The sequence below is a fragment of the Streptomyces sp. NPDC101393 genome (assembly GCF_044767385.1).
In the GTDB taxonomy this organism is placed as follows: Bacteria; Actinomycetota; Actinomycetes; order Streptomycetales; family Streptomycetaceae; genus Streptomyces.
In genome coordinates, this window is the sequence record NZ_JBIWNU010000018.1 from 1 (window position 1) to 57,671 (window position 57,671).

Sequence of the window (57,671 nt, forward strand, 5' to 3'; positions counted from 1 at the left end):
CCCCGATCTTCGACCTCGTCGACTACGGCGTCGTCGGCGACCTCTTCGCCGTCGTCCCGGCCCTCACCGACGAGGTCAAGACCCGCAAGGGCTGACCGCACAAGCCCGCAGGAGAGCGCGGTTCCTGAGGCGACTCACGGCAATCACCGTCACGTTGGTGGCGGCAGCTGCGGCTCCAGGCCGGCACCGGCCGCCAGCCGGCGCTCACACCGCCACCGACCGACTGGAGCCGCTGCTGCCTCCCGACGACGGTCGAGCCGTTCCCCAAGGCCGCGTCACGCAGCGACCGCCACGACTACGCCGCCGTGCCCCGAGGACATGGGGCACGGCGGCAGTACGGCGAGCACGCAGAACCGTTCCTGACGTAGCGTCAGCAGAGCACGTCGGGGTGGACACCGTCCGCTTGCCGGCGGCGCTGCGGCCCCGCGCCGGCGGCCCGGCGTCTGAGCCGGGCCGACGGAGGCCCGGCTCAGACGCCGGAGGAGACCTCAACCTTCTCGTTGGACCCCGCGTCCGTCCCCTCGGCCGCCGCCAGCCTGCGGTTGCGCTGGACGGAGGAGATGAAGGACCAGGCGATCAGGACGACGCCGACGAGACCCGTGATGACCTCGTGGATCTCGTACTGGATGGTGATGAGCAGGATCACGGCGAGGGCGCCGATCGCGTAGTGCGCGCCGTGCTCAAGGTAGACGTAGTCGTCCAGGGTGCCCTGGCGGACCAGGTAGACCGTGAGCGAGCGGACGTACATCGCGCCGATGCCGAGGCCGAGCGCCATCAGGACGATGTCGTTGGTGATCGCGAAGGCGCCGATGACGCCGTCGAAGGAGAACGACGCGTCCAGGACCTCCAGGTAGAGGAACATGAAGAAGGCGGCCTTGCCGGCCATCACAACCGCAGGGACCTTCTTGCCGCTCTTCTTGGCCTCTTCCTCGGCCTCGTGCTCGCGCTCCTCCCCCTCCTCGAGCTTGTTCTCGAAGTAGCCGGAGAGGCCACCGACGATCAGGTACGTGATCAGACCGGCAACGCCCGAGATCAACACGGTCTCGGCCTTGTCGACGTGCGCACCGCCGTGCTGGTGGGCGTTGACCGCGAACGTCATCGAGGTGACGAGCAGAACGATCAAGGCGATGCAGACCGACAGCATGTCGACCTTGCCGAGCTTGGCGAGAGGACGCTCAAGCCACCCGAGCCACTTGATGTCACGGTCCTCGAAGATGAAGTCGAGGAAGATCATCAGCAGGAAGATGCCACCGAACGCGGCGATCGACGGGTGAGCGTCGGTCACCAGTTGCTTGTACATGTCCTTGTCGGTCATCGCCAGGTCGACGGCCTCGATCGGGCCGATCTTGGCACTGATGGCCACGATGGCGACGGGGAAGACGAGACGCATGCCGAACACGGCTATCAGGACGCCGAGGGTGAGGAAGATCTTCTGCCAGAAGGCATTCATCTTCTTCAGGATCGCGGCGTTGACCACGGCGTTGTCGAAGGACACCGAGATCTCGAGGACGGACAGGATCGCCACGATCCCGAAGCCGGTCCACCCCCCGTAGAACACCGCCGCGACCAGGCCGAGCACGGTCACCGCGAACGACCAGCCGAACGTTTTCAAAAGCACTGGCTACCCCATCGTTTTGTACGCGGCTCCCCCGCGACGTACCTGACTTTACGAAACATTGACCCGAAGTCTAGAGCGATGCCTCGCAGCCCTGCCGCCGATTCCGGGCCAACGGCACGGAACGTCCACTCACCGCCGTGCCGGTAGACCTCGCCGAAGATCATCGCCGTCTCCGTGGACGCATCTTCGCTGAGGTCATAGCGGGCTCCGATGCGCGGCGATCGGGGCGGCGTCGGTGGGTTCGATCAGGCGGATCCTGGTCCTGCTGGGCATGGGCTGATCCTCGTCGCGGTGCGTCAAATGAGACGGCCAGCCTATGCAAGGGCCCCCGCGCCGCCGCATTCTGCGCCCGCCGGAGGAACGAGCCGATCGCGCAGCTCGTGTGCTCGATACCCGCACGCAGAAGGCGCCTTCCGCCTGGACCGACAGAACCCCTCGACAAGGTTCTTCGCCCCAGCGCAGAAGGGCACCATCTGCTCGTGCCTGCCTCAGGCAGGGCCCTGCGCGTAGAAGGGCTTGCAGCGGCCGCCCACGGTGTCGGTGGCGATCTCCAGCACATTCTTCCCGTCGGCTGTCGGCAGCAGCGCGCTGCTGTAGTTCGCGCAGGAGTCCTCCTTACCGGAGTTCACCGTCACCGGAGCGCGCTTGGACTGCCACGCGCCCTCCCCGCCCTTGCTGTTGGTCCAGAGCGTCCGTTCGCCGCCGAGACTCGGCTTGCCGTCCCGGTCGCGCGTCACCTGCCCGATCAGCATCAGCTTGCCCTGCGGGTTGCCGCTCTCGGGAGCCCACGCCAGCGTCGGCGCGTGGGCGAAGTAGTGGCCGTCGGCGGTCTCCGGACGTGTCCCGAGGTCCGACGGCCTGCCCCACTCCCAGCCGTCCTCGGAGGTACGGGTGTGCACGACGCACGCGTACTTCCCGCCGGGCGTGCAGATCTCGTAGACCATGACGTACGAGCCGTCCGGCATCTTCCGCACGACGGCCATCCCCGGCCGGTCCGGCTCCTGGACGCTCTCGACGGTGGCGTGCCGCCCGTTCCAGTTCCTGCCGTCCGAGGTGCGTACGGCCATCAGCTTCTGACTGTGCTTCGGGTCGGTCTCGTCCGAATAGTGGCACACGAGGTTGCCCTGCGCGTCGATGGAGAACTCCGGCTCCCACAGGCCCCCTTCGTTCCCGGCGGTCGCGGCGATCGACAGGGGCGACCAGGAGCGTCCGTGGTCGGTGCTCTTGAAGACGCGGATCGACATCGTGCGGGGCATCTCGGTCTGGCCCGGCGAATCCGCCCACAGCAGTGTCCCCGCGGGCATGTCACCGATCCGCTGCGGCAGTTCGTACAGCGTGGTGCAGCACAGCCCCTTGCCGCCGGCACCCTCAGGGTCGGTTACCGAACCGACCTCGCGGAACGTCTTCCCGTTGTCAGAGCTCTCGTGGATGACGCCGACCCCGTCCTTGCTCCGGAAGGTGACGTTCGAGGTCAGGATGCGGCCGTTGGCGTCTCCGCTGTGCTGCAACCGGATCGCCCGCGGGTAGAGCCCGGGCTCCTTCTGCAGCGGCCGCCGCGCCGAGACCCCCGCCTTCCCCTCCAGCGGTTCGGCGGCGGTGGGCGCGGAGCCCGCCCTCCCCTTTCCTCCGCCACTTCCGCTTCCCGTGCCGTCGGCGCCTCCCTTGGACTCTCCGCCGACGACAGCTTGCGTGACCACCACCGCCAACAGGATGCACAGGAGAGACGAGCCGAGTATCAAGAGCAGGCTGCGCCGGCCGAAGGGCGCACGTACGAAGGGCATGAACTTCCCAGCAATCGAAGATCGTTGTTGATGCCACGTTGTCACAGGAGGCTGGGCAGCAGCGAAGGGCACCGGCACCGGCACCGGCACCGGCACCCACGCCTTCCTCAGCCGCAGGACAGCAGAACACCTACCCCGCCCTTACTCTTCGGTAGGGAGCGAGGCCGCAAAGGCACTCCACGTTGCTTCCGAAGAGAAAATATCTCCGGCCCTTCACCATTCCTTCGCACTATTTGACGTCTCAAGGGCGGGCCGGATTACGGTGACCGACCCTCTCCCCCACGCTTCAGAGGTACAGCTCCATGCCTGAATTCAACCGCCGCCGCTTCCTCCAGGTAGCGGGCGGCACCGCCGGCGTCGCGGCTCTGTCCGCCAGCATCATGCGCGCCGCCGGCATCCCCGCCTCCGGCCGGTCCGGATCGATCCAGGATGTCGAGCACATCGTGGTGCTCATGCAGGAGAACCGCTCCTTCGACCACTACTTCGGCACCCTCAAGGGCGTCCGGGGATTCGGTGACCCCCGGCCGCTGACGCTGGAGAGCGGAAAATCCGTATGGCATCAGTCCGGTGGTGGCGAGGAAGTCCTCCCGTACCACCCGGACGCCGACGATCTGGGAATGCAATTCATCGCCGGGCTGGACCACGACTGGGAAACCGGTCATCAGGCATGGAACAAGGGCAAGTACGACGACTGGATATCCGCCAAGAGCGCCGGAACGATGGCTCACCTGACCAGGGAAGACATACCGTTCCACTACGCGCTGGCCGACGCCTTCACGGTCTGCGACTCCTACCACTGCTCCTTCATGGGAGCCACCGACCCCAACCGCTACTACCTCTACAGCGGTCACGTCGGAAACGACGGCAAGGGCGGCGGACCGGTACTCGGCAACGAAGAAGCCGGCTACGACTGGACCACCTATCCCGAGCGCCTGGAGAAGGCCGGGGTTTCGTGGAAGGTCTATCAGGACACCGGCGACGGCCTGACCGAGGACGGGCTCTGGGGCGCCCTGGAGGACGCCTACCGCGGAAACTACGCCGACAACTCCTTGATGTTCTTCAACAAGTTCCGCAACGCCAAGCCCGGCGACCCCCTTTACGAGAAGGCGTGCAAGGGAACGAACATCAAGAAGAGCGGCCATCTTCTCGATGACCTCCGGGCAGATGTCAAGGCCGGAACCCTGCCGAAGATTTCCTGGGTCGCCGCCCCGGAAGCGTTCTGCGAGCACCCCAACTGGCCCGCGAATTACGGCGCTTGGTATATCTCCCAGGTCCTGGACGCGCTGACGTCCAACCCCGAGGTCTGGAGCAGGACCGCCCTTTTCATCACCTACGACGAGAACGACGGCTACTTCGACCACGTACCCCCGCCCTACCCGCCGGCCGACTCCTCCTGGGGAGCGTCCACCGTCGACACCGAGCTCGACCTCTTCCCCGGCGACAGCAGCTACAGCGCGGGCCCCTACGGGCTCGGCATGCGGGTCCCCACCCTCGTCGTCTCCCCGTGGTCGACCGGTGGCTACGTCTGCTCCGAGGTCTTCGACCACACCTCCATCATCCAGTTCATGGAACGCCGCTTCGGCGTCCACGAACCGCATATCTCCCCCTGGCGCCGCGCGATCTGCGGTGACCTGACCTCAGCCTTCGACTTCAGCCTCAAACACACCAAGCACGCACCGCTGCCCAGCACCGACGCCTACGAGCCGCCGGACAAGGAGCGGCACAGCAGCTATACCCACTCCCCGCCGGCGGCCCCGGCCCTGCCCAAGCAGGAAAAGGGCACCAGGCCCACCCGGCCCCTTCCCTACACACCCCTCACCACCGCGGCCGTCAAACCGTCCAGCGGCAACATCAAGCTCACCTTCACCCCGGGTGACGAAACCGGAGCCTGTTTCCTCGTCACCTCCGGCAACCGTGACGACGGTCCCTGGACCTACACCGCCGAAGCGGGCAAGAAGATCTCCGACACCTGGAGCACCGGCCCCTCCGACGGCACGTACCACCTGACCGTGCACGGCCCCAACGGCTACCTGCGTACCTACAAGGGCGACGCCGCGACCCCGAGTCCGGAAGTCACCGGCCACCACGACGAACCCACCGGCCGCATCAAACTCAACATCAGCAACCCCGCCAAAACCGCCTGCCACCTCACCATCACCAACGCCTACGGCGGCAAGAGCAACAAGGTCACCATCGAGGCGGGTGCCCGGCAGACCCGATGGGTCGACCTCGGCCACAGCAAGCGCTGGTACGACCTGCGCGTGCACTCCGACAGCGACAACACCTACCTGCGCAGGCTCGCCGGCCACGTCGAGACAGGCCGGCCCGGCACCAGCGACCCCGCGCTCCGCACCGCCTGACCCACCCCCACACCAGCGAGGCGCGCCCGTCCCGCCCGATGTCCGCCCGTCGCTCAGCCTGGCGTTCCTGGCCTGGACGAGCTCATAGTCCTTGGCGGGCCCATGTCCCGGTGCCTGTAACCCTGATGGCCTGGCCATGGGGAACGGGACGAACGGGACGGGACAGGGCCCGCCACCGGCGCAAGACCGAGGGGAGCGGGCTGCGGCCTCCGCGTCCTTGTCCGTGACGACACCTGGGACCACATCGTGAGCGAACGCGTCATTGCGCCCAAGAGCCGGGGCTTCCTGTTCCTCGACTCCCATCCTGGCGGCTGTCGACAGCTGGTGGACGAGATGTGGCAGGCCGTCCCCGCACCGGTCCCCGCCGGGGGGCGAAGGACCGGTGGCTCTGGTCATCGGCTCGTCCGCCGGCTATGGCCTGGCCGCTACGATCGCGGGCCTGGCCCGTGTCGGCATCCGTGGGATCGGCGTGTGCTTCGAGAAGGCGCCCGCGCGGCGCACCGGCACAGCCGGCTGGTATCGCACCGCCGCCACCGCCCGGCTCGCCCAACAGCACGGGCGGGACATGGTCTTCCTCAATGGCGATGCATTCAGCGACACGGTGAAGGAGCAGGTTGCCGACCTGCTCACCGAGCGGTTCGGGGGACAACTCGACTACCTGATCTACTCGGTGGCCGCACCTCGCCGTACCGACCCGGACACCGGCACCGTGTACGCCTCGGCCCTCAAGCCGATCGGCTCGCCGCACACCACCAAGACCCTCGTCTTCGACGAGGACGGTGCCCCGGAGGTGAAGGAGGTCACCACCGCGCCCGCCGAGGACGACGACATCGAGCAGACCGTGGCGGTGATGGGCGGCGCCGACTGGGAACGGTGGATCACCTTCCTGGCCGACCGATCCCTGCTCGCCGAGGGCTTCGCCACTGCCGCCCTGTCCTACATCGGCTCGCCACTCACCGCGGCGATCTACCGGCAGGGCACCATCGGCGCCGCGAAGTCCCATCTGGAAACCACCGCAGGCGCGTTGAACGAGCGCCTCGGTAAGACCGTGGGCGGCCGGGCCGTGACCTCCGTCAACGCCGCTGCCGTCACCCAGTCCTCCACCGCCATCCCCGGCATCGCCCTGTACGTCGGGCTGCTGCGTGGTGTCCTCGGCGACGCGATGGTGGCCCCGATCGGTCAACTGGTGGAGCTGTGGGACCAGCTGACCGGCGTCCGCCCCCTCGACCTCGACGACGAGGGCCGGGTCCGTCTCGATACCTGGGAACTCGACCCCGCCGTGCAGACAGCCATCGCCGAACGCTGGAGCGCCGCCGCGAGCGACACCATCACCGAACTCGCGGACCTCGACTGGTTCAGCAACGAAGTCCGCCGCCTCTACGGCTTCTCCGTCCCCGGCGTCGACTACACCGCCGCCGTCGAAAGCGACGTCCCCTGGCCCACTCCCACCACCTGACCCGCGCCACGAATGTCCCCATCGCGTCGTAACGAGGTCGCGGCGCCAGTCCTGATGACCTCTGAGCCGTTCACGCGTCGGCAGCACGAGGGACCGCAGCGAAGGCGGATCCAGGACGGGCGTCTAGGACTCCTGCAACAAGGGGCGACTACACGCGGGTACGCCGCGACAGACCGGTGCTGGGCAGCATCGGCAGCGCGCCTGCCGGCCAGGCCCAACACGTCACCAACTCATGCCAGGCGAGACCTCGCCCCCGCGGCAGAAACAGGGTCTCGCCCAACAACACGCGCCGCTATGGTGGCCCGATGGCATCGATCAGGCAGGTCCAAGTCACCTTCGACTGCGCAGAACCTGAGCGCGTCGCTCGCTTCTGGTGCGAGGTCTTGGGGTACGTCGTGCCGCCGCCACCGGAGGGGTTTGCCAGTTGGGGCGATTTTGATCGTTCGCTGCCGCCTGAGCGCCAGGGTGCAGGGTTCGTCTGCATGGATCCCGAAGGTGTGGGCCCGCGGCTGTACTTCCAGCGCGTTCCCGAAGGCAAGGTCGTCAAGAATCGGGTGCATCTTGACGTGCGCGTCGGCACCGGGCTCGTGGGTGAAGAGCGCGTAGCCGCACTTGAGGCCGAGTGCGCACGACTGGTCGCGCTCGGCGCGGTACGCGATCGACTACTGCTTGCCGATGAATACGACGAGTCGTGTCTCGGGATGCGGGACATCGAGGGCAACGAGTTCTGTCTCGACTGAGGGGCCGCGAACGTGTCCTCGTCCTCCTCCACGGGGCAGGACGAGGAACTGCCCTCGACCGGGTACCTCGTGAACGCGTCAGCGTGTCCCGAGGCCCATGGCCTCCGGACCATTGCAGAGGCCTTTCCTCCTCACGAACGGAGTCAGTCCGCCATTCCTCGCACGCTAGAGGGTGGGGCCTGACAAGATCAGCCAGGGGCGGCCGGCTGGGTCCCATACCCAGATTTCAGTGACGGACGGCCGCCCTCACCTCCGCCGACGGCGTCGTACGGACAGCCCGCCAGAATCCGCACATACCTCCAACCGCGCCCAGCTCTGACGGTATTCAGAAAACTCACACCCCTCAGGCGCAGACTTGAGGTCACCCGCATGTCCCAGCCGGGCCCATAGCCCTAACTGACATCCAGCAAGGTACTTCCTCGAAATATGTCCGCAGGCCATGGCCATTGCTCAGAGATGGGTACCATCCCCAGCAATCACCGTCAGGCGATAGAGGAGCGGAACCATGTCGGACTCACCATTCGCTGCGCAGGTGGATACTGAGCTGCAGCGCGTAACTGCGAAAATCGAGCAGTTGCAGAGCCTCAAGTCCAAGCTCGAAGACCTCAAGCAGGCCCTCCCTCAGCCGGCCGAGGAAGCACAGACCCCGTCAGTTGAGCAGGCCGATCCCCCTCCTGCGGACACGGAGCACGCCCTGGTGCCTCAGGCGCGACGCGCGAACACCTCGCCGACGAAGGCCAAGTCCACGAAGGCCAGGCCCACCAAAACCGCTCCGGCAAAGAAGGCAAGGAGCTCCAAGAAGGCGGCGAAGGCCCCCCAGGCGCGACGTACGCGCACGGACCGGATCTTCGAACTGCTCGATGAGCAGCCCCGATCCGCGGCAGAGGTAACGAAGCTTCTGGAAGAAAAGCACCCCGACCAGAAGGGGCCGGAGAGCACCGTGCGGACGGCACTGAATTCGCTCGTCGGACAGAACCGCGCATACCTCAGCAGGCAGGGATCAGCTGTGTTCTACTCCAGCACCGCCACCGGTGGCGCCACAGCCGACGCCCCGGCCACAGCTTCAGTGGAAGCCGTGGCCACCGAAGCCTGACCGTCAGCCGCCTGCCGGCATCCGGACGGCCGGCAGGCGAGGCTCCCGGCAACGCAAAGACAGGTGTGTGGCGTCCACTGTCCACAGCAGTGCTCTCGGATACGCGTCGGATATGAGTCGGATACGAGGGAGCGGGCGTCGCGCAGGATCAGTGGAGCGCGGTACGGGGCCCCTTCTGCGGCGGGCGGGGAACACACTGTTGCCGCCTGCCGCATGGGCCGCGTGACGATACTCCCCGCACAGGGGGACGCCCCCGGGGCACTCCTCCCCGGCGCCTCGCGCGCTGCTACACGCGAATGTGGCGATGGTCCTTGGGCAGTCGATACGACCGGTCCAAGTAGCTTGAAGGACCTGCAGGCCCCACCCTCGCCCCGCTCAGCCGACGCGCGAGGAGGCGCGGCCGCCGGGCTCGTCGCCAGGGTGCCTCACGTGCGATCCCTCTCATTCTCATCCGCGAAGGCGATGGCGCTGCCGGCCATCCGGCCTGGCCGGGCGACTTCGACCCCGATCGAGGCGACCGCGTCGGAGAGGTTCACCCAGCGTCGGGCGCGGCGTTGCAGGGTTTTGCCGGGGACGGTGCCGGCGGGACGTACTTCTTCTGCGGCGATGGTGGCGAGGAATGCCCGGTCCTCTACGCGGACTCCGAGGGCGGCGCGGCTCTGGTCGCGATCGGTCTGACGGAGCTCCTGCAGCTCTTGCTGGTCGCGCCCTGGTGGCGTGACTGCCAAGCGTTCACCGCACAGGAGAGCACTGAGCTCGCTGCCGAGTACCTGGAAGACATGCCCGACCTGGCCGCTCAGCGGAACCTTGCGGCCGCTGCTCTCGGCATTGACCTACCCACCGAGGCCGTTGTCCTGGCGCGCCTGCGCGAGGTCGCCACCGGGGCAGGCAAGGACTATGCCCTGATCTTCACGCCCGAGAACTATCCCTACAAGCCGCTCATCACCGCTGGAAGGCCATGACCGACGCCACTGGCGGCGTGCCCGACGGTGTTCGGGCCTGCCGACATGGGAAGGAACTTCTGGTTGGTCCGCGGCTGCATCCGTAGGCCGGGCCGAGGGGATATGCGTCTGGGCCAACGACGCGTATCCGTACGTGGTCGGCCGCCTCCGCCCGCCCCCGCTTCGCGAGAGCTGGCCAGTCCCAGCGGACGGCAAAGAGTAAAGGCAAGGAGAGCACTCTCCTTGCCACTCTTAATTTATAGCGCGTTGGGGGGCTTGCGGCAAGGCCCCGGTCATGGCGCAGAATCATCGGCCGGTGCCACAGCCTGCGGAAACGGGGGGCACGACGTGCGTGTGTTGCCGACATATGGGGGACGCGGTGGCGTCGAATCAGTGGTGGGGCCGGCAGTCCGGTTGCGGGCGCTCGGAGCGGAAGTGCGGGGGTGCGCGCCGCGCGGCTGGGCGGAGCGGCCGGCCGGCCCGCCGGGGGGAAGGGAATCGGGGACAGGGATGAGGACGTGCGCGACAAGAGCTTCGACAGGGTTGGAGGCGCCGATGATGCAATCGGTCGGCGCCGTGGGACAGGACACGACTGCCTCGGAGGTAGCGCGATGATCGAGCAGTACGTGCGGGATCTTGAAGAGGTTGACGGGACGCAGGTCGCGGTCGTTGGCGGCAAGGGCGCGCACCTGGGCGGGCTGTCGCACATCGACGGCATCCGCGTGCCGGGTGGCTTTTGCGTGACGACGGACGCGTTCCGGCGAGTCATGGCGGCGGCGCCGTCGATGGGCGATCTGCTCGATCAGCTGTCGCGATGGGACCCGGACGACCGGGAGGCGATCCGCACGCTCAGCGCGCAGATTCGCCGGACCATCGAAGGGATCGCCCTCCCGGACGATCTCGCGGCGGCGATCACCCGCGCGCTCGCCGGGCTCGGCGAGCAGGCGGCTTACGCCGTCCGATCCAGCGCGACGGCTGAGGACCTGCCGACGGCTTCCTTCGCCGGCCAGCAGGACACGTACCTGAACGTCGTGGGGCCGGCGGCGATCCTCCAGCACGTGAGCCGGTGCTGGGCCTCGCTGTTCACCGAGCGGGCCGTGACCTACCGCCAGCGGAACGGCATCGACCACCGTACGGTCCACATGGCCGTGGTCGTGCAGCAGATGGTCTTCCCGCATGCGGCAGGCATCTTGTTCACGGCCGACCCCGTCACGGGCAACCGGAAGGTCGCCACCGTGGATGCCGGCTTCGGCCTCGGTGAGGCCCTGGTCTCGGGCCTGGTGAACCCGGACGTCTACAAGGTGCGCGACGGCGAAGTCGTCGCCAAGGCGATCGCCGCCAAACAGCGTGCCGTTCAGGCCCTGGCGGCCGGCGGCACGCAGGAAGTGGCGATCGACTCGCAGCGGCAGGAGCAGCCGGCGCTGACGGATGCGCAGGTCCTGCGGCTCGTGCAGCTCGGGCGGCGGATCGAAGCGCACTTCGGCCGCCCGCAGGACATCGAATGGTGCCTGGACGATGATGACTTCCAGATCGTCCAGAGTCGGCCGATCACGACGCTGTTCCCCATCCCCGAGACCGATGACCAGGAGAATCACGTCTACGTCTCCGTGGGTCATCAGCAGATGATGACCGACCCCATGAAGCCCCTGGGGTTCTCCATGTGGCAGCTGACGGCCATGGTGCCGATGCATGAGGCCGGCGGGAGGCTGTTCGTCGACGTCACCCGGCGCCTGGGCTCGCCCACGAGTCGCGCCGGCCTCCTGGACATCATGGGGAGGGGCGATCCGCTGGTCAGGGACGCTCTGGAGACCGTCCTCGACCACGGCGACTTCGTCCCGTCGCTCCCGGACGCGAGTCCCGGCGGGCCGCCGGTCGGCGGCGCGCCCGCCCCGATCGAGACCGATCCGGCGATCGTCACCGGGCTGATCGAGCGCAGCGAGGCGTCGATCGCCGCTCTGCGGCGCGACATCGGGAAGAAGAGCGGACCGGCGCTGTTCGACTTCCTGCTGGAGGCTTTCGAGGAGCACAAACGAGTTCTCAGTGATCCGCTGAACCTTCAGGTGATCATGGCAGGGATGGAGGCCACATGGTGGCTCAACGACAAGCTGCAGGAGTGGCTGGGCGAGAAGAACGCGGCTGACACGCTGACCCTGTCCGCCCCGGACAACATCACGTCGGAGATGGGGCTGGCGCTGCTCGACGTCGCGGACGTGATCCGCCCGCAGTCGGAGGTGGTGGAGTTCCTGCAGGGCGTCGAGGACGTCGAATACGTCGATTCAACAGACTTCCTGGACGAGCTGCCGAAGCTCGCGGGTGGGGCCGAAGCGCGCGACGCCATCGAGGCCTATCTCGACAGGTACGGCATGCGCTGCGTCGGCGAGATCGACATCACCAGGCCCCGTTGGCGCGAGCGCCCCACCACGCTCGTGCCCGTGATCCTCGACAACGTCAGGAACTTCGAGCCGGGCGCCGCCGAGCGGCGCTTCGAGCAAGGGCGGCAGAAGGCGCAGAAGAAGGAACAGGAGGTGCTGTCACGCTTGCGGGCTCTGCCGGACGGGGACCGGAAGGCCGACGAGGCCAAGCGGATGATCGACCGGGTCAGAACCTTCATCGGGTACCGGGAGTACCCGAAGTACGGCATCGTCAGCCGCTACTTCGTCTACAAGCAGGCCCTGTTGGAGGAGGCCGAGCGCCTCGTGCAGGCAGGCGTGCTTCCGGAGAAGGAGGATCTCTTCTACCTCACGTTCCAGGAACTGCGCGACGTCGTGGGCTCGCACCAGGTGGATGAACGGCTCATCCAGCAGCGCAAGGACGCGTTCCGGTCGTACCACGCGCTCACTCCGCCGCGGGTGCTCACCTCGGATGGTGAGGCCGTCACCGGGGCGTACCGGCGCGACGACGTTCCGGCCGGCGCCCTGATCGGCCTGCCGGTTTCCGCCGGGACGATCGAGGGGCGGGCCCGCGTCATCCTGGACATGGCGGATGCCGATCTCGAAGCGGGCGACATCCTGATCACGACCTTCACGGACCCGAGCTGGTCGCCGCTGTTCGTCGGCATCGCGGGCCTGGTGACGGAGGTGGGCGGCCTGATGACCCACGGCGCGGTGATCGCCCGGGAGTACGGCTTGCCGGCCGTCGTGGGTGTGGAGCAGGCCACCCGGCTGATCCGGGACGGGCAGCGGATCCGCGTGCACGGAACCGACGGGTACATCGAGATCCTGTCCTGACCGACCGCACCGGGAGCCTCGTCCGCCCATCCGTAGCTTCCGGTTGAACAACGTCACGCAGGTGATGACCGGCCCACGAGCCCTGTCCGCGACGCACATGCGTCCACGCGGACAGGGCTCGTGGCTGTTCTTCGCCTGGGAAGTGCCTCTTCCGCTGTCGCGTACAGGACCTCAGAACGTCCGATCGTGACAGTTGAGAGGCACTTTTCGCGTTCTCGATCACTTGGTGGGAGGCGGCCTTCACTCCACCGTTTCCCGGGGTCCCGGTCCAGTGGCACGAAGCCGGCGGTACGTGCCCCACACCGGTCCACCCGCTGAGGAAAGCTCTTGCCCGAAGGGAAAGAGAGTAGTAACTTTCCTGTCAGGCAAGGGCTTGTCCCTACGGAATACGGGAGCTCATATGACGGATCAACCGAGCCCGGAGCAGGCGGCTCTGGCTCTGCGGGAAGCACGGGGACACCAGGGCGCCGCGTTGGCGGCGCGCCAGGAACCGCTGAGGCTGAAGATCACTTTCGCCGCGACAGGACTGGCGTACGGCGCCTGCTACGACCTGTTCGACGACCCCGGCACGACTCCCCTGCTGGCGCTGGCCGCCGCGTCCTGGGCCCATCTGATCATTTCCAGAAGTCCGCGCGGAGCTGCTCTGCTCGGCTATCGCACGACCGGGGTACGCAACCGACCACCGGCGTACATTCTGGGAATGCTCGCCGTGACCGCTCTTCTGATGGCCATCGGCTACTTCAGCATCACCCCCCACACCGCCTACCTGGACGACCACGTGCCCTACTGGCACACCATGGGAGTCCTGCTCCTGATTGCGGTGACCACTGTCCTGGCTCCGGTCGAATCGCGGTTCCGGGCATGGCTGTTCAAGGTGACCTCGAAACGAGGGGTGTAGTGACCGCGGGCTTCATCGATCCCCTCTTGGTCGACCCGACGCGGTTGTCGATCCTGTCTCTGCTGAGCACGGCGCGGTGGGCGGAGTTCGCCTTCGTCCGCGACACGGTCGGCCTGTCCGATTCGGCGTTGTCGAAGCAGGTCACCAAGCTGATCGACTGCCACTACGTCAAGGTCCGTCGCGGATACGTAGGCAAGCGGGGCCGCACCTGGATCAACCTTGCACCGGCCGGCCGGACGGCCCTGGAGAGCCACGTAGGGACCCTGCAAGAGATCATCAACCAGGCGCGAGAGGCCGGCGAGCAGGCGCAAGAGGCCGACGAAGCGCAAGCTTCCGACGCCGACTGACAGTCACATCAGCGGCGGAGTGCGCGAGGCTACGCCCGCCCAGCAGCCCGGAAGGCCCGCCGCGAAAATGCGGCGGGCCTTCCTTGGCGGAGCGGCTCCGGGCCTGCCGGAATCCCCTCTCAGGTCTTCGGGATGAAGGCGTTGCTCAGCCCGATGGAGATGTTGTTGCCGGCGCCGGAGTACGTCAGTCCGGCGGCGCCGGAGTGCTGTGCGGTGTCGATGGCGGCGTGGCTGACCGAGTACACCTGGTCCAGCTCGTCGGTGTCATCCGTCCACCACTTGTCGGGAATGGCGTCCATGATGGTGTTGGCGAGCGGGATGCCGTTGGTGCCGTAGCCGGTGACCGTCAGCAGTGCGTCGACGATCGCTTTGGCGAGGTCCTTGTAGTTGGTGCCGTCGTCCTCCTCCATGAAGACCAGGTCGGCGGAGTCGTAGCCGAAGTGGCTCCAGTCGATGAGGTTCTGGTTCGGGTGGTAGTCGACGCCCGTCGAGTCGAGGTAGGGCATCTGGAGGGTCGGCTCGGCGAATGCCTTGTCGTTGTGGTCCCAGCCGCTGACGACCGCGAAGGCCTCGGCACCGCCCTTCCAGAACGTCTCCTCGTTGCTCTTGAGCAACTGGACGTTGTTGATGCGGGTGACGTTCTTGCCCTGCGGCGCGTCGGACGGGTGGGCGGTGCCGGACATGGGTACCGACGGCTTCTTGCGGTCGGCCGGCGGGGGCATCGGTACGGTACGTGAGGCGGCGTGGGCCGCCGCATCGGTCTTCGGCTTCAGGGCGGAGAGGTCCCCGCGGGAGTCGGTACCTGCCTGCCGCCGGGCGGCCTTGAAGCCCTCGGCCATCACCTTCGTGCCGGCCGCCACGATGCGGTCGCCGTCGGTGCTCACGATCAGCACCGGGACGTCCGCGGGCGCGGTGGCCCCGAGCTTCACCTCGGTGCCGTCGGGCCGGTAAGCGGTCAGCGAGGTGGCCTGCCGGTCGGAGGGCTCCGCGGCGATCAGCGGCTGCACGCCCCTGGCCAGCGCGGCGCGCGCCTGCGGGTTGGCGAGCCGCACCTGCAGGACATTGCCCGTCGAGGCGGGCAGCCCCTTGGCAGCGAGGATCGCGCTGTTGGACGACTCCACCGACGCATGGAACCCGCTGGTGGACCGGATCGGCAGACGGTCCAGGCTCACCTCGTTCGCCGAGGTCAGCGTGCCCGCCATCTCGCCCTTGGCCTGGCCGGCGGCGTACGCCTCCCGCAGGCTCCGCGCCGCCGCCTGCTTCGCGTCCTGCACGGCGTCCGCCCGCGTGGGCTGCGCCCCGGACGGCGCGGTGGGTGCGCCAGGCTGCGCCCACGCCCCCGCGGTGCCGCTCACCAGGCACACGGACGAGGCGGCCACTGCCACCGCCGTCCTGATCAGTCCAGACCGGTACATGGTTGTCTCCATTGCTCTCGGCGGCGCGTTCGGATGCCGCGCCCGCCTCGGTCCACGATGCGGCGCGGCGGCGGGACGTCACCGCCTTGTGGGCCGCCACCGTCCCGAAACACACACCGCGTTCCGCCGCGCCGAGGACCCCATTAGGACCGGACGCACGGCACCGGGCATGGGTATCGACTACTCAATGTGCCTTCTGCGCAAGGGAATTGTGGTGGTCTCCGCGCGGCCTCCACCGGATAGGTGTCCGATCGGTCCGTAGGCCTGGCCAACGGCGCACCACACCACCTATGTTCACTCTCGATCAACACAGCAAGGACTCAACAGCCCTGGTTGTCACGGCACTTCGCCTCCCATGGGCTGCACCCCACACACCGTCCTCGGATCACACCACCGGAAGGCATCCCCACATGCCCCTGTCTCCATTTCGGCGGCCTCGCCGTGCCCTGCACACGGCTCTGCTCACCACTCTCGCCACTGCCACCGTCACCGCGACACTGCTCGCCTCGCCGTCGGCCGCACACGCCGCGGCCCCCGACCACGGCACCGGACCCGCAGCCGGCGCCGACCAGGTCCCCGGGATGGACGTGAGCCGCTACCAGGGCACCGTCGACTGGCAGGGCGCTTGGGCCAACGGCGCACGTTGGGTCTACGTCAAGGCCACCGAGGGGACCACCTTCCAGAGCCCCACCTTCCCGGAGCAGTTCCAGGGCGCCTACGACATCGGCATGATCCGCGGCGCGTACCACTTCGCCCGCCCCGACACCTCAGGTGCGGCGGAGCAGGCCGCGCACTTCGTCGACCACGGCGGGAACTGGACGGCGGACGGGCGGACGCTGCCGCCTGCTCTCGACCTGGAGCACAACCCGTACGGTCCGGACGCCTGTTACGGCCGCGGGCAGGCCGACATGGTGTCCTGGATCAGGGAGTTCAGCGACACGGTGAAGGACCGCACCGGACGCGCCCCCGCCCTCTACACCACCAGCGACTGGTGGACCCGCTGCACCGGAGGCGACACCAGCTTCGGCGCGACCAACCCACTGTGGGTCGCCCGGTATGCCGCGTCCCCCGGCACCCTTCCGGCCGGCTGGTCCGCCCACACCTTCTGGCAGTACGCCGACTCCGGTACGTTCCCCGGCGACCAGAACTGGTTCAACGGCTCCTACGACGAGCTGAAGGCGCTCGCCCAGGGGTGACCGCCTCCCCGGCGCAGGCCGGGTGACCTCCCCTGCGCGGACCGGGTGACCTCCCCTGCGCGGGCCGACTGCGCCGGAGTGACGAGCGGCCCCGGCCGGGCGACGGCCGGTCCGCGTCTGAGTACGACTACTCAGGCGCGGCCGAGCCGCGTGCCGCACCATGGCCGGGCGGCGAGGGCGGACCCTCCTGCGCGCCGTTTCCGGTATCCGGCGCGGCCGCCGCCCGTCACAGCGAAAGGTTGCTTGTGGAACGTGCTCTGCAGCTGCGTGCTGCCACTCCGGAGGATGCCGACTGGATCCATGAGGTGCGGCACCGGGTGTACGCGCAGGAACTCGGCCAGCATGCCCCGGTTCCGGAAGGACGGCTGCGGGACGGGCTGGACGGGGAGAACGTCTACCTCGTCGTGGCGCGCGGCGAGGACCGGATCGGCTGTATCAGCATCACCCCGCCCTGGGTGGGCCGGTACGGGCTGGACAAGTACCTGACTCGCGAGGAGTTGCCGCTGCTGGCGGAGGAGGACCTGTTCGAGGTTCGTCTTCTCACCGTCGAACCGCACCGGCGGAACACCATGGCGGCGCCACTGCTGATGTACGCGGCGCTGCGCTGGATCGCCGCCCGGGGTGGCCGCCGGGTGGTGGCCATGGGCCGCACCGAGCTCCTCGCCATGTATACGGCCGCCGGCCTGCAGCCGACCGGTCACACCGTGCGGTGCGGCGCGGTGACCTTCGAGGTACTGACCGGCGCGGTGAAAGACCTGACGAGGGCCACTCTGGACCGTTACGGCCCCACGGTGCGGCGTATGGGGAGCGGTGTGGACTGGCATCTGGACGCGGCATTCGCTCCGCGGCCGGATGGATGCGAGCACGGCGGCGCCTCCTTCACCGCCATCGGCGCGGACTTCCGTGATCTGGGCCGCCGCCACCGGATCGTGGCGGCAGATGTCCTGGATGCCTGGTTCCCGCCGGCCCCCGGTGTCCGTGCCCTGCTCGCGGAAGACCTGGAATGGATATCGCGGACGTCTCCGCCCACCGGTGCCGAGGGGCTGCTGGCCGAGATCTCCACGGCCCGGTCCCTCCCGGCGGAGACTCTCGCGGTGGGCGCAGGTTCGTCCGATCTCATCTTCCGGGCGTTCGGCCGGTGGCTGACCCCCCGGAGCAGGGTGCTGCTCATCGACCCGGGCTACGGCGAGTACGCACATGTCACCGAGGACGTGATCGGGTGCCGGGTGGACCGCTTCCGGCTGCGCCGGGAAGACGGCTGGCGCATCGATCCGGACCGGCTCGCCGCGTGCACCCGTGCCGGCACCTACGACCTGGTGGTAGTGGTCAACCCGAACAACCCCACCGGACGGCACCTGCCGGCCGCGGAACTGCGCCGGGTGATCGCCGCAACCCCGGGCAGCACCCGGTGGTGGATCGACGAGGCCTACCTGGGCTACGTCGGCATGGCGGAGTCGCTGGCCGAGCTGGCTGCCGCGGACCCGCGGGTGGTGGTCTGCAGTTCGCTGTCCAAGATGTACGCGCTGTCCGGCGTGCGGGCCGCCTTCCTGGTGGCCGAACCGGACACGGCGGCTCACCTGCGCCGCTGGACACCTCCCTGGGCCGTCAGCCTGCCGGCGCAGATGGCCGCGGTGGCGGCGCTGCGCGACCCCGGCTACTACGCCGGCTGCTGGGACCGCACGCACACCTTGCGCCGCCGCCTTGCCGACGGCCTGGCCGCTGCGGACGGCTCTGCCGAGATCGACGAGTCCGTGGCCAACCACCTCACCGTGACCCTGCCCCGCTACGGACCGAGCGCCGCCCAGCTGGTCCACGAGTGCCGCGGTCGCGATGTCTACCTTCGGGACCTGTCGCCGCTCTCGCCCGGTTACGAAGGGCGCTGCGTACGGATCGCCGTCAGGGACACCGAGGAGAACACGCGCATCGTGGCCGCGTACACCGACGCGCTCGACGCGCTGCGGCCCCCGGGTCGCACACCCTCGACGGCGCCGTGGGGCGGGTCGGTCGCCAGGAGCGGCCGGTGATCACTGTGGCCCGCCTGGCGCCCTTCCTGGGTGGGGGGCTCGTGCTCGGCGGCATCGCGGTGGCCGCGTCCCGAAAGCGCGAGCTGTGGATCCGGTGGTGCGCCTGGGCGGTCGGGGTGCCGCTGGTCACCGGTGCGTTCTGGCTGGGCCGACCCGGCACCGCGGCCCTCGCCGCGGCGGCGGGCGTGGTGGCGACCGTGGAATTCTGCGCGCTGCTGCGGCTTGGACGGCCGGACCGGGCCGTGCTGGCCGCGGCGGTGGTCTGCGTGGTCCTGGCCGCCTGGCTGATGCCGGGGCAGCTGCCCCGGGTGGTCGGCGCCGGGGCACTCGCGGTCGCCGCGGTGCCGCTGCTGGCCGGCGACGCCGAAAAGGGACTGCGCCGGGCCGGTGCGGGGCTGTTGGGGCTCGGCTGGCTCGGGTTGCTGGCCTCGCTGGTGCCGCTCGGGGCCGACGCGCTCGCTCTCTTCATGGCGGTTTCGGTCGCGGACATCGTGGCGTACTTCGCGGGCCGGCGGCTGGGAGGGCCACGGCTGTCACCGCTCTCACCGGCCAAGCGGTGGAGCGGAACCCTGGCGGGGGCCGCGACCGGTGTGGGCGTGCTCGCCCTGCTGTCCTCGTGGAGCCTGCCGATGGCGACGGCGGTGGCGGTCGGCGGTCCGGCCGGCGATCTCTTCGAATCGATGGTCAAACGGGGCACGCAGACCAAGGACGCCGGCCGCTGGCTGCCCGGCTCCGGCGGCCTGTTGGACCGGGTCGACTCCCTGCTGATCGCGTTGGCCGTCCTGCTGGTGCTGCGCTGACGTCAACAGCGGAGGCGGGGAAGTGCCGTCGGTCGGGGGAAGGGGGCAGAGGAGCGGATGAGAGGCGGGACATGACGATCACCGCAGGCCCGGTCACCGGGCACCGGATGCGACCTCGCCGCCCCGTCACGCTCCGTCCGGGCTCTCCAACTCGGCCCTGAGCAGGGCTCGGAGCGAGGAGGCGTTGCGATATCCGACCAGCCGGGCGATGTCCGTCATCGTGAGATCGGTCGTCCGGCGCAGGTGACCGGCCCGCTCGGCGCGCAGCCTGCGCACCAAGCCGTACGGGGTGGTGTTGAGGCGCTCCCGCACCCGCCGCTCCAGGGTCCGGCGGGTGGTGCCGAGGGCCAGCGCGGCGTCCGCCACTGCGAAGTCCTGCTGGAGATGGGACCGTACCCAGCTCTCGAAGTCATTGACCAACTGGTCGTTCTCGGCGAGGTGGCCGGTGACCGAGGTGACGCTGCCCGCGGGACGCTCGTCGATGAGCAGGGCGGTCGCGGTGACGTGGGCGAGCTGCGGACTGACCCTCGCCACCAGGCTCATCGCCAGATCGATATGGGCGAAGGCCGCACCGGCGGTGGCGACGGAGCCGTCCCGGACCACCATGCGCGACACGTCCAGTCCGACCCGGGGATAGCGCCGGCGGAAGAGATCCCACAGCCACCAGCTGGTCGTGGCCTGCCGGTCGTCGAGCAGCCCGGCCTCGGCAAGAACGAAGGTGCCCGTGCACGCCGCGGCGAGTTCACGACCGAAGGCGGACCAGTCGAGCAAGGCCGTGCGCAGCGCCCGTACTTCGGTGCGCATCAGAGCGTCCACCATCGTGGCGGGGCTCTCCGCGGCGAGCGCGGGTACCAGCAGCAGGTCCAGGTCGGTTGTGGCCACACAGTCGTCCAGGGTGCGGGCGACCGGTACGAGCAGCCCCCCTGCGGTCGGCACCGGATCGCGCCCGGGAGCCACCGTCACCGCGGTGATGGCGGGGATCTCCCGGTCGACCTGCTTGCGGGCGGCGTTCGCGGTCCGCAGGACATCCAGGACGGTGGTCAGCCCCGAGTCCCAGCAACCGGGGAGCGCCACCACTCCGATATGCATGTCGCAAACGCTCCGTCCGATGTCGCAATCGCTACCGTTGCCCTTCCTACGGTAAGCCCATGTCCTCGACAAGAAACCCCGCTCCCACCGCTGCCGCTGCCGCCGACAAGGTGCTCGTCGGCCAGGAAGGCGCGGTGCTCACCATCACCCTCAACCGGCCGGAGAAGGCCAACGCGATAGACGCCGACATGATCGAGGGTCTGTCTCATGCCTACGCCCGGCTGTCCGACGACCCCACCCTGCGTGTGGCGGTCGTCCGCAGCAATGGCCCCCATTTCACCGGCGGACTCGACCTGGCCTCGCTCGCCCCACGCCTGGCGACCGGCGGCGAGGGGCTCATCCCGGACACCGGCCGCGACCCCTGGGGCATGTACGGGGAGCCGGCCACGAAGCCCGTCGTGGTCGCCGTCCACGGGCGCTGTTTCACGGCAGGTCTGGAACTCGTACTCAACGCCGATCTGTGTGTCGCCGCGGCTGACACCCTCTTCGGCCAGCAGGAGGTCACCCGCGGCATCGTCGCGCTGGGCGGTGCCACGGTCAGGCTGCCGCACCGTGCCGGCTGGGGCAACGCGATGCGCTACCTGCTGACCGGCGACCAGTTCGACGCTCAAGAGGCGTGGCGCATGGGCGTCGTCCAGGAAGTCGTCCGGCCCGGCGAACAGTTCGACCGTGCGACGGCACTCGCCCACCGCATCGCCCACCAGGCACCCCTCGCCGTCCAGGCCACTCTCGCCGATGCCCGCGCGGCCGTTCGCGAACCGATCGCCGCGTCCGCCGCCAGCCTGCGCGGTGAGGTGGGCCCACGGCTCTTCGCGACTGCCGACGCCACCGAAGGGATCAACGCCCTGATCGAGCGCCGTACTCCGGTTTACACCGGCGCCTGAACCCCACCTCACCGTCACCGAAGGAACCCGTCATGCACGCCGTCATCGGCAACCTGCCGCGCCACTACGAGCGGCTGAACCTCACACCTGACGTCATCCAGCCATGGGAGGACGGACTCCGCACGGACCCCGCTCAGGGAACGTTCGAGTGGTGGTACTGCGACGCCCATCTCGACGACGGCTCCACCCTGACCGTCGAATTCCACACCAAGCCGCCGTTCGTCTCCCCCCGGGCACCGCTCACTCCGTTCGTCCTGCTGACGCTGACCCGCCCGGACGGTTCCCGGACCGATAAGCAATACACCGGGGAACCCGCGGACTTCACCGCTTCACGGGAAAAATGCGACGTGGTGATCGGCCCCCACACCTTCCGCTCCGGCCCCGACGGCTACACCCTTCATGTCGAGATCGAGGACACCGTCGTTGATCTCACCCTCACTGCGCAGGTGCCGCCCTGGCGGCCGGAGACCGGGCATGCCTTCTTCGGCGCTGACGAGGAGCACTACATCGCGTGGCTGCCCGTCGTCGCCCACGGCAAGGTCGAGGCGACGCTGACCTTTGACGGCGCCACCCAACAGCTCACCGGCACCGGCTACCACGACCACAACTGGGGCAACATCGCTCCTCGCAAGGTGCTCGATCACTGGTACTGGGGCCGCGCCCGGCTGGGCGAGTACACGGTCGTCACGTTGATGTTCGCCAGCCACGAGCGCTACGACAAGGCGGTTCTGCCCGCCGTGCTGGTGGCCAGATCAGGCAGGATCATCGCCTCCGCGGTCGGCGCGGACGCCGTTGGCTTCAACGAGGGGGAGGTCTTCGTCCACGACGACAGCAAGGTCCAGGTCGCCGATCGCCTTGAGTACCGGTGTGCCGGCGACGATTCCGCGTACACGATCACCTTCCAGCGCGACCAGGACGCCTTCCTGCTGAACTTCGGAACGGCTGGTGCCTACCACCGGTTTCTCGGTGAGGTGACTCTGCAGCGCGCGTCGACCGACGGGAGCGAAGGAGGCGAGACCGTGAAGGGACGCACGCTCTGGGAACTGCTCCACTTCAACAGCGACACGCACCCCGGTACGGAGGTTGGCCCGGATGGCGACCCGCACGACACCGGTCGGGTCCGCATCCCGGTCATAGGCCACCAGGCCTGACGCCTGATCCCCCCGCCCACCGACGGACGAGAGCAAGTCGCCGTAGCGCAACCAGTGTGTGCCACTGGGTAGTTGGCCAGTTGATCGGGTGTGTCGGCCGGTCAACGGTCCGTGAGGCCATGCGGCATCGGATCGAGCCGATGCCGCCGGCCGCTCCGGTCAAGGGACGGCGGTGGCCGACCACCGCCGCCCCCTTGCAGCCATCGCGGGGACCTACCTACCGCACCGGCCCCCCCGCGGGCCTGCCAGGTGAACGCGGATCGTGCCGGACCGCGGCGTGCTCGACCGGAACTGGCGCCACCCGACGTGATCGTCCGGTATCTCTACGCTGCTGATCGCGCTCACCGTGCGGGCATGGCATCAGCCGTCCGGTCCCCAACGACCTGTTCCCCCTGCGGAACGTCCGAGCCCGCGCAGGCCCACTGCGAGCCCTCGTACGGAATCGATCGTCTTCCGTCGCGCGTGGGATGCTGGTCAGTGATGTGGACGTCCCTTGACTCCCCAACCCGTAGGTCCCGATCATGGCCAACAGCTCCCTAGACGGTCGATGGCCGCTGGTCAGCCGTCTCGATGAGGTCCAGTCGTTCCGCGAGCACCTGGCGTCAGCCGATCTCGGGAACTGCACCATCCGCGGCTCGGCAGGCGTCGGTAAGACGCGGCTGGCCGAAGAATGCCTGGCCGAGGCCGCCGCCCAGGGCTACGCGTGCTCCCGCGTCGTCGCGACGGCCGCCACCCGGACCATTCCGCTGGGCGCGATCACCCATCTGCTGTCCGCCGCAATCGTCAGCGACCCCGGCGGCCTGTTCCACCCCGCCGTACAACATCTCAGAGCCCAGCGGAAGAAGGCGCACGCCTCCTTGTGGCTGGTCGACGATCTCCATCTCCTCGATGCCACATCGGCCGTTCTGATCGGGCAGCTCGTCGACGCACGCGAGATATACCTGCTGGCCACCATCCGCTCGGGCGAGCCTCTGTCGGAGGCAGTGGGAAGTCTGGACCGGGGCGACCGGACGCACCGCATCGACCTCGAACCATGGACCGCGGAGGAAGTGGAGACGGTGCTGCAGACCGTCCTGGGCGGCCCCGTCGAACGAGGAACCGCACTGCTGCTTCACCAGGCCAGTCAGGGCAACGCGCTCTTCCTGCGGGAGCTGGTCAGCGGATCGCTGCACAGTGGAGTCCTCGTGGGGGACGGCGGCGTCTGGCGTTGCACGGGCCCCGTGAGCGGAACGCGACGCCTGACGGAAATGCTCCAGGGCCGCATCGAATCGGTGAGCCCGCAAGGCAGAGAAGCGCTGGAAGCGCTGGCGGTCTGCGGCTCGGTGGGCGCCGCTGAACCGCCGCCCGCCGTCCTGGACGAACTGGAGCGCGCCGGTCTCGCCCGCGTCGAGACCGACGGCCGACGGGCCACTCTGGCGCTGGCCCACCCGCTGTACGGGGAACTTCTCCAAAAGCAGGTCTCCTCCGTCTCCCGTAAACAGTTGCTCACGGACCGCGTCGCATGGCTGGAGAGGACCGGTCGCCGACGGCGCGGGGATCCGCTGCTGGCCGCGCAGTGGTCACTGGACGCCACGGGTACCGCGGACCCCGACTTCCTGACTCGTGCCCTGGCCATGGCCCGCGGAGCCGAGGACTACGAGTCGGTGGTGCGCATCGCGCAGGCGTTGTGCCGGCTGCAGCCCGGTTCCGCACCGCGGCTCGTCCTGGGTGACGCGCTCTTCAAACTCGGCCGGTTCGACGATGCCGAACACGCGTTGGCGGATGCCGCGTCGGTCGCGCAGGGCGACGAGGAAATACTGCACGCGACAATTCTGCGCACGCACACCCTGGCGTGGGGCGCCCTGCGCCTCGACGAGGCACTCACCTCGAACAAGGCGGCCCGACTGAGGCTGACCAGCACGGAGGCCGAAGAGGAACTGCGCGTCGACGAGGCCAGCGTGCGCGCTTTTCTGGGCGACTACGGCAGAACCCTGCGGATCCTGAACGACCTGGAGCACATGCACAACGCCAGGGCGCGCGTCATGGGTGCGATCCCCGTCGCCTATGCCCTCTCCGAGGCCGGGCGCAACCAAGAGGCCTTGCGGCTGGCGAACAACGCGTACCAAGAGCACCTTGCGGCGAAGAGCATCATCGCGGTGGCGGACCCGCGCATGCAGCTCGTTTCGCAGCTGCATGCGCTGGCGCAGGCCGGACGGCTCGCCGAGGCCAGGACGCTGGGCGAGGAAACCTACGCCCTCGCGTCCGCCGACCATTCACTGTTCTGCCAGGTGTGGATCGCGGTGGGACTGGGCAAGGTCGAGCACTTCGCAGGGCGACTGCCGCGCGCCTTCGAGTGGTTCACGACCGCTGCGGCGCTGGCCTCGGACGCCCGTTTCAAGGGCGCTCAGTGGCTGTCCGTATCGGGACTTGCGCAGGTCACGGCCGCACTGGGAAACCGCGCCAAGGTCGCGGCACTCTGGAAGCAGGTCTGCGAGCTGGGACCTTCCGGGTACACCCGACCCGATGTCGCCACGCTTCCTGCCTGGGAGATGGCCCTCAACGGCAGGCTGAGTGAGGCCTGCGCGGGTTTTATGGAGCAAGCGGAGCGCGCCCGAGCGCTCGGCAGCCTCGCCCAGGAGAGCGAGCTGCTGATGGACGTGGCGCGGCTGGGTGGCGCTCGCCGTGTGCGACGGCGCCTGGAGGAGCTGGCAAGGGTCTGCGACAGTCCTGTGCCTGCGGCCCGCGCCGCCTGTGCCGCCGCCCTCGACCAGCAGGAGCCCGCGCCCCTGCTGGCCGTGGCGGAGAGGTGGGAGGCGATGGGCTTCGCCCTGTTCGCCGCCGAGAGTTACCACGCCGCCGCAGCCGCACAACGCCGCATCGGACATACCCGGGCGGCGGTCTCCGCCGGCCGCAAGGCGTCCGCGCTGTACGCGCAGTGCGGCGGCGCCCATGTCTTCGGTGTCGACCTGGCCGATAGGCCTGCTCTGCTGACCATGCGCGAGCACGAGATGGCGGGATTCATCGGACGGGGCATGTCGAACCAGGAGATCGCTGATTCCTTGAGCATCTCGGTGCGCACCGTGGGCAATCACCTGTATCGCATCTACCAGAAAGTCGGCGCGAAGAACCGCCGTGAACTGGCGCGCATCGTCAATGACGGACTTCTGCCGCAGGAAGATCAGCCTTGAGCTGCGTACGACGCCTCGGCCGGGCAGAGCCGCCTCACTCGACGCGCTGCCCCGCGGGCCCCGCTCCTCACGGACGAGTCGGCAGCGCCGCCCAGCGGATGTGCAGCCCTTGACCGCTCACCACATGGCCACTGGAGGCGGCGATCGTCGAAATGACGATATTGCCCCGGCCGTGCTCGTCAGGATCCAGCCCTTCTTCGGCGTCGACGCCGGCGCTTCCCCCGTCCGACACCTCCAGCCGGATGTGCTGGCGGCACGGCGGCAGAATCACCGAGACGGTGATCGGCGGGAGGGCGTGGGTCAGCGAGTTGGACACCAGCTCGGAGACGACCAGCGAGCAGTCCTGAAGACACTGCTCGGAGAGATTCCACCGCTGGCAGCAGGAACCGATCAGATCCCGGACGAAGGGCGCGGAACGGAGGTCGTGCGGGAGGTCCCAGGACCGTACCGTGCCACCCGTGCGCCCATGGTGGGGCTCGTACAGCGCACACGACGCCGCACCGCCGCAGGGCGCGCCTTCCCCGTCGGACAGCGCCTGGGGGCCTGGGACGACCGTCGTCACAGCGCCTTGCGGATCGGTGACGGGAGGACTACCGGCCGCAGCACTACCTTCCATGGAGAATCCCTCCGATACAGCTTCTGGGTATCAGGACGGCTTTGCCTGCTCCTACTGTGCAAGTCACAGGAAGGGATTGCTTGAGTCGCAATGACTCAAATCAACCGAAACGCTTTCCCGGGAGCCCTCCGGCTCGTTCGCGGTCCGCACCCGTGGTCCGGCGCCGCCTGGCAGAACGAGTCCACCACGGCATCCGCACGGGCCGTCGGCACACGACCGGCCGACGACGGACTCGCGTCGCGCCGCCTGTACGGGTTACCGGTGCCTTCGGTACTTCCTCACCAGGAGCACCGCCGCTACCGTGTTCAGCAGGAGCGGCGCGGGGAACGAACTCACCATGCTCATTGGGTTGCCCTTCTCCTCCGGCCGTCGGACGAGCGATGCCGGGACGTCGTATGCGGTCGCCTCAGGCGGATGAGTAACCGGCATTCCCCTGACAGTGATCCGCGGACACATCCGCCCTTCGGTGGCTCGGTCACCGGATGCACGACGGCACTTCCTGCCGTCCGCGTGGTGGCCATTCCGTCTCCACCCCCGTGAGCTTCCGCTCCTACTCACGAGGGCAGAGACGAATCGGCCCCGGACCGCACAAGGAAGATCGGCCCAGGACCTGCGACCGGGCGCCTTCCCCAGTTCCCTGCCGCTGGTCTCCAGTGGATCACCGCTCTGGCGCCCTGGGGGGAGTGATCGTTACTCAATCATCGGTTCGGGTCTCGGGGCGGGACAAGGTCCAGCGCGGCTTCAAGGCGGCGGATCACCGGTGTCGGTCCATCCAGAAGCGTCCGCCGAACACTGCACCCATCGCGACCAAGGCTCCCAGCGGGGGTTCGGTGACGATGCCCGCGGCCCAACCGACAAGGAAGGAGACCGCAATGAGCAGCACGAACAGCAGTCGCCCGCGACGCCGTCGGGTGATGGGCTCAGTGGGGGCGGGACGAGAGTCGGCCGTCCGGCGCACGCCGTCTCCCGCTCCGCGACCAGGTGTGGTGCTCATGTATCCCCCTCGGTCGGTCCACAGCCCGCTGTGCCGACAGGAGTCGGTCTTCACGAGCGCCTCCCTGAACGCTACTGAGCCGTCCGCGGTCCTGCCCGAGTAGGCATTACTCAGATCGCCGTCGTGCTCACGTCCCGGCTGGGGAAATCGACCTTGGGGACAGCATGGTGTAGCTTTCCGACCAGGAAAGAGCTTCTCCTTACGGAAAACAAGGCAGCTCACATGATGGATCGACCGAGTCCCAAGCACGCTGCTCCGGCTCTGCGCGGAACGCGGGTGTGCCAGGGTGCGGTGTTTGACGGCACGTCAGGAGCCGCTGAGGTGAAGGCCGCGTTGACGCTGGTGGGGCTGATGGCGTTCGGCGCGTGCTACGACGTGTTCGACGGTCCGGGGGCGACGCCCGTCCTGGTCTGGCACACGATGGGCATGCCGCTGCTCCTGATCATGGTGACCAGCGCCCTGGCGCCCCTCGATACCCGCTACCGGAAGTGGCTGTTCAAACCGACCTCGAAGCGGGGGATGCAGTGACCGCGAATCCCATCGACCCTCTCCTCGTCGATCCGACACGGTTGTCGATCCTGTCCCTGCTGAGCACGGCGCGGTGGGCGGAGTTCGCCTTCGTCCGCGACACGGTCGGCCTGTCCGATTCGGCGTTGTCGAAGCAGGTCACCAAGCTGAGTGACTGCCACTACGTCGAGGTCCGTCGCGGATACGTAGGCAAGCGGGGCCGCACCTGGATCAACCTTGCACCGGCCGGCCGGGAAGCCCTGGAGAGCCACATCGCGGCTCTGCAAGAAATCATCACCCAGGCACGCGCGACCGGCGAGGCACACACTCCCCCCTCGGACAGTGCCTAGAGCGGGTCTCCTTGATCGGTCGGTCGGACATGGGAACGAGTCCTCGCGGCGGTACTTGCAGCGACAGATGCTGATGACGACATGAGCTGGACAGTGTCTGTGGACGCCACCGTCTGCCGCGCTCACCAGCACTCGGCCGGAGCCAGGGAAGGGGGGCGCCTGGCCGATCCGAACCCGAGGGCCACGCACTCGGACGCTCCCGCGGTGGTCTGAGGACGAAGGTCCATCTGGCCGGTGACAGCCGGGCAGGGCCTCTCTCCATCCATGTCACTGCGGGCCAGGCCGGTGACGCACCGGCCTTCGAGGCGGCCATGGCCGGCATCCGGACCCCGAGAACCCGACTCGGAAGGCCAAGAACCCGCCGGCGTTGTCCTTGCCGATCGCGCCTACTGGACGACGAGGGGATTCCCCTCTCCGTCAAAGCTGCCGGCCAGGACGTTGCCCTCCTGTCGGTGCCCGTCAAAAGGACGGCGACCGCGCAGGTCGCCGTCCCTGGTTACTCAAGAGGCCGACTGTTCTTTGGGAGATCCGCAATGGAGACCAGCGAAGACCCAGGTGCTGCTCAGCCGGCGTCGCGTTTGCGGTAGCGGATATGGGTGGTCAGCGGTGAGTGGAGCACCTCGATGGGCTCGAAATCGAAGGTCTCGACGCCGTCGAACATGCGCTCGCCGCTGCCGAGTAGGACGGGTGCGATGTCGAGGGTGAGTTCATCGATTGCGCCGACGTTGAGTGCCTGTCGAACCGTCGAAGCGCCACCGGCGATGTCCACACCCTTGCCGTCGGCGGTTTCGAGCGCCTGCGCGTAAGCGGCATCGAAGCCTTCGGTGACGAAGTGGAAGGTGGTCCCTCCCTCCATCTCGATGGGTTCGTGGGCGTAGTGAGTGAGCACGAAGACCGGGGCGTGATAGGGGGGCTCGGATCCCCACCATCCATCCCACGTCTCGTTCCACTCACCTCGGATCGGCCCGAACATGTTTCGGCCCATGACGTAGGCGCCACGCGGGCGCATCAGCCAGCTGTTGGCCGTCTTGTCGGCTTCCGTCGCGCGCGGGTCGCCGATATGCCAGCCGTGCAGCTCTTGGCCGCGCTTGCCCAGCGGATTGTCCCGGCTCTGCTCGGGTCCGGCGACGAAGCCGTCGAGCGAGATCGACATGTGGCAGGTGGTGTCGGACAACAGCTTCTCTCCGAAAGTAGAAGGTGCAGGTTGTCGTGAGGTCGTCGGACCGCGCGGCACTCGTACAGACTGACAGAGGCGACCGAACTCAGCGCGACATCGCGAAGCCGTTGAAGGTTTGGCTGCCACGCGGTCAGACGGACAGGCCGCCCGCGCGCTGCGCCCCGTCCTCGCCCAGCTCGCCGTGACCGGCTCAGCCACGCCGAGTAGAGGCCGGCCGCTCCTGGAGCCGACGGCTACTGTGCACCGTGGGTCAGCGACAGGAGACCGGGGCCGTCATCGCAGCAGGCCAGCCGGCCGCACCATGAGTCAGGGACCGGTCAGAGAGACAGCCCCTGGACGCCGAGGGAGCGGAACTCGTCCAGCACCGCGAAGTGGACACTGTCATACCGACTCATGACGACGTGGCCCACGTTCCCCGGGCCAGGCCCCGAGCGAACGCTGCGGGAGTACCCCTACTGTCGCTGCCTACGGCCCCAGTTCGGCAGAGAATCATGGCCGCTCGGGCCTGCGCTTGGCATCATTTGGCCATGAAACTCCAGCTCGCAGATGATCCGCCCCACTCCTGGCTCGGTGCCCCGATCGACGTCCGCCCCTTGTTCGCTGGAGAGCAAGCGGCGCTGATGGCGACGCTACGTGGCCTGGAGACGTCCGACTGGGGCAAGGAGGCGGTGCCGGGCTGGTCCGTCCGCGCTCTCGCCGCGCACATCCTCGGTGACTTCTACGGGCGCCTTGCCCGCGACCGTGACGGCCACGAAGAAGGGCCCCGCTTCGCGCCGGGTGAAACCTTGGAGACGTTCATCCACCGCATCAACCAGGAGTGGATCGACGCCTTGGCGCGGGTGAGCCCCGCCGCCCTCACCGACACCTTGGATCTCATCGGCGGGCAGGTCACCCGGTTCTTCGAGAGCACTGATCCCGGCGCGCCCTCGCTCGGGGTGTCGTGGGCCGGCATCGATCCCGCGCCGATGTGGCTGGACTGCGCCCGCGACCTGACCGAGTTCTGGGCCCACCGTCAGCAGATCCGTCACGCCATCGGCCAGGAAACCGACCTCAACCCACAGCTTCTCTCGGTGGTCCTGGACACCTTCATGCGGGCTCTGCCGCACACCCTGCGGCACACGGCTGCGCCCGTCGGCACGCAGATCCAGGTGAGCGTCGACGGCCCGGCCGGTGGCACCTGGACCGTCACCGCTACCGGTGAGGGGTGGTCGCTGGCCGAGCCGCAGGCCGGACGGAGCGCTGCTCGCGTCCAGATGGACGCGGATTCCGCGTGGCGGCTGTGCACCCGCGGCATCACACCGGCCGCCGCGCTCGCCCGTGCCCACATCACCGGTGACCGGCAACTGGCGGAAGCCACCTGCCAGATCGTGTCCGTCATCTACTGATAGCGACACCCCGCCCGGCCTCGGCGTCAGATGGTCGCTCTCACCGCCACGGCAGCAACGCAGCGACAGTCACCGTCCCGTGAAAGACCTCCACGCTCCCTTCGAAGCGGGTGGCCACAGCCCGGGGGGAGCATGGATGTCCGTGGCGCCGCTGTCCCGAGGAGAGCGCTCACCGCCGTGATCCCCCACAACACCAGCAGGGGTGTCCCACACATTCCGTTCACGCAACGCCCACCGCACCGATCACCCACGTATCTTCAGCGGCACCGAAGAGGAGGCGCCGGGACGACGCCTCGACGCCCCTACAGGACCTCTCCGTCCGGCACGCACCGCCAACGCCGCAGCAACTCATCCACCATGCCATCGTGATGCGGTACGCATCCGACATCGGCGGGCGGTGCCGTCAGCACGATCACACCCGGTAAAAGGCTGCCGCATTGTCGTGCAGCACAGCTTGCAGGTGGTCGCCGACAGTCTCCACCACGAGGTCGAGGTCGGTGTCGGCGAAGGGACGGCGGGCTCGGGTCGAGGGCAGGTCCGATCCGACCATGAGGGCGGTCGGGTCGACATGCAGCACAGCGCGGATGGCGTCGGCGACGTCGAGTTCGACCCGTCCGAAGCCGGTGGCCTTGACCCTTACACCGCGCTCGACCAGCTTCAGCAGATAAGGGAGACCGTCGGCGTGCAGGCCCAAGTGGTCGATGCTCACCGCGGGGAGCGAAGTCAGGAGCTCGGTGAGATCGGGCAGGTCGCGGGCGTCGACGTAGAGCTCCGTGTGCATTCCGGCGACATCGTGGACGCGGCGGGCCAGGGAATCGAGGTGCTCCAGACTCGCGGACCCGCCACGGCGGAGGTTGAACCGTACGGCACGCACATTCCGCTCGGCGAGGTGGGCGATCTCGGCGTCGGGCAGGTCGTGCGGAATCTGCGTGACTCCGACGAAACCCGGGCCGAGCCGGCCGAGGGCGTCGAGCAGGTAGCTCTGGTCGAAGCGCTGGAACGATCCCGAGACGACGGCGCCGCCGACGACACCCAGTGCGGCGCTACGGTCCCGGTACTGCTTGACGGTGAACTCGTCGGGCAGGAAGCCGTTGTTCTCACACAGCGGGAATCGGCCGTCGATCACATGGAAGTGGGCGTCGAAAAAAGGGCGTCGGTTCGTCATGGGCGGATACCTTCCACATTCTCAGGGCCACGGCACGACGCCAGTCCCCCGGGGGCACGGTCGAAGCACCGACCGCCCGAGCGTCGGATACGCGGACCGGTATCGGCGCCTCTTGCGGGTACTTTACAGACCTGTCAGTATTGCCGCCATGCGAGACCTGAGCGCGAGCGGAGAACGACTCCTCGAGGTGGCGACGGAGGTCTTCTACACCGAGGGCATTCGCGCGACCGGGGTCGACACCCTCGTCAAGCGGGCGGGGGTGTCGAAGCCGACTCTCTACGCCCAGTTCGAGTCGAAGGAGAACTTGGTCGCCACAGTGCTCGACCGTCGCCGGCGGACCCGTCAAGAGGCGCTCTCGCGCTTCCTGGCCGAGTCCGGCGCAACCGGTGAGGAGCGATTGCTGGCCGTGTTCGACTGGCTGGCCGAGGGCCACGGCCGTTCCGGGTTCCGGGGCTGCCCGTTCACCAACGCCGCCGTGGAACTGCCCGACCCCGAACACCCGGCCCGCGCCGTGATCTCGGGCTACAAGAACTGGCTGCGCAACACTCTGGCCCGCCTCGCCGAGGACGCGGGGCTGACCGAACCCGACGAGCTCGGCTCCGACTTGCTGCTGCTCATCGACGGCGCCAACTCCCGCGTCGTCGTCGCCGACGACCGCACCGCCATGGGCCGCGCCCGGTCCGCCGCCGCCCGCCTCATCGCCTGCGCCCGTGTGCGTGCCCCGGGGACCGGGCCCGCCCCCGCGCACCATCCGCCCAACAGCTGACGGAGGACCCGGTGGAACCGACTCTCACTCCTGGCCTGAGCTCCACACTCACCTATCGCGTCCCCGAGCACCGGACAGTGCCGCACCTGCTGCCGGAATCCCAGCAGTTCGCACAGATGCCGCACGTCCTCGCCACCGGCTATCTCGTCGGACTTGTCGAATGGGCCTGCATGCAGGCGATCGCCCCGCACCTTCCACCGGGAAAGCGCACCCTCGGCGTACACGTCGACCTCAGCCATGAGGCACCCACCCCGCCGGGCTCGACCGTGACGATCGAGGTCGTCCTCGCCACCGTCGAGGGCCGGCGCCTCCTGTTCGACATCACCGCCCGCGACGAAGCCGCCCTCGTGTGCCAGGGCCGCCACCGCCGCACTGTCGTCGACCTGGACCGCTTCGCCTCCGCACTCGCTTCCCGCACGTCCGACCAGGCCGATTTCGGCGCCGTCGCGCACGGGTAGAGAGGTGGGCGGCGCCGCCGAACCGGGTCACCCCTGGCACCTGGTCCCGCCACGTCGATGGCGGCGAAGCAATCCTGCGGTTCGGACAGCCCCACGTAGGCACACAGCGTGTCGTCCCGTTCCCGGCGCGAAAGGCTTCCCTGCCTGCACCGGGGACGAAAGCACCTGCCGGCATGCCCGGCGGGTGCGGACCGAGCCGCTGCACGCGGACATGAGGGCATCGGACGGCCGGGAGCGAAAGCCGGACGGGCGCCAAGCGTCCCCGTGGCTGCCGGCGTGCCACGCTCGGCCGGTTCGTCACACGTCGAGGCTCTGCAGGCAGGTGATCAGGGTGCGTGCCTCGATGTTGAGGTAGTGGCTGTGCCGGATCAGTCCGATGAGTTCCGGGACGGGAACCCAGCGGTAGTCGGGGCCGAGGTCGACGTGCGACAGGTCCGGGTCGGCGTCGAGGACGAGATAGCGGTTACGGGCGTGGTAGAAGCGGCCACCTTCCTCCGAGAGCACCGAGTCGAACAGCACCCGCTCGGGCGCGGCGGCGATCACGTGGTCGAGGAGCGGCGGTCGGGCGGCCGCGGGCAGGTGGGTGTAGTTCGCCGGCGTGCACTGGACGGTGGGGGCGAGTTCGAGGACGTCGGTGCAGCCCGGTTCGGGGCGCGCGTGGACGAGCGCCCGCAGGACGCCGTCCACGCGTCGTGTCAGCAGGGCCGACAGGCCGGTGCCATGCGGCTCGATCATGGGCTGGGACCAGCTGCGGACCTCGCGGCCGCCGGCCTGGACGTCCACCGCGATGACGCTGAAGAAGCGGCCGGACTCGTGGGAGATCCGGTCTGCCGAGCGCTGCCAGTGCCGGACCCTGTCCAAGGGCATCCGCTCGACGCGGGGGTCGCACCGGGTGCGGGCCTCGGTGATCCAACTGAGCAGGTCCGTTCCGACGAGCGCGGAGTGGTGGCCCGCGCCACTCGTACCTGCTCCGTGGAAGGGGAAGGGCAGGCAGGCGAGGACGCTGCGGGAGTCCATGTTGACCAGGTCGTCGACGGCGAGCAGTTGGTGCAGCTGTCCGAGGGTCAGCCAGCGGAATCCGTCCAGCACCTCGATGTCCTCGTGCACCTCGATGACGATGTTCCGGTTCCGCTTGCGGTAGAACCAGCAACCCTGCTCGGACTGCCGTACATCGGCCAGGATCCGGTAGTGCCCGAGCCGCTGAAAGTACTCGACGTACGGAACGGCCGCGCCCTTGTGGACCCGCGTGTAGTTGCTCCGGGTGGCCTGTACGGTCGGCGAGAGCTGGAGACCGTTGCAGTTGCCGGGCTCCATTTTGGCCTGCATGAGGAAGTGCAGTATGCCGTGGAACTCCTTGGCGATGATGCCGAGGATGCCGACCTCCGGCTGATGGAGGATCGGCTGGCTCCAGGCATCGACGGCACGGCCGGGCATCCGGACGTCCAAGCCTTCGATGCTGAAGAACCGGCCGCTGTCGTGGACGAGGTTTCCCGTTCCCGCCTGGAAGTTCCAGCCCCGCAGGGACGCGAAGGGTATGCGCTCGATCCGTGACGTGTCTGCCCGGTTGCGTTCGTCGAGCCAGTCGTGGAAGTCGGGCAGAGGGGCGGTGGAGCTGTCGGCCGCGAGTGCGGAGCGCGCGACGCGGTGGGCGAGGACGTTCACCAGGCCCACGCCTCGGGCCCGGGTCCGCCGTTGCCGAGCGGCGGGAACAGCTGGTCTATCTCGGCCAGCAGTTCGTCCGTCAGGTTCAGGTCCAACGCGCCCAGCGCGCTTTCCAGTTGACGGATGCTGCGCGGGCCGATGACCGGGGCGGTGACGCCGGGCCGGGACATGACCCAGGCCATGCCGACCTCGGCCGGGTCGGCGCCGATGCCGGCGCACAGCTTCTCGTATCCGGCGACGGCGTCGCGATGCGCTTCCAGCGCCTGCATCGCCCGTCCCTGAGCGGTCTTGACGGCCGTGCCCTCCTCCAGCTTGCGCAGCGCGCCGCTCAGGAGTCCCCCGTGCAGCGGCGACCAGGCGAGGACGGCCACGCCGTAGCGCTGTGCGGCCGGGATGAGTTCCAGTTCCACGTAGCGGGTGACCATGTTGTAGACGGACTGCTCGGACACGATGCCGAGGAAGTTGCGGCGCGCCGCCGCCTCCTGCGCCTCGGCGAGGTGCCAGCCGGCGAAGTTGGAGGAGCCCACGTACCGCACCTTGCCCTGCTGGGTGAGGATCTCCATGGCCTGCCAGACCTCTTCCCAGGGGGCGTGCCGGTCCACGTGGTGCATCTGGAAGAGGTCGATCCAGTCGGTCCGCAGCCGGCGCAGCGAGGCTTCGCAGGACGCGATGATGTGGCGGGCGGACAGGCCGCCGTCGTTGGGCCGGTCGCTCATGGCGTTGTACACCTTGGTGGCGAGCACGACCTGGTCGCGGCGTCCGCCGCCCTGCGCGAACCACTCGCCGAGAAGCTCCTCGGTGAAGCCCTTGTAGATCTGCCAGCCGTACTGGTTGGCGGTGTCGAGGAAGTTGATGCCCCGGTCCAGACCGCGGTCCAAGATCTCGAAACTCTCTTCCTTGGTCGCCCGGACACCCAGATTCAGGGTGCCCAGGCAGAGCCGGCTCACCTGGAGGGCGGTGCGACCGAGGTAGGTGTACTCCATCTGGTATTCCTTTACAGATTCTGATTCTCTTCGGCCGCCGCCCATTGGTCGCCGATCGATCGCGCCAGGGGCACCCGGGGCGACCACCCCAGCACCTCGCGCGCCCGCCGGATGTCCGCCTGTGTCCAGTCCGCGCCGTTCCGGCGTACCGGTCCGTCCAGCTCCTGGACGAGATGCGGTGGCACTCCGGAGGCGGACACGAGCAGGCCCAGGATGTCCCGCAGGGCCACGGCCGACCCCTGACCGATGTTCACCGTCTCGCCCGTCAGGGAGCATGCGCCGGCCCGGAGGACCGCGTCCGCGACATCGCGGACGTCGATGAAGTCGCGCCGGGCCTCGGCGATCGTCAGCCGGACGGGCTCACCGGGGGCCGCCCGGCGCAGCAGGGTGGCGACCTTCCCCAGGAAGGTGGCGCTGGGAGCGCCGGGGCCGCACACATTGGTGATCCGCAGGACGAGGGCATCGATACGGCCGGCCTGGGCGGCGTCCAGGACCGTCCGGCTTCCCGCCAGCTTGGTCCGCCCGTACAGGGTGGCGGGAGCGGGCGGCCAGTCCTCCGCCACGGAGAGTCCGGGCGGGGTCTCCCCGTACTCGTGCACCGAGCCGAGGTGGACCAGCCGGGGCCGCTGCCGAATGCCCGCCAGGGCCTCCACGAGTGTCTCGACCAGTTGGACATGGGAGCGGGCCATCTGCGCGTCCGTGCCGGCCCAGGAGTCCGTGGCCGCGTTGACGACCACCCGGGCGTCGGCGACCGCGAGCACCTCGCCGATGAGTTCCGCGGAGGTGCCGAGCATGTCGAGGGAGAGGAATTCGGCTTCAGGTGCTTCTCGGGGCGGCTTCCGGCCGATCGCGAGAACGCGGTATCCACGGCGGGTGAACGCCGCGCAGACGTGTCGGCCGATGAATCCGGTGCCACCGATGACCGCGGCGCACGGTTTCTTGGCCGAGCTCATACCGACCGGCCGTGGGAGCGCGGAACCGCGGCAACAACCGCTGTTCCTGTGGGCGTGGGTTCCAGGGAAAGGAGAGTGGCGTGCACGTGTCCACCGACCGTTACTGCCACCGGAAGAGCTTGGCAGCAAGCACGCTGCACAGCGCTCCGATGATCGCGAGGACGAGCAGATGCTCTGTGTGCGGCCAGTTTCCTTCCCAGGAATCCCGCAGCGCCTGCAGGGTCGCCCCGAGCGGTGTGTAGTCACCGATGACGGAGACCGTGTGCGGGAGTTGCTCCTTGGGGAGGAACACCCCTCCGAAGAACAGGCTGGGGAACAGGAGCGAGAGCCCTATCGACGTCGCCGCGCGGCTTCCCGGCGCCACGGCGGCCACCACGAGTCCCACGGAGAACAACGCCCAGGCACCCAGGGCGAACGCCAGCAGGAAGGCCGGCACCTGATCCGGCAGAGCCGTGTCGAACACGAGCCGCCCGACGCCGAGCACCAGCGCCGCCGCTACGACAGCGGTTGCCAGGTTGATGATGAGCTGGGCCAGCAGCAGGTTGACGGGGTGAACGGGGCTGGCCGCCATGCGGCGCAGGATGCCCTTCTCCCGGTAGGTCGCCAGGGTGGTGGGCAAGAGGTTCAGCGACAGCATGGTGAGGCACATCGACATCGCCATGGCCGGTACGAACGCCGCCATCGACGCCTTCTGGGCCGCGGTGTCGTGCGATTTGCCGGTGATGATGTCGAAGATGCCCAGCAGCATGATGGGCAGCGCGAGGACGAAGAAGACCGCGGTCGGATCGCGGAGAAAGAGCTTCGTCTCGACGAGAGTGAGCTGGGAACGTCCGGTCATGGATGTCCTCCTGGAGGCCGGGGGCCGTCCTCGGTCGGCGTGACTGCCGCGGGGCCCGGCACGTCACTTGGGGTCGGTACGGCCGCACGCCGGCCGATGGCACGGCGTCAGTGATCGGGAGTCGAACCGGTGAGCTTCACGAAGGCGTCCTCAAGGGTGGGCTGCTCCAGGCGCAGTTCGTGAGGCACGATCCGGTGGTGCGCCAGCGTCGAGATCACCGCGTACACCATGTTTCCCGTACCGGTCACCGTCACCTGGGAGTTGGTGCGGGTCACCGATACGACGTCGGGCAGTGCGGTCAGCAGGGCGTCGTCCAGCGGCGCTGAGGGCTTGAAGCGGACCCGTTGTTGGGTGCTGGTGGCGGACACCAGACCGGCCGGGGTGTCCAGGGCCGCCAGCCGCCCGTCCTTGATGACCGCGATGCGGTCGCAGAGCCGCTCCGCCTCCTCCATGAAGTGGGTCACCAGCAGGACGGTCACACCCTGGGCGCGGACTCTCTCCACCAGCTCCCAGGTCTCCCGCCGCGCCCGGGGGTCGAGAGCGGTCGTCAGCTCGTCGAACACCGCGATCCGTGGGTTGCCGACGAGTGCCAGGGCAATGGACAGCCGCTGCTTCTGGCCTCCGGACAGCTGTCCGAACTGGCTGTTGCGCTTCTCCTCCAGTCCCCAGTCGCTGATCAGCTTCCGCCAGTCCGCGGGCTCACGGTAGAAGGTGCTGTACATCTGCAGCGCCTCCCAGACCTTGAGCCGGGGCGGAAGTTCACTTTCCTGAAGCTGGATTCCGATGCGCTGCCGCAGCTCGGTCTTGTCCCGGTGGGGGTCGAGGCCCATGACGGAAATCTCGCCTCCGTCGTATCGGCGCAGGCCCTCGATGCATTCCACGGTTGTCGTCTTGCCTGCGCCGTTGGGGCCCAGAATGCCGAAGACCTCACCTTCTTCGACGTGCAGGGAAACATCGTCGACCGCGACTCGGTCGCCGTATTTCTTCCGGAGTTTCCGAACCTCGATCACCGGCATATCTTCTCCGTCTCTCCTCGACTGGAATTCCACAATCGGTCCTGCGTGCCGCAGGCATGCCCGTGCCGGATCGGCCGATGTGGGCCTTGGACGTATCCAGTTCGGTGAATGGTGCGACTCCACCGACCGGCCATGGGGGTAAACCGGCCGGTGGAGCGGTCAATTACGACGCAGCGCCTCGTAGCGGGCCAGGCAGGCGTCGTAGTCGGGGAGCGCGCCGGCCTGCCGGGCCTGTGCCAGCGTGGGCGCGTCACGGTCCCGGTCGGACAGCATCGGCGGGATGCCGTCCGGCCAGGGGAGGGCGAGCGCGGGGTCGAGGGGATCGACCTCGTGCTCCACGCTCGGGTTGTACTCGGTCGAGCAGAGGTACGCGGCCACGGTGTCGTCCTCCAGGGCCATGAACCCGTGGCCGAGTCCCTCGGCGAGGTACACCCCTCGGCAGGTGCGGGAATCCAGCACGAGCGAGTCCCACTGCCCGAAGGTCGGCGAGCCCACCCTGAGGTCCACGACCACATCGAGCATCGAGCCCCGGGTGCAGGTGACGTACTTGGCCTGTCCGGGGGGCACGTCCGCGAAGTGGATCCCGCGGAGGGTGCCGCGCCGGGACAGGCTGTTGTGGTACTGCCCCAGTCGCAGCGCATGCCCGACAGCCTCGACGAAGGAGGATTCGGTGTAGTGCGCGCAGAACGTTCCCCGGTCGTCGGCGTGCACCGCGGGCGCGAATTCGTAGGCGCCCCCGATGGCCAGTTCCCGTACGCTCACGAGCGGTGCTCGGCGGTCAGCTTCTCGAGCACCGGAACCAGCTCGGCGGGGCTCGGCGTCGCCGATATCTCCTGCCGGAGCCGGTCGGCGGACTCCTGGAAGGACGGTTCGTTCAGCAGGCGCTGAATGCCCTCGCGAACCCCCTGGGCGGTGAGCTCGGCGGCGTGCACGTACAGGCCCGCACCCGCGGCATCCAGCGCGGTCGCCTTCGACCACCAGTCCGCGAACCGGATCGGGGCCATGAGCTGCGGCACCCCGTTGACGAGTGCGGTCGCCCAGGAGCCGAAGCCGCCGTGGTGGAGGATCGCGGAGCAGCTGGGCAGCAGGGTGTGCAGTGGCACGAAGTTTACGAGGCGGGTGTTGTCCGGCACCCGCTCCAGTCCGGCCGACACCTCCTCGGGCAGCGCCGCGACGAGTTCGATGTCGAGGTCGGCGACCGCGTCGAGGATCTCCTGGACGGGCACGAAGGAGCCGCCCAGCGCGCCGAAGGACACCCCGGAGGTCAGGCAGACCCGGGGGCGCTGGGGCTTCTCACGGACCCACGCGGGTTCCACCGCCGGCCCGTTGTAGGGCACCCAGCGCACCGGGACACGCGGCCCGTCCAACGGCAGCTGAAGGCTTTCCGGGATCTGGTCGATGGTCCACTGACCGGTGGTGACCTCTTCGTGGAAGTCGCTGCCGTAACGGGCGAGCAGGCCGGACAGCCAAGCGGCGAGGGGGTCCTCCCGCTTGTCTTCCGGCTGCTGTTCCTTCAGTTCGAGGAAGGTCTTGCGCATTGCCGCGTAGATGTCGACCGCCCACAGCATGCGCGCGTGGGCGGCGCCGATGACCCGGGCGGCCACCGGCGCCGCGAAGGTGAGTGGGTCCCAGATGACCAGGTCGGGCTGCCAGTCCCGGGCGAGCGCCACCATGTCGTCGACCATGCAGTCGTTGTAGATCTGGTAGGCGAACTGGACGCTCATGCGGTACTTCGTGAGCACCTTCTCCCAGGTCTGCCGGTCGGTGAACGGCTCCGACCAGTCGGAGATCTCGTTCTCCAGCTGGTCGTGGTGCATGGCGAACATCTCGTGCAGATTGTGGTCACTGCCGACGGAAACGGCGGTCAGACCGGTGCGGGTGATGGCCTCGGTGAGGGCCGGGTTACTGGCGACCCTCACCTCGTGCCCGGCTGCAGCGCATGCCCACGCCAACGGAACCATGGTGTACAAGTGGGATTTCTCGGAGACGGTGGCGAACAGCACGCGCATGTGTATTTCTTCTTTCCTCAGGCCCATCACGCACTTTCAGCAAAGCTGAGGAAGGGCCTGACGCCAACCCCTACCGACCCCCTATTCATGGCCGGTGTTCCATTTCAGCTGGAATTCAACTCCCCGGATGCCGCGCGGAGATAAGGAAATCCGAGACGGCGTTGACGACGGCCGCCTTCTGGTCGCCGAGATAGAAGTGGCCTCCGGGGAACACCTGCAGCTCGAACGTTCCCGAGGTGTGATCCGCCCACCCCGCCACGTCGTCGACGGCGACACGGATGTCGCTGTCGCCGCCGAGCCCCACGATGGGGCAGCGCAGCAGGGGGCCCGGAACGTAGCGGTAGGTCTCCGCCGCTCTGTAGTCGCCGCGGATCGCGGGGAGGGCGAAGCGCAGCAGCTCCAGGTCGCCCAGGATCCGGGAGTCGGTGCCGCTGAGCCGCTGCAGCTCCGCCACGATGCCGTCGTCGTCGAGCTGATGAATCTCATTGCTGCGGTGCTGGGACGGCGCGTTGCGGCCGGAGGCAAACAGGGCGGCCGGCACGATGGCGGCTTCCTGCTCCAGCAGCCGCGCCACCTCGAAGGCGACGCTTGCGCCCATGCTGTGGCCGAAGAGAGCGAGCGGCATATCGGTCCATCGCGTGAGCACGGTGAAGATCTCCCGGGCCAGCCCCTGGACGCTCTCGACGGGTGGTTCGGTGCGCCGGTCCTGCCGCCCGGGATACTGGACGGCCAGCACCTCGATCCCGGAGGACATCTCCTCGGACATCGGGAAGAAGAAGCTCGCAGATCCTCCTGCGTGCGGGAAGCAGATCAGCCGCACCTTGGCGTCGGGCTGAGGGTGGAAGCGGCGTAGCCAGAGGCTGTCGTCACGGGTCGGCGATGCCATGGTGGTATGAGTCCCTTTCCGGGGTATGGGTCAAGCCGCGTATCCCACGCGGCGGCACGGCGGCGGGGCCGCGCAGGCGGCGTCACCGCGCGGACAGGCCCGAGATCCATGTCTCGATGGCCGCCGCGGTCGAAGCGACGTGGTCCTCCATCACGCTGAAGTGGTTGCCCTGTACGTCGACGACGTCATGGGGCAGGTCCCAATAGGACCGCCACGCCTCCGCGGTCGCCGGGGTGTTGGCGCCGGCCAGCGGCTCCTCGGCCCGGACGAGCAGGGTGGGCGCGGAGACCGGCTGCGGCTCCCACTCCTTGCAGATGTCGAGATACCAGCCCATGGCCGAGAGCCGGTCGTCGTCCATCGCGACGAAGGTTCCTTCGCGTTCCGACATGCCGTCCATCAGGGCGAGTCCGAACTGGTTGACGAAGTTGCTCTTGGGCACATAGGTGTCCACCAGGACGACACCGGCCGGCTGGATGCCGAGGGCTTCGAGGCAGCCCGCCGCGGCCTGCGCGAACCAGCCACCCGCCGACGTGCCGAGCAGGACGAACGGGTCACCGCCGGCGGCCTGCGCGATGGCCTCCGCCTGGACCTGGACCACGGCGTCCATCGTCGTCGGGAGGCTTTCGTCCCGGACGAACCCGGGCAGCGCGAGCGCCGACACGTCGCGCAGCCCCCGGAAGGACGAGGCGAACCGTGCGTACTGGTGCAGTCCGGCCACGGCGAGGCAGGAGGGAAGGCAGAACACCTGGGTCCGTGCCTCCCCCCGGCCGAGCCTGACGGGTGTCGGCGGCTTGGCGAGATCGGCAGTCGAGCTGAATTGCGGCCGCAGCGCCGCGACGGCTCGCAGCAGGTCGAACGCCTCGCCCCACTTGCCGTTCTGGAACGCCCCCATGTAGAGCGAACTCAGCGTGGCCGAACCGCCGTTGGCGGCGTCCTGGGCGGGAGCCGCAGGTCCCGAGGCGCGCTCGGCGGCGGTCGGCGCCGCGGCCAGCTCACGGCGCAGCCGCTCCGCGAGCTCGGCCGGAGTGCGGTGGTCGAAGGCAAGCGTCGCGGGCAGCCGCAGACCGGTGGCCGCGTTCAGCCGGTTCCGCAGTTCGACCGCGGTGAGCGAGTCGAATCCGGAATCCACCAGCTGATGGTCCGCCGTCACCGACTCCGCCCCCGAATGCCCGAGCACGGCGGCCACGTGGAGGCGCACCAGGTCGAGCAGCGCGCCGAGCTGCTCGCCCTCCGGAAGCGCCGCCAGACGCGCGGCCGATGACGGCGCTTTCGTGCCGTCGCTGCCGGCCGCGGCCACGGCCCGGCGGCCGGGGCCGCGCACCAGTCCGCGGAGCACGGCGGGCAGGACGACGTCCGAGGCACCGGCCCGCAGGGCCGAGGTGTCGATGCTGACCGGCACCAGCAACGGGTCCTCAAGGCCCAGAGCGATGTCGAACAGCCGCAGTCCCTGCTCGGTGGCCAGCCCGCCCACACCGGCACGCGCCGCACGGGCGACGTCACTCCCGTCAAGCGTGGCGGTCAGGGCACTGAGTTCCTCCCACGGGCCCCAGGCGAGCGACGTGGCAGGCAGGCCCTGGCTGCGCCGGCTGTGCGCGAAGGCGTCCAGGAAGGCGTTCGCCGCGGCGTAGTTGGCCTGCCCGGCGCTGCCCAGCACACCCGCCGCCGACGAATAGACCACGAAGGCCGCGAGGTTCCGGTCGCGGGTCAGGTCGTGCAGATTCAGCACCGCGTCCACCTTGGGCCGCAGGACCGCCTCCAGTCGCTCCGGAGTGAGTCCGTCGACGAGACTGTCGTCGATGACACCCGCGGTGTGCACCACGGCGGTCAGCGGACGGTCGGCGGGAATCGCGGCAAGCACCTCCGCCAGGGCCTCGCGGTCAGCGGCGTCGCAGGCGGCGATCGTGACCTGGGCACCGAGTCCGGCGAGTTCCGACCTCAGTGCCTCGGCACCTTCGGCGGCCGGGCCGCGGCGGCTGGTCAGCACCAGACTGCGGACGCCTCGCTGCCGAACGAGGTGCCGGGCCAGCAAGCCGCCCAGGACGCCCGTTCCGGTGATCAGCACGGTGCCCTCGGGGTCCCACGCCGGCTCGTCGGTATCCGGTGCGGTCCGCACCCTGTCCAGCCTCGGCACCATGAGCTCGCCGGCGCGCACCGCCATCTGCGGTTCGCCGGACAGCAGTGCCGCGCCCAGAGCCTTGCCGGACGCCTCCGCGTCATCGATGTCGATCAGCGCGAAGCGCTCCGGGTTCTCCGACTGCGCCGAGCGGACCAGGCCCCACAGCGCCGCATTGGCCAGATCGGACACGTCCTCACCGGGAGCGGTGGCGATCGCACGACGGGTCAGGAAGACCAGCCGGGACGAGCCGAACCGCTCGTCCGCGAGCCAATCCTGGACCAGCGACAGAGCGCGCCGGGTGGAGTCGCGTACCGATGCGGCGCAGCTCGGTGCGGGCGGGCACGAGACGAGCACCATGGGCGGAGCCGAGCTGCCCGAGTCGGCGGCGCCGCCGAGTGCCCCCAGGTCGGAGTAGGACTCCAGGGAGAATCCGGAACGGTCCAGGAGCGGGGCCTCCTCGGGATCGTCCGGCCCCACGAGGGCCAGTCTGGCCCCGGACGGCAGCAGTGCCGGGGCCGGCACGGAAGGCCAGCCGACCCGGAACAGCGCCTCGTATCCGATCGGCAAAGATGCCCCGACCTGCGCGGCCGACATCTTTCGCAGCACGAGCGCGTCGATGTCCGCGACCGGGCTGCCGGAGGAGTCCGCGACAGCCACGCACACGGCGTCGGTGCCCGCGGCTCCGATCCGCACCCGCAGCTCCGTCGCTCCGGACGCCCGCAGAGACATGCCGGTCCAGGAGAACGGCAGCCGGCCCTCCCCCTCTCCGCTCTCGAAGAGCGAGCCGAGGGCGATGCTGTGGAGGGCGGCGTCGAGCAGTGCCGGATGCAGTCCGTAGGCACCGGCTGCGGACTGCTGCTCCTCGGGCAGCCGCACCTCGGCGTAGACCTCGTCACCGGCCGTCCACGCTCGTTGCAGGCCCTGGAACGCAGGGCCGTAGCCGAAGCCGGCCTCGGCGAACCGCTCATACAGATCGCCGACCTCGACCGGCTCCACGCCGGCCGGAGGCCACACGCTCAGATCGACGGAGCTGCCCGTGGCACCCTCGGCGCTCAGGGAACCGCTCGCGTGCCGCGTCCACGGCTCGGAGAGGTCGGCGCTCTCCGGCCGGGAGTGGACGCTGATGGCCCGAATGCCGTTGTCGTCGGGGGCATCGACCGTGACCTGCAACGCCAGACCACCACACTCCGGAAGCACCAAAGGCGCCTCCAACGTCAACTCCTCCACCCGCTCACAACCGACCCGGTCCGCCGCCTGCACCGCCAGCTCAAGAAACGCCGTCCCCGGAAACAACACCACACCCGACACCGCATGATCCGCCAACCACGGCTGAGACCGCACCGACAACCGCCCCGTCAACACCAGACGATCACCACCCGCCAACGACACCGCAGCACCCACCAACGGATGACCACCCACACCCAACCCCGCCGACACCACATCCCCCACACCCACCGGCACATCCAGCCAATACCGCTCACGCTGAAAGGCATACGTCGGCAGATCCACCCGACGCGCACCCCGCCGGTCGAAGAACGCCCGCCAATCCACCTCAATCCCTGCGGCGTGCATCCGGCCCAATGCCGCTACCGCCGACTCCTCCTCACCCCGGCCTTTGCGTGAGAGCGCAATGAACTCGCCCTTTTCGACGCACGATTCACCCATCGCGGAGAGCACACCGGCGGGTCCCAGCTCGACAAACCGATTCACTCCGCGAGACGACAGTGCACGCATCCCGTCGTGAAAGCGCACCGCCTCCCGCACATGACGCACCCAGTACTCCGCCGAACACACCAACCCCGACGAAGCCACCTCGCCCGTCACATTCGACACCAACCCCAAACACGGCTCCCGAAACTCCACGCCCTCAACAATCCGCCGGAAGTCCTCCAGCATCGGCTCCACCAATGCCGAATGGAAAGCATGAGAAACCCGCAGACGCGACGACTTCCAACCGCCCGAAGCCACCACCTCACACACCGCATCCTCAACACCCGACAACACCACCGACCGCGGACCGTTCACCGCAGCCACCGACACACGATCCCCGCACCCCACCAGGAACGGCGCGACCTCCTCCTCCGAAGCCACCACCGACACCATCGCCCCACCTTCAGGCAATGCCTGCATCAGGCGACCACGCGCCACCACCAAAGCCACCGCATCCTCAAGCGACCACACCCCCGCAACAAACGCCGCAGCCAACTCCCCCACCGAATGCCCCATCACGAAGTCCGGCCGCACACCCCACGACTCCATCAACCGGAACAACGCCACCTCAAAAGCAAACAACCCCACCTGAGCAAAACCCGTACCCTCCAACAACGGAACCCCCTCAGGCCCCATCACACCGGAGAACACGACTTCACGCAGCGAACAGCCCAAGAGTTCATCCGCCGCCGCACACACCTCGTCAAACGCAGTAGCAAACACCGGGAACACGTCATACAACTCCCGGCCCATCCCCACACGCTGCGCACCCTGACCCGTGAACAAAAACGCCGTCAGAGCATCAGAGACCTGCGACCCCGGCGCCCGTCCGGACGCCAACTCGTGCAGTTCAGCGAGCAATTCTTCCTTCTCGCGGCCGACCACCACGGCACGGTGCTCGAAAGCCGCACGCCCCGTCGCCAACGAGAAACCCACATCAACCGGCGACACCCCCGGAGACAAGGCCACATGCTCACGCAACCGCTCCGCCTGCGCCCGCAACGCACCCACCGACCGACCCGACACCACCCACGGCACCACCACACCAACACCGCCCGGCACCACAACAGTTGACGTCTCCGCCGCCTCGGCGTCGACGGCCGGCGCCTGCTCCAAAATGGCGTGCGCATTCGTGCCACTGATCCCGAACGCCGACACACCGGCACGACGCGGCGCACCCGTCGACGGCCACTCCCGCGCCTCGGTCAACAACTCCACCGCACCCGCAGACCACTCCACGTGCGGCGTCGGCTCATCCACATGCAACGTCTGCGGCAACACACCGTGCCGCATCGCCATCACCATCTTGATCACACCAGCCACACCCGAAGCAGCCTGCGTATGACCGATGTTCGACTTCAACGCACCAAGCCACAGCGGCCGCTCCACCGAACGTCCCTGCCCGTACGTCGCAAGCAACGCACCCGCCTCGATCGGATCACCCAGCGACGTCCCCGTCCCGTGCGCCTCCACCACGTCCACATCGGACGAAGCCAGCCCTGCCCCGGCGAGAGCGGCCCGGATCACCCGCTGCTGCGCCGGACCGTTCGGCGCACTCAGACCGTTACTCGCACCGTCCTGATTGATCGCCGAACCCCGCACCACCGCCAGCACCTGATGGCCATTGCGCCGCGCGTCCGAGAGCCGCTCCAACAGCAGCATGCCGGCTCCCTCGCCCCAGCCGGTGCCGTCCGCCTGCGCGGAGAAGGTCTTGCACCTGCCGTCGGGGGCCTGGCCGCCCTGGCGGCTGAAGTCGACGAAGAGGTTGGGAGTCGACATGACGGTGGCGCCGCCGGCCAGCGCCATCGCGCACTCGCCACGGCGCAGCGACTCCGCGGCCAGATGCAGGGCCACCAGCGACGACGAGCAGGCCGTGTCGACCGTGACGGCGGGCCCCTCCAGACCGAAGAGGTAGGAGACACGACCGGAGGCGACGCTGCCGGAGCTGCCGCTGCCGATATACGCCTCAAGGTCCTCCGGTACCTGCGGCAGCCGGAGGCTGTAGTCCTGGTACATCAGACCGGCGAACACTCCGGTCGGGCTGCCCTTCATCGAGGACGGGTTGATACCCGCCCGTTCGAAGACCTCCCAGGAGGTCTCCAGCAGCAGCCGCTGCACCGGGTCCATCGCCAGCGCCTCACGTGGCGAGATCCCGAAGAAGGCCGGGTCGAAGTCATACGCGTCGTAGAGGAACGCGCCCTCGTTGGCGTAGGACTTGCCGGGCAGTCGGCCCGTCGGGTCGTAGAGGTCGTCCACGTCCCAGCCGCGGTCGGCCGGCATCGCGGCCATCGCGTCGGTGCCCTGGGCCACCAGCTGCCACAGGTCCTCCGGGCTCCGCACCCCGCCGGGGAAGCGGCAGCTCATCCCGACGATCACGATCGCGTCGTCGTCGACCGGGGGCACGGCTGCCGCCGCGGCGACGGCGGCCCGGAGCTGCTCTCCGAGCGCCTCGGTGCGCAGGTACTCGGCGAGCGCCGCCGGGGTGGGGTAGTCAAAGACCAGGGTGGTCGGCAGCCGGAGCCCGGTGGCCGTGTTCAGCCGGTTCCGCAGCTGCACGGACGTCAGCGAGTCGAAGCCGATTTCCTGGAAGGCCCGGTCGGCGGCGACCGACTCGGATGACGGGTGCCCCAGCACGGCGGCGACCCGGGAGCGGACCATGTCCAGCAGGTAGCGCCGCTGTTCGGTCTCGCTCTGTCCGGCGAGGCGCTGCGCGAGCGAGTCCGGACCGTCCGTGGCGGTTCCGGCCTCCACCACGCGGCGGGCCGGGGTCCGTACGAGTCCCTGGAGCAGGGCAGGTACGGAGCCGGTGGCGGCGTTGGTCCGCAGCGCGGCGGTGTCGAGCAGGATCGGCACCAGCACGGGCTCGTCCCGTACGGCGGCCATGTCGAAGAGGGCCATGCCCTGTTCGGCGGAGAGCGGGACCACTCCCGAGCGGAGGGAGCGTGCGGTGTCCGTGCTGTCGAGGTGGTCGGTCATGCCGCTGCGGTCGGCCCACAGGCCCCAGGCCAGGGACTGACCGGCCAGGCCACGGGAGCGGCGGTGCTGGGCCAGCGCGTCCAGAAAGGCGTTGGCCGCGGCGTAGTTCGCCTGACCGGGGCCGCCGAGGACGCCGGCTCCGGAGGAGTACAGCAGGAAGCCGGACAGGTCCAGGTCCACGGTCAGCTCGTGCAGGTTGGCCGCCGCGTCGACCTTGGGGCGCAGGACCCGCTCCAGTTGGCCCGAGGTCAGTCCGTCCACCACGCCGTCGTCCAGCACGCCGGCTGTGTGGACGACCGCCGTGAGCGGGTGTGCCGTGTCGATGCGGGCAAGCACCCCGGCGAGGTCGTCGCGGTCCGCGGTGTCGCAGGCGGCAATGGTGACCTCGGCGCCGAGCGACGTGAGTTCGGCGCGCAGCTCGTCGGCGCCGTCGGCTTGCGGACCGCGGCGGCTGGTCAGCAGCAGGTGGCGCATGCCGTGGCGGGTGACGAGGTGGCGGCCGAGCAGTCCACCGAGCGTGCCGGTGCCGCTGATCAGCACGGTGCCGTCGGCGTCCCAGCCGAGGGGCGCCTCGGCCGCGGGCACGGCAGGCACCCTGGCCAGTCTTGCGGCGTGGACGACGCCCTCGCGGACGGCCAGTTGCGGCTCGCCGGTTGCCAGCGCGGCCCGGAGAGCACGGACGGAGTCCTGGTGAGGGTCGATGTCGATCAGGGCGAACCGGCCGGGGTTCTCCGTCTGGGCGGAGCGCACCAGTCCCCACACAGGGGCGTGCGCCAGGTCGGGCACGTCCTCACCGGGCAGGGCCGTGGCGCCGCGAGTGACGAACACCAGCCGGGATGCCGCGCAGCGTGGGTCGCGCAGCCAGGTCTGCACCAGGCTCAGGGCCCGTCCGGCTGCGGCGTGCGCCGCCCCGGCGCCGGCGGAACTGTGGCCGTCGGCCCCGTCACCGGCTTCCGAGGCGTGCGGCTGAGGGCCACAGGGGACGAGCACGACCTCCGGCACCGGGCAGCCGCGGGCCTCCAGGGCGGGCAGGTCGAGCGGCTCCAGGCCCGGCAGCGCACCGAGGCCGAGCCGGTCCTCGCCCCAGACGCCCCACGGGGCGGCAGGTCCGGCGGCCGTGGCCGTCAGCGGCTTCCAGTCCACCCGGAACAGCGCGTCGGTGAGTCCGGCCTGCGTACCGGAGAGCTGCTCCGGTCGTATCTCGCGCAGCAGCAGCGCGTCGACGGACGCCACCGGCCGGCCGACGGAATCGGCGACCTGGACGGCGACCGCTTCCGGACCCGCGGGAGACAGCCGTACCCGCAGCTCGGCGGCGCCGTCGGCGTGCAGGGTGACGCCTGCCCAAGAGAACGGCAGCCGCCCGGTCCCCCCGGCGCTCTTGTCCCCCGCGTCCTCGAACAGCGGCCCAAGCGCGATGCCGTGCAGCGCCGCGTCGAGCAGCGCGGGGTGCAGACCGAAGGAACGGGCGTCCTCCTGGTGCTCCTCCGGCAGCCGTACCTCGGCGAAGACGTCGTCCCCGAGCCGCCAGGCGGCCCGCAGGCCACGGAAGGACGGGCCGTAGCCGAAGCCGTTCTCGGCGTACCGCTCGTAGAGGTCCTGGACGGCCACCGGTACGGCGCCGGCCGGCGGCCATGCCGAGAGGTCGAAGGAGGCCGGGCTCGCTTCGGGCAGGACGGTGCCGGAGGCGTGCGCGACCCAGGCGTTCTCCGCGGCGTCCTCCGTACGGGAATAGATGCCTACCGTCCTGCGGCCCGCGGTGTCCGGCTCGCTGACGGTGACCTGCACCGCCACGCCGTCCGTCGCGGGCAGCAGCAGCGGGGCGTGCAGGGTGAGTTCCTCGACCCGGGCGCAGCCGACCCGGTCGGCGGCCTGCACGGCGAGCTCCAGGAAGGCCGTGCCGGGCAGCAGCGCGGTACCGGTGAGGGCGTGGTCGGCCAGCCAGGGGGAGGTCTCCAGGGAGAGCCTGCCGGTCAGCAGCAGCCGGTCGGCGTCCGCCAGATGGACGGCCGCCCCGAGCAGCGGATGGTCGGCCGCGCCGAGACCGGCCGACGCCACATCGCCGGCGGTCACCGGGGCCTCCAGCCAGTAGCGCTGTCGCTGGAAGGCGTACGTGGGCAGTTCGGTGCTGCGCGCCCCGGTACCGGCGAAGACCGCCTGCCAGTCCACGGAGCCACCCGTGACGTGTACTTCGGCGAGGGAGGTGAGGAAGCGGTCATGGCCGCCCTCCTCGCGCCGCAGCGTCCCCACGGTGACGGCACTGGAGCCGGCGTCCTCGAAGGTCTCCTGCATCGCCATGGCGAGTACGGGGTGCGGGCTGGACTCGATGAACGTGCTGTGGCCGTCGGCGAGCAGCGCCCGGACGGCCCGTTCGAACTCGACCGGTCGGCGCATGTTGCGGTACCAGTAGTCGGCGTCGAGTTCACGGGTGTCCAGCGGCGCGCCGGTCACGGTGGAGTAGAACGGGATCTGCGAAGCCTGCGGCTCGACGGGCGCCAGGTCGGCGAGCAGCCGCTCCCGAAGTGCGTCGACGTGCGCCGAGTGGCTGGCGACCTCCACTCCGGGGACCTTGCGGGCCTTGATGCCGTCGGCGGTGAGCTGTGCCAGCAATTCGTCAAGGGCGTCGGGATCCCCGGCGACCGTCACGGAGGCGGGGCTGTTGCTCGCCGCGAGGGATATCCGGTCGGCCCGGTCCTCGACCCGCGGTGCGATCTGCTCCGCGGAGGCCAGCACCGAGAGCATGCCGCCCTTGCCTTCGATCTCCCGCGACGCCTTGCTGCGCAGCGCGACGACCCGGGCGGCGTCCGGCAGGGACAGTGCGCCCGACACGTAGGCCGCGGCCACTTCGCCCTGGGAGTGGCCGACGACCGCGGAGGGCTCGACGCCGTGTGCGCGCCACAGTGCGGCCAGCGACACCATCACGGAGAACAGCACCGGCTGGACGACGTCGATGCGGTCGATCGAGGGCGCGCCGGCCGCGCCTTGGAGGACATCGGCCACGGACCAGTCCAGGTACGGGGCCAACGCCTGGTCGCATGCGCGCAGTTGCTTCGCGAAGTCGGGCGAGGACGTCAGCAGCGGCCGGGCCATGCCGGCCCACTGCGATCCCTGGCCGGGGAAGACGAACACGGTCTTGCGACGGCCGCCGGCGAGGCCCTGGACGAGCTGTGCGGCGGGTTCACCGTCGGCGAGGGCCCGCAGGCCGTCCAGCAGCCCGTCCCGGTCCTGGGCGATGACCGCGGCGCGGTGGTCGAGGGCGGCGCGCTCCAGGGCCAGCGAATACCCGAGGTCGGCGCCGGCCACGTCCGAGTGGGCGGTCAGGTGGTCGAGGAGCCGCTGGGCCTGGGCCCGTATCGCCTGATCGGTCTTGCCGGACACGAGGAAGGGCAGCGCCGAGGAGCCTTCCTGGACGGGGACGTCGGCCGCGTCCGGGGCAGCGGCGGCGGCCGTGTCCTCGTCGGCCGCCGCGGGCTCCGGGGCCTGTTCCAGGATCACATGCGCGTTGGTGCCGCTGAAGCCGAACCCGGACACGGCGGCCCGGCGCGGGGCTCCGGTCTCCGGCCACGGCCGGGACTCGGTCAGCAGCTCGACGCCGCCGGACTCCCAGTCGACCATGGCCGTGCGGTTGCCGGCGTGCAGCGTCTTGGGGAGGACCGCGTGCTGCAGTGCCAGCACCATCTTGATGACGCCACCGACTCCGGCCGCGGCCTGGGTGTGCGCGATGTTGGATTTCAGGGAGCCCAGCCACAGCGGCCGGCCCTCGGCGCGTTCCCGGCCGTAGGTGGCCAGCAGTGCACCGGCCTCGATGGGGTCGCCGAGCCTGGTGCCGGTGCCGTGCGCCTCCACCACTTCGACCTCGGATGCGGAGAGCCGGGCATTGGCCAGCGCGGCGCGGATCACCCGCTGCTGCGAGGGCCCGTTCGGCGCGGTCAGCCCACTGCTTGCGCCGTCCTGGTTGACGGCCGAGCCACGCACCACCGCGAGCACCGGGTGCCCGTTGCGTCGCGCGTCGGACAGCCGTTCCAGCAGCACCGTGCCGACGCCCTCACCCCAGCCGGTCCCGTCCGCCCCGTCGGCGAATGCCTTGCACCGGCCGTCCGAGGACAGCGCCCGCTGCCGGGCGTACTCGATGAACGCGACCGGAGTGGACATCACCATCGAGCCCCCGACCAGGGCCATCGAACAGTCGTCGCGGCGCAGCGCTTGGGTGGCCAGGTGCAGCGCCACCAGCGACGACGAGCACGCCGTGTCGACCGTGACGGCAGGCCCTTCGAGCCCGAAGGTGTAGGAGATACGGCCCGAGGCGACGCTGCCGGAACCGCCCGCGCCGAGGTAACCCTCGACGTCCTCGGGCACCGTCGTCAGCCGGGAGCCGTAGTCCTGGTACATCACTCCGGCGTACACACCGGTCCGGCTGCCCTTGAGCGTCGTCGGGTCGATGCCGGCGCGCTCGAAGGTCTCCCAGGCGGTCTCCAGCAGCAGCCGCTGCTGGGGGTCCATGGCCAGCGCCTCCCGGGGCGAGATGCCGAAGAATCCCGGGTCGAAGTCGTACGCCCCGTCGAGGAACGCCCCTTCCTCGACGTAGCTCTTGCCCTTCGCGTCCGGGTCCGGGTCGTACAGGGCCTCGGTGTCCCATGCCCGGTCCGCGGGGAGCGGACCGACCGCGTCGCGCCCCTCGGCCACGAGCCGCCACATGTCCTCCGGGGTTGAGACGCCTCCGGCGTAGCGACAGCTCATGGCGACGATCGCGATGGGATCCTGGTCCCGCTCCTCGATCTTCTGCAGACGCTGGCGAGTGCGGTGCAGGTCCGTCGTCACTCGCTTGAGATAGTCGCGAAGCTTGTCTTCACTCACGGTGCTCACCGTTCAACCGCCGATTTCTTAGGAAAGGCCAAGTTCGTTTTCGATGAAGTCGAAGATCTCGTCGTCGGACGCCGATGCGAGCTCGGCGACCTCGCCCTCGCCCGCCGCTTCCTGGGCCTGGCCCAGCTTCGACAAGAGGTCCTGCAGGCGGGTGGTGAGTCTCATCCGGGATGCCTCGTCCGCGGCCACCCGCGCCAATTCCGACTCCAGCCGGTCGAGTTCGGGGAAGAGCAGCGGGAGGGCCGCCGGCTCGGCCGGGGTGACCTGCGCCGCGAGGTGCTCCGCGATGGCGCTGGTCGTCGGATGGTCGAACAGCAGGGTCGCGGGGAGTCGCAGTCCGGTCGCCCGACCCAACTGATTACGGAGTTCGACCGCGGTGAGCGAGTCGAAGCCCAGCTCCAGCAGTCCTCGGTCCACGTCGATCGCATGGGGGTCGGTGAAGCCGAGAACCCTTGCCGCCTCTGTCCTGACCAGGTCGAGCAGCAACCGGTCACGTTCCGCGTCGGGAAGCCCGGCCAGCCGGCCCATCAGCCCGTCGGCGCCGTCGGCGGCCGTGCCGCCCGTGGCGGCGGCGGCCATGGCGCGGCGGGCGGCAGGCCGGACCGGTGTCCGGACCAGGCCGCGGAGCAGCGGCGGTACGGGGCCGGGGCCGCCCGCGAGCGCCGCGAGATCCAGCCGCATCGGCAGCACGACCGGGGCATCCAGCGTCCGCGCGACGTCGAAGAGTGCGACGCCTTCGGCGGAGGAGAACGCGGCGATGCCGCCGCGTGCCAGCCGTGAGAGGTCCGCGTCGGCCAGCTTTCCGGTCATCTCACTGCGCTGCTCCCACAGGCCCCAGGCCATCGTCTGGACGGGGTAGCCCTGGGCCCGGCAGTGGGTGGCGTACGCGTCGAGGAAGGCGTTCGCCGCCGCGTAGTTGCCCTGGCCCATGCCGCCGAAGGTGCCGGCGATGGAGGAGAACAGCACCAGAGAGGAGAGCCCGAGATCGCGGGTCAACTCGTGCAGGTTGACCGCCGCATCCACCTTGGGGCGGAGCACCCCGTCGAACCGCTCCGGGGTGAGGGATCCGACGATGCCGTCGTCCAGCACACCGGCGGTGTGCACCACCGCGGTCAGCGGGTGTGCCGCGTCGACGGTGGCAAGCAGGGCGGCGAGGTCTTCGCGGTCGGCGACATCGCAGGCCGCCATGGTGACCTCGGCGCCGAGCGCCCTGAGTTCCGCGCACAATTCCCCGGCACCGTCTGCTCCGTTGCCGCGGCGGCTGGTCAGCAGCAGGTGACGCACTCCGGCACCGGTCACCAGATGACGTGCCATCACGCCGCCGATCACGCCGGTGGCACCGGTGATCAGCACCGTCCCGGTGCCCAGGTCAGGCGCCGATGGCTCGGTGGCGCCGGCCGCTGGGTGGGCGGGGGCCAGCCTGGCGGCCCGTACGGTGCCGCCGCGCAGCGCCAGCTGCGGTTCGTCACCGGCGATCGCCTGGAGCAGTGCGAGCACGCCCGCGGCATCGGTCGGGCTGTCGATGTCGGCCAGGACGAACCGGTCCGGGTTCTCCGACTGCGCCGAGCGGACGAGTCCCCAGACGGCGGCGTGCGACAGATCGGTCACCTGCTCGCCGGCGGCGGCAACGGCGCCGCGGGTGAGAAAGACCAGCCGTGATCCGGCGAACCGCTCATCGGCGAGCCAGCCCTGGACCAGCTCCAACGTCCGCCCCAGGGCCGTGCGTACGGTCCCGGGGAGGGGTCCGGGCTCCGGTGGGCAGGTCACGAGCACGACCTCGGGCGGCGCGGTCGGGTCTGCCGCCGCAAGGGATTCCAGATCCGGATGGGCCGGCAGTCCCAGGCCGGCAACCACGTCGAGGCCGTCGTCACCGAGCAAGGCCCAGCCCGTGTTCCCGGCAGGTTGCCCGGTGACATCTTCCGGTGCCACCTCGGTCCAGTCCAGGAGGTACAGCGAGTTCTCCGAGGCGGGGGCGCCCAGTTGTTCGGGCCGCGCCCGCAGGGCGAGCGAATCGACGGTGGCCACCGGCCGGCCGATCGGGTCCGCCAGGAGCAGTGACACCGCGCCGGACCCATCGGGGGTCAGTCGTACCCGCACCTCACCGGCGCCCGAGCCGTGCAAGGTCACCCCCGTCCAGGAGAACGGCAGCTTCCCTCCGCCGAGTTGCAGCGACGGACTGAGGGCGATGGTGTGGAGGGCGGCGTCGAGCAGTGCCGGATGCAGTCCGTAGTCGCCGGCTCCGGACTGCTGCTCCTCGGGCAGCCGCACCTCGGCGTAGACCTCGTCGCCGAGCAGCCACGCCGTCCGGATCCCCCGAAAGGCTGGGCCGTAGCCGAAGCCGTTTTCCGCGAATCGCTCGTACAGATCGCTGACATCGATCGGGGTGGCTCCCTCCGGCGGCCACGCCGCCTGAAGGTCGTACGAGCCCTCGTCCCCTTCCGGGCAGACGACACCTGTGGCGTGCCGGGTCCACGCCTGCGAGGAGTCATCGTCCTGCGGCCGGGTGTAGATGCCCAGCGAGCGAATGCCGTTGTCGTCGGGGGCATCGACCGTGACCTGCAACGCCAGACCACCACACTCCGGAAGCACCAAAGGCGCCTCCAACGTCAACTCCTCCACCCGCTCACAACCGACCCGGTCCGCCGCCTGCACCGCCAGCTCAAGAAACGCCGTCCCCGGAAACAACACCACACCCGACACCGCATGATCCGCCAACCACGGCTGAGACCGCACCGACAACCGCCCCGTCAACACCAGACGATCACCACCCGCCAACGACACCGCAGCACCCACCAACGGATGACCACCCACACCCAACCCCGCCGACACCACATCCCCCACACCCACCGGCACATCCAGCCAATACCGCTCACGCTGAAAGGCATACGTCGGCAGATCCACCCGACGCGCACCGCGTCCGTCGAAGAACGCCCGCCAATCCACCTCAATCCCCGCGACGTGCATCCGGCCCAATGCCGCTACCGCCGACTCCTCCTCACCCCGACCCTTACGCGAGAACGCAATGAACTCGCCCTCCTCGACACACGATTCACCCATCGCGGAGAGCACACCGGCGGGTCCCAGCTCGACAAACCGATTCACTCCGCGAGACGACAGTGCACGCATCCCGTCGTGAAACCGCACCGCCTCCCGCACATGACGCACCCAGTACTCCGCCGAACACACCAACTCCGACGAAGCCACCTCGCCCGTCACATTCGACACCAACCCCAAACACGGCTCCCGAAACTCCACGCCCTCAACAATCCGCCGGAAGTCCTCCAGCATCGGCTCCACCAATGCCGAATGGAAAGCATGAGAAACCCGCAGACGCGACGACTTCCAACCGCCCGAAGCCACCACCTCACACACCGCATCCTCAACACCCGACAACACCACCGACCGCGGACCATTCACCGCAGCCACCGACACACGATCCCCACACCCCACCAGGAACGGCGCGACCTCCTCCTCCGAAGCCACCACCGACACCATCGCCCCACCTTCAGGCAATGCCTGCATCAGGCGACCACGCGCCACCACCAAAGCCACCGCATCCTCAAGCGACCACACCCCCGCAACAAACGCCGCAGCCAACTCCCCCACCGAATGCCCCATCACGAAGTCCGGCCGCACACCCCACGACTCCACCAACCGGAACAACGCCACCTCAAAAGCAAACAACCCCACCTGAGCAAAACCCGTCCCCTCCAACAACGGAACCCCCTCAGGCCCCGCCACACCGGAGAACACCACCTCGCCCAGCGAACAGCCCAAGAGTTCATCCGCCGCCGCACACACCTCGTCAAACGCAGTAGCAAACACCGGGAACACGTCATACAACTCCCGGCCCATCCCCACACGCTGCGCACCCTGACCCGTGAACAAAAACGCCGTCAGGCCATTCAGCAATCCCGAGTCCATTCCCCGGCCCGAGGCCAACTCACCCAATCCAGCGAGCAATTCTTCTTTCTCGCGGCCGACCACCACAGCACGGTGCTCGAAAGCCGCACGCCCCGTCGCCAACGAGAAACCCACATCAACCGGCGACACCCCC

At 69.2% G+C, this 57,671-nt stretch carries 35 protein-coding genes and 3 pseudogenes (1 of these 38 running past the window's edge); 20 read left to right on the plus strand and 18 right to left on the minus strand.

Annotated features, from left to right (window positions below; genetic code table 11):
* Positions 1-469 precede the first annotated feature (469 nt).
* The 3 genes and pseudogenes from ACIRQ7_RS35725 to ACIRQ7_RS35735 all read right to left on the minus strand — a co-directional run bounded on the left by ACIRQ7_RS35725 (position 470) and on the right by ACIRQ7_RS35735 (position 3,399).
* Complete coding sequence (locus ACIRQ7_RS35725) at positions 470-1,618, minus strand: DUF475 domain-containing protein (protein ID WP_404266667.1); 1,149 nt, start codon at positions 1,616-1,618, stop codon at positions 470-472.
* 62 nt (positions 1,619-1,680) lie between these two features.
* Positions 1,681-1,824: pseudogene (locus ACIRQ7_RS35730) on the minus strand (TerD family protein); the annotation flags it as partial.
* Between the two features lie 282 nt (positions 1,825-2,106).
* Positions 2,107-3,399, minus strand: coding sequence for an exo-alpha-sialidase (locus tag ACIRQ7_RS35735; RefSeq protein WP_404266668.1), 1,293 nt, complete (start codon positions 3,397-3,399; stop codon positions 2,107-2,109).
* A gap of 302 nt (positions 3,400-3,701) precedes the next feature.
* On the opposite strand from ACIRQ7_RS35735, the gene ACIRQ7_RS35740 reads away from it, so the two are divergent.
* From ACIRQ7_RS35740 to ACIRQ7_RS35775, 8 genes and pseudogenes are all read left to right on the plus strand, one after another.
* Complete coding sequence (locus tag ACIRQ7_RS35740; protein WP_404266669.1) at positions 3,702-5,759, plus strand: phosphocholine-specific phospholipase C; 2,058 nt, start codon at positions 3,702-3,704, stop codon at positions 5,757-5,759.
* A gap of 246 nt (positions 5,760-6,005) precedes the next feature.
* A pseudogene (gene fabV / locus ACIRQ7_RS35745) lies at positions 6,006-7,215 on the plus strand (enoyl-[acyl-carrier-protein] reductase FabV).
* Between the two features lie 305 nt (positions 7,216-7,520).
* A complete protein-coding gene (locus tag ACIRQ7_RS35750; RefSeq protein ID WP_404266670.1) occupies positions 7,521-7,955 on the plus strand; it encodes a VOC family protein in 435 nt (144 codons plus the stop codon).
* Positions 7,956-8,460: 505 nt separating this feature from the next.
* Positions 8,461-9,048 carry a hypothetical protein gene (locus ACIRQ7_RS35755; protein WP_404266671.1) on the plus strand — a complete coding sequence of 196 codons (588 nt, stop codon included), beginning with the start codon at positions 8,461-8,463 and terminating at the stop codon, positions 9,046-9,048.
* Between the two features lie 554 nt (positions 9,049-9,602).
* A complete protein-coding gene (locus ACIRQ7_RS35760; protein ID WP_404266672.1) occupies positions 9,603-10,010 on the plus strand; it encodes a hypothetical protein in 408 nt (135 codons plus the stop codon).
* Positions 10,011-10,600: 590 nt separating this feature from the next.
* Complete coding sequence (gene rph / locus ACIRQ7_RS35765) at positions 10,601-13,216, plus strand: rifamycin-inactivating phosphotransferase (RefSeq protein ID WP_404266700.1); 2,616 nt, start codon at positions 10,601-10,603, stop codon at positions 13,214-13,216.
* A gap of 400 nt (positions 13,217-13,616) precedes the next feature.
* Positions 13,617-14,114, plus strand: a complete 498-nt coding sequence (locus ACIRQ7_RS35770) for a hypothetical protein (RefSeq protein ID WP_404266673.1) — start codon at positions 13,617-13,619, stop codon at positions 14,112-14,114.
* Positions 14,114-14,461: a winged helix-turn-helix domain-containing protein gene (locus tag ACIRQ7_RS35775; RefSeq protein WP_404266674.1), complete on the plus strand. Its 348-nt coding sequence runs from the start codon at positions 14,114-14,116 to the stop codon at positions 14,459-14,461. The genes ACIRQ7_RS35770 and ACIRQ7_RS35775 overlap by 1 nt, the downstream gene beginning before the upstream one ends.
* 119 nt (positions 14,462-14,580) lie before the next feature.
* Here the strand turns inward: ACIRQ7_RS35775 and ACIRQ7_RS35780 are convergent, their stop codons facing one another.
* Positions 14,581-15,876 (minus strand): DUF3103 family protein, encoded by a 1,296-nt coding sequence (locus ACIRQ7_RS35780; RefSeq protein WP_404266675.1) that lies wholly within the window; start codon positions 15,874-15,876, stop codon positions 14,581-14,583.
* 410 nt (positions 15,877-16,286) lie between these two features.
* On the opposite strand from ACIRQ7_RS35780, the gene ACIRQ7_RS35785 reads away from it, so the two are divergent.
* The 3 genes from ACIRQ7_RS35785 to ACIRQ7_RS35795 all read left to right on the plus strand — a co-directional run bounded on the left by ACIRQ7_RS35785 (position 16,287) and on the right by ACIRQ7_RS35795 (position 19,896).
* Entirely contained in the window at positions 16,287-17,072 is a 786-nt protein-coding gene (locus tag ACIRQ7_RS35785) for a lysozyme (RefSeq protein WP_404266676.1), read from the plus strand.
* A 245-nt stretch (positions 17,073-17,317) separates the two neighbouring features.
* Positions 17,318-19,096: an aminotransferase class I/II-fold pyridoxal phosphate-dependent enzyme gene (locus ACIRQ7_RS35790; protein ID WP_404266677.1), complete on the plus strand. Its 1,779-nt coding sequence runs from the start codon at positions 17,318-17,320 to the stop codon at positions 19,094-19,096.
* Entirely contained in the window at positions 19,093-19,896 is an 804-nt protein-coding gene (locus ACIRQ7_RS35795) for a phosphatidate cytidylyltransferase (RefSeq protein WP_404266678.1), read from the plus strand. The genes ACIRQ7_RS35790 and ACIRQ7_RS35795 overlap by 4 nt, the downstream gene beginning before the upstream one ends.
* A 126-nt stretch (positions 19,897-20,022) precedes the next feature.
* Here the strand turns inward: ACIRQ7_RS35795 and ACIRQ7_RS35800 are convergent, their stop codons facing one another.
* The gene (locus ACIRQ7_RS35800) at positions 20,023-20,985 is read right to left on the minus strand and encodes a GlxA family transcriptional regulator (RefSeq protein ID WP_404266679.1); all 963 of its coding nucleotides are present in this window, start codon (positions 20,983-20,985) and stop codon (positions 20,023-20,025) included.
* A gap of 59 nt (positions 20,986-21,044) precedes the next feature.
* Here ACIRQ7_RS35800 and ACIRQ7_RS35805 point away from each other — a divergent pair, with 59 nt between their 5' ends.
* From ACIRQ7_RS35805 to ACIRQ7_RS35815, 3 genes are all read left to right on the plus strand, one after another.
* The gene (locus tag ACIRQ7_RS35805; RefSeq protein ID WP_404266680.1) at positions 21,045-21,869 is read left to right on the plus strand and encodes a crotonase/enoyl-CoA hydratase family protein; all 825 of its coding nucleotides are present in this window, start codon (positions 21,045-21,047) and stop codon (positions 21,867-21,869) included.
* A gap of 32 nt (positions 21,870-21,901) precedes the next feature.
* Positions 21,902-23,020, plus strand: coding sequence for a lipocalin-like domain-containing protein (locus ACIRQ7_RS35810; protein ID WP_404266681.1), 1,119 nt, complete (start codon positions 21,902-21,904; stop codon positions 23,018-23,020).
* Positions 23,021-23,541: 521 nt separating this feature from the next.
* Entirely contained in the window at positions 23,542-26,187 is a 2,646-nt protein-coding gene (locus ACIRQ7_RS35815; protein ID WP_404266682.1) for a LuxR C-terminal-related transcriptional regulator, read from the plus strand.
* A gap of 67 nt (positions 26,188-26,254) precedes the next feature.
* Here ACIRQ7_RS35815 and ACIRQ7_RS35820 read toward each other — a convergent pair whose 3' ends face one another.
* Complete coding sequence (locus tag ACIRQ7_RS35820) at positions 26,255-26,749, minus strand: ATP-binding protein (RefSeq protein WP_404266683.1); 495 nt, start codon at positions 26,747-26,749, stop codon at positions 26,255-26,257.
* A 1,369-nt stretch (positions 26,750-28,118) separates the two neighbouring features.
* On the opposite strand from ACIRQ7_RS35820, the gene ACIRQ7_RS35825 reads away from it, so the two are divergent.
* The 3 genes and pseudogenes from ACIRQ7_RS35825 to ACIRQ7_RS35835 form a co-directional block, all read left to right on the plus strand.
* A complete protein-coding gene (locus ACIRQ7_RS35825) occupies positions 28,119-28,325 on the plus strand; it encodes a hypothetical protein (RefSeq protein ID WP_404266684.1) in 207 nt (68 codons plus the stop codon).
* Positions 28,322-28,654 carry a winged helix-turn-helix domain-containing protein gene (locus ACIRQ7_RS35830; protein ID WP_404266685.1) on the plus strand — a complete coding sequence of 111 codons (333 nt, stop codon included), beginning with the start codon at positions 28,322-28,324 and terminating at the stop codon, positions 28,652-28,654. Before ACIRQ7_RS35825 ends, ACIRQ7_RS35830 begins: the two co-directional genes overlap by 4 nt.
* A gap of 27 nt (positions 28,655-28,681) precedes the next feature.
* Positions 28,682-29,044 (plus strand): annotated as a pseudogene (locus ACIRQ7_RS35835) (transposase); the annotation flags it as partial.
* Between the two features lie 172 nt (positions 29,045-29,216).
* Here ACIRQ7_RS35835 and ACIRQ7_RS35840 read toward each other — a convergent pair.
* On the minus strand, positions 29,217-29,828 hold the full coding sequence (locus ACIRQ7_RS35840) for a dihydrofolate reductase family protein (protein ID WP_404266686.1): 612 nt from the start codon (positions 29,826-29,828) through the stop codon (positions 29,217-29,219).
* Positions 29,829-30,358: 530 nt separating this feature from the next.
* Here ACIRQ7_RS35840 and ACIRQ7_RS35845 point away from each other — a divergent pair.
* A complete protein-coding gene (locus ACIRQ7_RS35845; protein ID WP_404266687.1) occupies positions 30,359-31,216 on the plus strand; it encodes a maleylpyruvate isomerase family mycothiol-dependent enzyme in 858 nt (285 codons plus the stop codon).
* A gap of 412 nt (positions 31,217-31,628) precedes the next feature.
* Here ACIRQ7_RS35845 and ACIRQ7_RS35850 read toward each other — a convergent pair whose 3' ends face one another.
* A complete protein-coding gene (locus ACIRQ7_RS35850; protein WP_404266688.1) occupies positions 31,629-32,381 on the minus strand; it encodes an amidohydrolase family protein in 753 nt (250 codons plus the stop codon).
* Between the two features lie 148 nt (positions 32,382-32,529).
* Between ACIRQ7_RS35850 and ACIRQ7_RS35855 the strand changes: the two genes are divergently transcribed.
* The gene (locus ACIRQ7_RS35855) at positions 32,530-33,147 is read left to right on the plus strand and encodes a TetR/AcrR family transcriptional regulator (protein WP_404266689.1); all 618 of its coding nucleotides are present in this window, start codon (positions 32,530-32,532) and stop codon (positions 33,145-33,147) included.
* Between the two features lie 11 nt (positions 33,148-33,158).
* Positions 33,159-33,605 (plus strand): thioesterase family protein, encoded by a 447-nt coding sequence (locus tag ACIRQ7_RS35860; RefSeq protein WP_404266690.1) that lies wholly within the window; start codon positions 33,159-33,161, stop codon positions 33,603-33,605.
* A 297-nt stretch (positions 33,606-33,902) separates the two neighbouring features.
* Here the strand turns inward: ACIRQ7_RS35860 and ACIRQ7_RS35865 are convergent, their stop codons facing one another.
* The 10 genes from ACIRQ7_RS35865 to ACIRQ7_RS35910 all read right to left on the minus strand — a co-directional run.
* A complete protein-coding gene (locus tag ACIRQ7_RS35865; protein ID WP_404266701.1) occupies positions 33,903-35,270 on the minus strand; it encodes an NDP-hexose 2,3-dehydratase family protein in 1,368 nt (455 codons plus the stop codon).
* Positions 35,264-36,250: an aldo/keto reductase gene (locus ACIRQ7_RS35870; RefSeq protein WP_404266691.1), complete on the minus strand. Its 987-nt coding sequence runs from the start codon at positions 36,248-36,250 to the stop codon at positions 35,264-35,266. The genes ACIRQ7_RS35865 and ACIRQ7_RS35870 overlap by 7 nt, the downstream gene beginning before the upstream one ends.
* Positions 36,251-36,261: 11 nt before the next feature.
* Complete coding sequence (locus tag ACIRQ7_RS35875; RefSeq protein ID WP_404266692.1) at positions 36,262-37,203, minus strand: NAD-dependent epimerase/dehydratase family protein; 942 nt, start codon at positions 37,201-37,203, stop codon at positions 36,262-36,264.
* Positions 37,204-37,303: 100 nt separating this feature from the next.
* Complete coding sequence (locus ACIRQ7_RS35880; RefSeq protein ID WP_404266693.1) at positions 37,304-38,041, minus strand: ABC transporter permease; 738 nt, start codon at positions 38,039-38,041, stop codon at positions 37,304-37,306.
* 107 nt (positions 38,042-38,148) lie between these two features.
* The gene (locus ACIRQ7_RS35885; protein ID WP_404266694.1) at positions 38,149-39,057 is read right to left on the minus strand and encodes an ABC transporter ATP-binding protein; all 909 of its coding nucleotides are present in this window, start codon (positions 39,055-39,057) and stop codon (positions 38,149-38,151) included.
* A gap of 159 nt (positions 39,058-39,216) precedes the next feature.
* A complete protein-coding gene (locus ACIRQ7_RS35890) occupies positions 39,217-39,819 on the minus strand; it encodes a dTDP-4-dehydrorhamnose 3,5-epimerase family protein (RefSeq protein ID WP_404266695.1) in 603 nt (200 codons plus the stop codon).
* Positions 39,816-41,066, minus strand: coding sequence for an activator-dependent family glycosyltransferase (locus tag ACIRQ7_RS35895; protein WP_404266696.1), 1,251 nt, complete (start codon positions 41,064-41,066; stop codon positions 39,816-39,818). Before ACIRQ7_RS35895 ends, ACIRQ7_RS35890 begins: the two co-directional genes overlap by 4 nt.
* A 115-nt stretch (positions 41,067-41,181) precedes the next feature.
* Positions 41,182-41,952 (minus strand): thioesterase II family protein, encoded by a 771-nt coding sequence (locus ACIRQ7_RS35900; protein WP_404266697.1) that lies wholly within the window; start codon positions 41,950-41,952, stop codon positions 41,182-41,184.
* Positions 41,953-42,034: 82 nt separating this feature from the next.
* Positions 42,035-53,605, minus strand: a complete 11,571-nt coding sequence (locus ACIRQ7_RS35905) for a type I polyketide synthase (protein ID WP_404266698.1) — start codon at positions 53,603-53,605, stop codon at positions 42,035-42,037.
* Between the two features lie 27 nt (positions 53,606-53,632).
* Positions 53,633-57,671 carry the 3' portion of a type I polyketide synthase gene (locus ACIRQ7_RS35910; protein ID WP_404266699.1) on the minus strand. It continues 3,158 nt past the right edge of the window, so 4,039 of the gene's 7,197 nt are visible here — the last part of the coding sequence; its start codon lies beyond the right edge, outside the window; its stop codon occupies positions 53,633-53,635.

Bases quoted from the DNA above. Each gene is read 5' to 3' on its own strand.
- ACIRQ7_RS35735 (WP_404266668.1), bottom strand. From the start codon at position 3,399: ATGCCCTTCGTACGTGCGCCCTTCGGCCGGCGCAGCCTGCTCTTGATA.
- ACIRQ7_RS35740 (WP_404266669.1), top strand. From the start codon at position 3,702: ATGCCTGAATTCAACCGCCGCCGCTTCCTCCAGGTAGCGGGCGGCACC.
- ACIRQ7_RS35750 (WP_404266670.1), top strand. From the start codon at position 7,521: ATGGCATCGATCAGGCAGGTCCAAGTCACCTTCGACTGCGCAGAACCT.
- ACIRQ7_RS35755 (WP_404266671.1), top strand. From the start codon at position 8,461: ATGTCGGACTCACCATTCGCTGCGCAGGTGGATACTGAGCTGCAGCGC.
- rph (WP_404266700.1), top strand. From the start codon at position 10,601: ATGATCGAGCAGTACGTGCGGGATCTTGAAGAGGTTGACGGGACGCAG.
- ACIRQ7_RS35770 (WP_404266673.1), top strand. From the start codon at position 13,617: ATGACGGATCAACCGAGCCCGGAGCAGGCGGCTCTGGCTCTGCGGGAA.
- ACIRQ7_RS35780 (WP_404266675.1), bottom strand. From the start codon at position 15,876: ATGTACCGGTCTGGACTGATCAGGACGGCGGTGGCAGTGGCCGCCTCG.
- ACIRQ7_RS35785 (WP_404266676.1), top strand. From the start codon at position 16,287: ATGCCCCTGTCTCCATTTCGGCGGCCTCGCCGTGCCCTGCACACGGCT.
- ACIRQ7_RS35800 (WP_404266679.1), bottom strand. From the start codon at position 20,985: ATGCATATCGGAGTGGTGGCGCTCCCCGGTTGCTGGGACTCGGGGCTG.
- ACIRQ7_RS35805 (WP_404266680.1), top strand. From the start codon at position 21,045: ATGTCCTCGACAAGAAACCCCGCTCCCACCGCTGCCGCTGCCGCCGAC.
- ACIRQ7_RS35810 (WP_404266681.1), top strand. From the start codon at position 21,902: ATGCACGCCGTCATCGGCAACCTGCCGCGCCACTACGAGCGGCTGAAC.
- ACIRQ7_RS35815 (WP_404266682.1), top strand. From the start codon at position 23,542: ATGGCCAACAGCTCCCTAGACGGTCGATGGCCGCTGGTCAGCCGTCTC.
- ACIRQ7_RS35845 (WP_404266687.1), top strand. From the start codon at position 30,359: ATGAAACTCCAGCTCGCAGATGATCCGCCCCACTCCTGGCTCGGTGCC.
- ACIRQ7_RS35850 (WP_404266688.1), bottom strand. From the start codon at position 32,381: ATGACGAACCGACGCCCTTTTTTCGACGCCCACTTCCATGTGATCGAC.
- ACIRQ7_RS35855 (WP_404266689.1), top strand. From the start codon at position 32,530: ATGCGAGACCTGAGCGCGAGCGGAGAACGACTCCTCGAGGTGGCGACG.
- ACIRQ7_RS35870 (WP_404266691.1), bottom strand. From the start codon at position 36,250: ATGGAGTACACCTACCTCGGTCGCACCGCCCTCCAGGTGAGCCGGCTC.
- ACIRQ7_RS35875 (WP_404266692.1), bottom strand. From the start codon at position 37,203: ATGAGCTCGGCCAAGAAACCGTGCGCCGCGGTCATCGGTGGCACCGGA.
- ACIRQ7_RS35880 (WP_404266693.1), bottom strand. From the start codon at position 38,041: ATGACCGGACGTTCCCAGCTCACTCTCGTCGAGACGAAGCTCTTTCTC.
- ACIRQ7_RS35885 (WP_404266694.1), bottom strand. From the start codon at position 39,057: ATGCCGGTGATCGAGGTTCGGAAACTCCGGAAGAAATACGGCGACCGA.
- ACIRQ7_RS35895 (WP_404266696.1), bottom strand. From the start codon at position 41,066: ATGCGCGTGCTGTTCGCCACCGTCTCCGAGAAATCCCACTTGTACACC.
- ACIRQ7_RS35900 (WP_404266697.1), bottom strand. From the start codon at position 41,952: ATGGCATCGCCGACCCGTGACGACAGCCTCTGGCTACGCCGCTTCCAC.